This window comes from Streptomyces sp. NPDC039462, assembly GCF_055639375.1.
This window is the reverse complement of the sequence record NZ_JBVKAO010000010.1, coordinates 54,353-109,647: the sequence shown is the minus strand read 5'-3', so window position 1 is coordinate 109,647 and position 55,295 is coordinate 54,353. Positions and strand designations below refer to the sequence as shown.

Genomic DNA, 55,295 nt, shown 5'->3' with positions numbered 1-55,295 from the left:
GTTCGGAAGCGAATGCGGATGTCATCGAGCATGTCGAGCCGGGCGAGGGCGAGCAGCCGCAGCACAGCTTGACCGGGAGGGGCAGGTCCCGCAGCAACAGACCGTGGGACGCCGGGAGTCGGGCGTGGCCTGGACGCTCAGCAGGATGCGTAGCCCGCGGTCCGGGCTCCAGGCAGTGCAGTATCCCAGCCCATGGTGTCGCGCATAGTCGTCGAGCGCCGTCTTCAGCGCGCCGCCGCCACCTCGGGTGCGCCGACATCGAGGAAGCCGTGCTTGACCGCACCACAGGTCCCGGCCAGCCGCAGGGAACAGGATGACGCGACAACTTCGGGTTCAGCAGGTGTGGATGCCGTTCGGCGTCCGCGAAGTGCAGCTGCTGCCCGTGCGGTTCGCCCCTTCCAGGCCCGGGGTGTGGCGGCGGGGTCGCAGCAGATCCTGACTCCTCTACCGGCTCAAGGGCATGGTGCAGCGGGCCCGGCACGGCCGCACACCCACCGGCAAGGCAGTGTCATCGCCAGTGGTTGTTGCTGGTGTGGTCTCCGGCGAGCCAGCGGGTGAGATCGGCATGCGCCGTCGCGCGCCGCTCGGTGTCGATCTTCTCCGCGTCGGGGTGATCGACGGTGAACTCAAGCATCAGCCCGTTGGGGTCCGTGATGTACAGAGAGACACAGTATCCGTGATCCGCCACGAAGGTGTCCGGCTCCGCGTAGCCGGCCTCGCCGATGCGCTTCCGCATGGCCCTTTGGGTCTCCTGCTCGACCTTGAGGGCGATGTGGCGAAAGGGGGTGAAGGTGACGTCAGTCTTGAAGCGTTTCTGGTCTTCAGGGTCGGCGAACTGGAAGAAGGCCAGCGCTCCGCCATCGGCCAGGCCGTAGAAGGTGTGGCAGTAGGCGCGCTCGGCACCCAGTATCACGGCGCTCTCGGTCCACGTGGCCACCAGGGGCAGGCCGAGCACCTCCTCGTAGAAATGCCGGTTGGCTTCCTGGTCGTCGGTCAGCCACGCGTGGTGGTGGAGGCGAAGAGGGAGGGTTTGGCTCATGCCGGATCTCCTTTGGCGGGACGGGTCGGCGGCCAGGTGGCTGCCGGCTCCTCACCCAGGATGACTCATAAAATTTAACTTTCAACCATTTCTCGCCATGGCCCGCACTCCCCCGACCGGCGCCGGCCTTCCACCGGCCTGCCTGCGCGAACAGGGAACCAACCGGCGATCGCGGGCCGGGGTAGACATCGCTTCCCCCGCGGGCCCCCACCCCGCCGGCGGGCCGTCTGACCTGGCTGCGGCCTCGGCTGAGCAAGAGTTCACCAGCAGCGTGCAATGTGTCCGCATCTGAGTTCACACCGTCGGAGACGGGTTCTGAGCGCAGCTCCCCCGGCCTGCGGTTGGTGTCACCACCGGGCCACTCAGGCTCACCGGTCGGCCGTTTGCACACGAGGGCACGTCGCCGGAACGGGGCGCGGGCCGGATCAGGTCCCGACTGAGGCTGGGAGGAGACTGCCGCTCACGTTTGTCAGCCCCCGGGGACATGACCGTTTGTCAGAACCCGGGGGCAAGCTGACGCCCGCGGCGTCTGCCGCGCCCGGGCAAGGAGCTCCCACGGTTCCACAATGGCGACGTCCACGGCAGCATCCCCTCACCCAACCCGCGCCCTCACAGGGACGCCCAATCCCGGTCCGGTGCAGCCGACGCTGCCTCAGTCCTCGGGGTGCGCCGGGTTCTGCAGTTGCCAGAACTCGCCGGAGCAGCCCGTCGGCAGAGGGGGGAAGCGGTGCCCCTTCACATCGGTGCTCCAGTGGTGCTCTCCGCCGCAGTCGCATTCGTAGATCCCGCTGGCAGGCACGATCTCACCGGGGTGCCACGACGCCTTCTCCTCGCTCATTGCTCCTGTCTACGACAGCACGGTGCGCTGCGCGACCCGGGCCACCTGGCCATGGGCCGGCCGCCACGGAGGACCATCACCCGTACTTGCCGGCACTCCCCTGCCCCGTCCTGCGCGTCTCATCAACTGGCGGGTAGTTTCCTGCAGTTGCTCCCCCCGCCCGGCTTCGCGGTTCACAAACACGTACGCCGGAGGGCGACTCCCGGGATGGGCGCCACATGGCTGAATGTGTGGGGGCGCGGGGTGGGGGCGGCGGGAGGGTCGGCACGGGGCGGGAGGGCGGCTGCGGGGGCCGGGGGCTCGGGGTGGGGTGGCGGGGGTGGTTCGGGTGCGTTGAGCCTGGTCTTCGGCGTCTTGCGGGGCGGGGCGGGGTGGCCGGCGACGGGTGCGGGCGGGGGGTCCCGGTGGCGTTCCGGTGGGCGTGAGGGGGATCTGTCGCCGTGGACGCTCTCCGGAAAAAAGGGGCATAACGCAATTGCATGAAATCCCGGAGACTTCTCTGTTCATGGCGGAATCTCATGATACTCTCGCCGCGTTATGCGCTTCGGTCCGGGGGAGGAGAAGCAGCGTGATGATCGGAATGCCAGGGGAGACCGCCCCTGGGGGGGAACTTCCTAAAGATCAGTTCTGTCGGCCCGTCGGGCCCGGCCACTCGACCGAAGTTTCCGGTTCAATCACCCAGATTCCGATCGACATGCTGCGTGACGCGGACTCTCCTCGGCTGACCGGTGTCGACCAGGATCATGTGCGCACTCTGGCCGCCTGCACCGATAAACTTCCGCCGATCATCGTGCACCGAGCGACCATGAAGGTCATCGACGGAATGCACCGGCTGCACGTGGCGCGTCTGAACGGCCAGGAAACCATTGAGGTCCGCTTCTTCGAGGGGTCGAACCGGGAAGCGTTTCTCCTGGCCGTCGAGCTGAACTTGAAGCACGGCCTCGCACTGACCCTCTCCGACCGCAAGAAGTCGGCAATGAAGATCCTCGAGAGTTTCCCCGAGTGGTCGGACCGGGCGGTCGCCGTGAAGACCGGGCTTTCCGGGAAGACCGTCGGGGTGTTACGCCGTAAATTCGCGGGACAGATCGCCCAGGCCCCTCTCAGGGTCGGGCGCGACGGCCGGGTCCGGCCGCTCAATTCCCATAAAGGCCGGCAGAAATCCGTCGGAATTCCGGCTGAAGAGCCGGACATCGTCCTGCGGGAGACCGCCGAGGCGGCCGGCATGTCCGTGTCCGCGGCCCGGGACGCGCAGAAACGGTTGTGCAGGGAGGAAGGGACGCTGCCGGGCGCGGCGGTGAAACCGCGGGCACCGCAGGGCGGCCTGGAGGCGATGGGCTCGCTCGTCGACACCCTCGCCCAGCTCGAGTCGCTGAAACGGGACCCCGCCCTGAAGTACAGCAACGACGGCCGGGAGATGATCCGCTGGCTCGAAGCCCGCATCATCCGCAGGACCGATCCCGGTCTGGTGCTGCAGGCTCCGCCCCATCAGGCGCGGAAGATCGCCGCCCTGGCCCGTGCGTGCGCGGCGCAGTGGAACTGCATCGCGGTGCGCATGGAGCTCGCCTGCGACGAGTGCGCGCCGGCTTCCAACCAGTAGCAGTACGCCAGTAACACCCCGGCTCCGACCAGGAGCGCTCCCAGGCTTTCGGCTCCCAGGCTTCCGGGTCTTCGGGCCTTCGGCCAGGAGTGCTTCCGGGCTTCGGCCGGCCTCCAGTCCGCCTCCAGCTGGATTCCAACTGAGGAAATTCCGCAGTCGGGTCGCTCTCGTGACCCGGCCGGGCCTTTGACGAAGGCCGTGGGGTGGGCCGTGTCGGCGGCATCTCCCCGCGGGAAAGGCGTGCTCCCGGAGGGGAGTCGATGCCGCCGACGGCACCGCGTGCTGTTCGCTCAGCTCGCGTAGCGGTCGAACGTGGACGAGGGCCGGGGGCCTGCGATCACGTCCAGGCGTGGGTCGACCGTGAGGATCGCCTGATGAAGTCGCTGCAACTGCGGCGACGGCTCCACCCCCAGGTCCTCGATCAGGCGGGCCCGCAGGCTCTGGTAGACGTCCAGGGCCGAGGCCTGCCGGCCCGAGCGGTACAGCGCCACCATCGCCTGGGCGTGCAGGCCCTCGTGCCGGGGGTGCCGCGCGATCAGGTCGCTCAGCTCCGCGAGGAACTCACAGTGCCGGCCCAGGCGCAGCTCGGCGTCGATCCGCCGCTCCAGGGTGACCAGGCGGCTCTCCTCCAGGCGGGTCGCCTCGATCTCCAGTACGCAGCCCATGCGCACGTCGACCAGTGCGGCCCCGTCCCACAGGTCCAGGGCCCGCCGGAAGAGGGTGGCCGCCGCCTGGTCGTCGCCGCTGTCGAAGGCGCGCTGTCCGGCGGCCACCAGGCGTTCGTAGCCGTGGACGTCGACCTGTTCGGGCGGGATCTGGAGGAGGTACCCGCCGTACCGGGTGACCAGGACGTCCTTGGCGCTGCGCGGGGCGTCCGGCCCCATCGCCGTGCCAAGGCGCCGGCGCAGCTGGAGGATGTACGTCTGGAGGGTCGTCATGGCGCTTGCGGGCAGGTCGACTCCCCAGATCTCCTCCATGAGTGTCGAGATCGGCACGACCCGTCTCGGGTAGAGGGCCAAAAGCGCCAGGATCTGCCGCGGCTTGCTTGCGGTAGGCACAACATTCACACCATTAACATCGGCACCAAGCGGGCCGAGGACCTTTACCCTCACAGATTCCTCCTAGAATCCGGCGGCTTCGCGTTTGCGAGCCGTCACCGAATCTGATCTGCAGCGCATGTGCGTGGGGCATGGCGACTTCACAGCCTCTCTCTGCTCACCGATCCGTGGGGAACGCCGGCCGCTGAGGCGGCACACGGATCCGCAGATACTCCACCGCTTTTCAGGTATCCCGCTGATGTCGCTTTCGCCGTTGTCCACCGATAGCTCACGGGCCAGCGGAATTGTGTCGACTCATTGCCGGGTGCGGCAAGTGCTTCCCTGGGCGAAGGGGGAGGTCAGTCCCGGTTGAAGCGGAGGTAATACCTCCGCCGTCCTTCCGTCCATGGGGTCTCCCCTGCCGCGCGCGCTTGTAATAGGGTCGGCGGGATTGTGTTCTGTCCGACGTGTCGGACGGAGTGGCGTCCGAGGCGGCGCCATGTCCTCATTCACGCATTCCTGCGCCCGCGCTCGCCGGCGGAGTTCTGATAATCGCGTGAGAGCGCTCTCGACCGCAGAATGCGCTTTCCCCCTGGTGGGTGATCCGGGCCGCATCCGCGGGATGCCGCCGGGCGTTCGGGTGCCGCGCTGTTCCCGTGAATCGGCCGCCTTCGGCTCACGCGGGCCTCCGCCCGGACGCGAGTGCTGGTTGAGCAGGCCTCCTGAACCCGTCGGGAGTGTGGGTGCGCACCGCTCGGCGGTTGCTCTCAGGCCGGTATGCCCTCCGCGACAAGGAGCACGCGACCATGCCCACAGGTCCCTTGGTTCACGGCGATGCGCCGGGTGGCACACCTTGGTGAGCGGCCGGCACACCGAGGTGTGTCTGGTCGGCGCCGGCCCGCGCGGGTTCTCCCTGCTCGAACGGGTCTGCGCGCAGGAACGGAAGTCCCCGCTGTGGGACCGGGTGACCGTGCACGTGGTCGATCCCGAGCCGCCCGGTGCGGGCCGGGTGTGGCGGCCCGCGCAGTCGCCGCATCTGCTGATGAACACCGTCGCCTCGCAGGTGACGGTGTACACCGACGGCAGTGTCAGTATCCGCGGCCCGCTGGAGGAGGGGCCCAGTCTCTATGAGTGGGCCAGGGCGCTGGGCCGGGGCGCCCTCGCGCCGGGTCCTGCCACGCCCCGCGGCGAGGACGTGCTGGCCGAGGCCCGGGCGCTGGGGCCGGACACCTATCCCACCCGCGCCCTGTACGGGCGGTATCTGACCTGGGCGTTCCAGCAGGTCGTGGCGAACGCGCCGGCGCATGTGGTGATCCGGGTGCACCGGGTGCGGGCGGTGGCCCTGGAAGAGGAGGACGCGCAGGCGGGGCCGGGCGGCGGGGCGCAGGCGGTGGTGCTGGAGGACGGCAGGCGGCTGCGGGGGCTGTCCGCGGTGGTGCTCGCGCAGGGCCACGTGCCCGTCCGCGCGGGGGAACACGAGCGCGGGCTGGCCGGGTTCGCCGCCCGGCACGGCCTGGTCTACGTTCCTCCGGCCAACCCCGCGGATGTGGACCTGTCGCGTATCGCGCCGGGCCAGGACGTGCTGCTGCGCGGGCTCGGCCTGAACTTCTTCGACTACATGTCGCTGTTCACCCACGGCAGGGGCGGCACGTTCGAGCGCGTCGAGGGGCGCCTGGTCTACCGGCCCTCGGGGCGCGAGCCGCGGCTGCACGCCGGTTCGCGGCGCGGCATCCCGTACCACTCGCGCGGCGACAACGAGAAGGGCGCCCACGGCCGTTACCGGCCGCGGCTGCTGACCGTCGAGCATGTCGCGGCGCTGCGCGCGGCGGGCGGGGGGCCGCTGCGGTTCGCCGAGGACCTGTGGCCGCTGATCTCGGCGGAGGTGCAATGCGTCTACTACGAGGCGCTGTTGGCCGCGCGGGGCGAGGACCGCGCGGCGGTGGCCCGGTTCGCCTCGCGTTTCCTGCACGCGGCGCCGGGGCGGGCGCAGGAGGAGGTGCTGGAGGCGGCCGGGATCGGCCGGGCCGAGCGCTGGGACTGGGAGGTCATCGCCCGTCCGTACGGCCCGCGGTCCTTCGGTGACCTGGCGGAGTTCCGGTCCTGGCTGCGGGAGTACCTGGTGCGGGACGTCCGCGAGGCGCGCCGGGGCAATGTGCGCGGGCCGCTGAAGGCCGCTTTGGACGTGCTGCGGGATCTGCGCAACGAGATCCGGCTGGCCGTGGACCACGGCGGGCTGGCGGGTGCCTCGCACCGTGAGGAGCTGGAGGGCTGGTACACGCCGCTCAACGCGTACTTGTCCATCGGCCCGCCCGCCGGGCGGGTGGAGGAGATGCTCGCGCTGATGGAGGCCGGGGTGCTCGACGTGTCCTGTCCCGGCATCCGCGTCACCACCGCCGGCGCGGGGCGGGGGGCGTGCTTCGTGGGGACGTCGGCGCGGGTTCCGGGCGTGCGGGTGCGGGCCACCGCGCTGATCGAGGCCCGGCTGCCCGAGATCGACCTGCGCCGCACGGCCGATCCGCTGCTGCGGCAGCTGCTGGAGTCGGGCCAGTGCGCCCCCTACCGCGTCCAGGACTACGAGACGGGCGGGCTGGCCGTGACGCGCTCGTACCGGCTGCTGAGCGGTGCCGGGGCGGCGCATCCGCGGCGCTTCGCGTACGGGGTGCCCACGGAGTCGGTGCACTGGGTGACGGCCGCGGGGATCCGGCCCGGTGTCGGGTCGGTGACGCTGGAGGACTCCGACGCCATCGCGGGCACGGTGCTGGCGCTGCCCGCCCCGCCGCGGCCCGCGCCCCGCGCGGGCGGGGGCCCGGCGCCGGAGGCGGTGCACGGCGCGGCGACGGCTCCCGGCCCCGCGCCGGCACGGCGAACACCAGAGGCACGTCAGGCATCAGAGGTACGTCCGGCATCAGAGGTACGTCACGCACCAGAGGCACGTCAGGTGCGAGGGGCGAGAGAGGTGCAGCCGTGAGTACGACACGCAGCGACCGTGCGGAGTCCGCCCCCGCGGTGCAGCCGGATGCCGGGCTGTTGTCGCCGGTCCGGGTGGGCACCGAGGTCGAGGCCGCGGTCGGGGACCGGGCCTGGCTGCAGGCGATGCTGGACGCGGAGGCGGCGCTGGCCCGGGCGCAGGCCCGCATGGGCACGGTGCCCGCCGCGGCCGCCGAGGCGATCACCGCCGCCGCCCGGGCCGAGCACTTCGACGTACGGGAACTGGCCCTGGCCGCCCGGCAGACGGCGAACCCGGTGGTCGCCGTGGTGGCCGCGCTGACCGCTCTGGTCGCCCGGCAGGCGCCCGAGGCCGCCGAGTACGTGCACCGCGGCTCCACCAGCCAGGACGTCTTCGACACCGGCGCGATGCTGGTGGCGGCGCGGGCCCTGCCGCTGATCGTGGCGGACCTGCGGGCCACGGCCGCCGCTCTGGCCCGGCTGGCGGCCGGGCACCGCGACACGGTGATGGCCGGGCGGACCCTGGCCCTGCACGCCGTGCCCACCACGTTCGGGCTGAAGGCGGCCGGCTGGCGGCAGTTGGTGCTGGAGGCGGCCGCGCGCCTCGAGCGGGTCGCCGAGGAGGGTCTTGTGGTGTCGCTGGGCGGCGCGGCCGGCACGCTGGCGGGCTATCTGCAGTACGCCGCGCAGGCCGGCGCCGGGGACGGTGCGCAGGTGGTGGAGCAGCTGGCCGGGGCGTTCGCCGCCGAGACGGGCCTGGCCCGCCCGGCACTGCCCTGGCACGCCCTGCGCACCCCGGTCGCCGACCTGGGGGCGGCCCTGGCGCACACCGCGGGCGCCCTGGGCAAGATGGCGGCGGACGTGCAGGTCCTGGCCCGTACCGAGATCGGTGAGGTCGCCGAGCCCGGCGGGGCCGGGCGGGGCGTGTCCTCGGCGATGCCGCACAAGCGCAACCCCGTCCTTGCGACCCTGATCCGCTCGGCCGCGGTCCAGGTGCCGGCGCTGAGCTCCGTCCTGGCGCAGTGCCTGGCCACCGAGGACGAGCGTTCGGCGGGGCTGTGGCACGCCGAGTGGCAGCCGCTGCGCGAGTGCCTGCGGCTGACCGGGGGTGCCGCCCACGCGGCCGCCGAGCTGGCGGCGGGCCTGAGCGTGTATCCGCAACGGATGCGCGCCAACCTCGATCTGACGGCCGGCCAGGTCGTCTCGGAGCGGCTGTCGGCGTATCTGGCGCCCCGGCTGGGCCGGGCCGCGGCCAAGGAGCTGCTGGGTGAGGCCGTGGAGCGGGCGCGGTCCTGCGGCCGTCCGCTCGGCGAGGTGCTGGCCGAACTGCCCGGCCTGAAAGGCGTGGTGAGCGCCCCGGAGCTGGCCGACCTGCTCGATCCGCGGCAGTACACCGGTGCCGCGGGGGTGCTGGTGGACCGCGCGCTGCGGGACTGACACGGCCGCCCCCGGGCGCTCCCCCCTTTTTTCTGTCCCTTCTCTGTCGAGGCAGGTGACCTCCCGTCGTCCTTTCCCTGTCCCCGCCTTCCGTTCGCATCCGTCCAGCAACCGCCCGACCATCACTCAGCAACCGTCCAGCCGGAGGAATGTCATGCCGCCACTGCCGCCCGCCCGTGTCGTCCGTGCCGTGGAGAGCGTGCGCGCCGCTCTGCAGAGCCTGACGCGCCGACTCGCACCGCCGCCGTTCGCCCTGCTCGAACTCGTCCAGGGCGCCATGGTCAGCCAGGCGATCCATGTGGCCGCCGAGCTGCGTATCGCGGAGACCCTCGTGGACGGCCCGCTGAAGCCGGCGCAGATCGCCGAGCGGGCCGGCGCGGACCCCGAGGCGCTGCACCGGCTGCTGCGGCTCCTTGCGACCTACGGCATCTTCACCGAGCACAAGGACGGGCGGTTCGCGCTGACCCCGATGGCGCGGGCGCTGCTCAAGGACGCCCCGATGTCCATGTACGGCATCGCCCGGCTGATGGGCCATCCCATCCACTGGGAGGACTGGGGGCACCTGGTCGACGCGGTGCGCACCGGTGAGCCGAGCCTGCCCAAGCTGCGCGGCATGGGCGCCTTCGAGTATCTGGAGGCCAACGCGGAGTACGGGGCGATCTTCACCGACGGCATGGGGGCGATGTCGGGCACGGAGACCGAACCGCTGCTGGCCGCCTACGACTTCGCGCGCTATGGCACCGTGGTCGACTTCTGCGGCGGCCGGGGCGATCTGCTGGCCGGTGTGCTGAAGAAGACGCCCGCGGCGCGCGGCATTCTGTGCGACCCGCGGGTGGGCACCAACGGCGCCGCCGCCTTCCTGGCGGAGCAGGGTGTGGCCGGGCGGTGCACGGTCACCGACGGCGGCCTGTTCGACGCGGTGCCCGGCGGCGGTGACGCCTACATCCTCAAGCACATCCTGCACGACTGGCCGGAGCCGCAGGCCCTGGAGATCCTGGGCAACGTCCGCAAGGCGATGAAGCCCGGCGGCCGGCTCCTTGTGATGGAGATGGTCATCCCCGACAAGGTCAACGGCCCGCACTCGGGGAAGCTGGTCGACCTGTGGCTGATGCTGCTGGTCGGCGGCAAGGAGCGCACCCGTGCCCAGTACGCCGAGCTGCTGGCCAAGGCCGGCTTCCAACTGGAGCGCGTGGTGCAGACGCCGGCGGCGATCTCGATCGTCGAGGCGAGTCCGCGCTGAGCGTCGCGGTGCACGCGCCGGCGCCGCGGCCCCCGTTCTTCGGGCCGCGGCGCCGGCTCTTTTTTTCAGCGCTGGGATGGTTGCTTGCGGGTGCGCAGGGGGACCTCGCGGACCAGGAGCGCGGCGGCCAGGGCGAGGCCGGCGGCCAGTGACGCCAGCAGGAAGGCGCCCTGGACGCCCTGGGCGACGGCGCTTTGGTAGAGGGTGCGCAGGGCGGCCGGCAGGCGGCCCATGCCGTCGGCGTCCAGCCGGGTGTCGCCGGGGGCGCCGCCCTGGTGACCGCTCATCACCTCGCGTACGCGGTGGTTGAACAAGGTGCCCATGACGGCGACGCCGACCGACTGGCCCAGGGTGCGAAAGAGCGTCATCGCGGCGGAGGCGACGCCCACGTCCTGGGTGCCGACGCTGTTCTGGGCGACGGTCATCACGTTCTGGCCCAGAAAGCCCATGCCGGCGCCGAGCAGGGCCATGAAGAGCGCGGCGGTCGGGCGGGAGGTGCCGGTGCCCAGGTGGGACAGGAGCAGGGTGCCGGTGAGCATGGCGGCCGAGCCGGTGAGCTGGAAGAGCTTGTAGCGGCCGGTGCGGGCGACGGTGCGTCCCGAGAGCTGGGAGGCGAGGACCAGGGCGGCGAGCATGGGCAGCAGGAGCAGGCCGGAGCCGGTCGCGGAGACGCCGTGCACGGCTTGTTGGTAGAGGGGGAGGTAGAGGACGGCGCCGAACATCACGAAGCCGTTGGTGAAGCTCAGGACGGCCATGAGGCAGAAGTTGCGGCGGCGGAACAGGTGCGGGGGCAGGACGGGTTCGACGGCGCGGGACTGGGCGTGGACGAAGCCGGCCAGGGCCGCGGCGGACAGGGCGGCCAGCGTCACGATCACGTGCGAGTCCCAGGCGTGTTCGACGCCGCCCCAGGTGACCACCAGGACGAAGGAGACGATGCACACGACCAGCAGGAGGGCGCCGACGTAGTCGATGTGCGCTTTCCTGCGCGGGCCGGTCACCCGCACCAGGCGGGCGATGAGGATGAGGGCCAGGGCGCCGACGGGCAGGTTGATCCAAAAGGCCCAGCGCCAGCCGATCCAGTCGGTGAGGGCGCCGCCGGCCAGCGGGCCGACGATCATGGAGAAGACCATGACGCTGGTGATCATGCCCTGGTAGCGGCCGCGTTCGCGCGGCGGGATCAGTTCGCCGATGACCGCCATGACGCCGACCGCGAGCCCTCCCCCGCCCAGCCCCTGCAGGGCGCGGGCGGCGATCAGCTCCCCCATGTCCTGGCTGAGGCCGCACAGCAGGGAGCCGGTCAAGAACACCGACATCGCCACGCCGAGCCACCGCTTGCGCCCGTACATGTCGCCGAGCTTGCCCCACAGCGGGATGGAGGCCGCGGCGGCCAGGGTGTAGGAGGTGACGGCCCAGGACAGGTAGGTGGTGCCGCCGAGTTCGCCGGCGATGGTCGGCATCGAGGTCGCCACGATCGTGGTGCCCAGCGAGGAGGGCAGCATCGCGAGCAGCAGGGGTATCAGCGCGAGGCGTACGCTGCGCTGCCGGGGGCCGCGCCTGGTCCCCTCGGCCTCGCCCGTCGGCGCGTCCACGGGCTCCTCCTTCTGGCCTGAGCGCCTCATCTGATGTGCATCGTGGCCATCATGCCCCGCACGCCGTGCTCGAACATGTGGCAGTGGTAGAGGTAGTGGCCGCGGTAGGTGTCGAAGACGGCCTGGAGGCGGACGGTTTCGCCGGGGGCGAGGAAGACGGTGTCCTTCAGGCCGCTCTCCCCCGGCTCCGGGGGCCGGCCCGCGCGGTCCAGGATGCGGAACTGCACCAGGTGCAGGTGGAAGTTGTGTTCGGCGCGGGCGTTGGCGTTGGTGACAGTCCAGATCTCGCTGGTGTTGAACTTGATGCGGGCATCCACGCGGCCGGGGTCGTAGACCTTCTCGTCGATGTAGGCGCCGGGGTGTTCGCCGCCCTCGTCCATGCGCAGCACCACCTCGCGCTCGGCGTCGGGGCGGGGCAGCGGCGGCAGGGTGCGCAGCCGGTCGGGTATCTGGCTGGGGTCGGCGGCCGTGCGCACCACGTCGAAGCGCAGTACTTCGCCGATGTCTGGGGCCGGTCCGCTGCCGGTGGTGTTGGTCAGCACCACGCTGCTGCCCACGGGGTAGCGGGCGAAGTCGACGATGACGTCGGCGCGTTCGCCCGCGGACAGCGCGATGCGGTCGGTGGTGTGGGGGGCGGTGAGCAGGCCGCCGTCGGAGCCGATCTGGACGAGGGGGCCGCCGTCGGCCAGGCGCAGTTCGAAGCGGCGCTGGTTGGAGGCGTTGAGCAGGCGCAGCCGGTATTTGCGGGCGGCGACCTGGAAGTAGGGGTAGGGCACGCCGTTGGCGAGCAGGGTGTTGCGGCCGCGGTCGCCCATGGCGTAGGCGAGTTGGCCCTGGGCGTCGAAGCGGGCGTCGCGCAGGGCGATGACGACTTCGTAGCGTCCCTTGGGCAGGGGCAGGGAGCGTTCGGTGGCGTCGGTGAGCAGGTAGCAGCCGGACAGGCCGCGGTAGACGTTCTCGGCTTCGAGGTGGTGGGCGTGGTCGTGGAACCACAGCGGGGCGTGCGGCTGGCGGTTGGGGTAGTGGTAGACGCGGTCCTCGCCGGGTTCGATGACGTCCATCGGGTCGCCGTCGCTGTCGGGGCGCACCGCGGCGCCGTGCAGGTGGACGGCGGTCGGCACGGTGAGGCGGTTGCGCTGTCTGATCACGACGGGACGGTTGGTGCGGGCCTTGATGACCGGTCCGGGGAAGTGGCCGTCGTAGGTGAGGACGTCGGTGGGGGCGCCGGGCAGGATCTGTGCGCGGGCGGGCTGCATGGTCATCACGTACACGTCGCTCTTGCCGCTGCGGCTGTGGGGTCGCTTCACGGGCAGCAGGGGCATCGGGCGCTGGAACTTGTCCAGGGCCTGGGCGGGCGCGGGGGCCGGGCCGGTGGCGGGCGGGGTGCGCGCGTGGGCGGCGAGCAGCGGGGTGAGGCCGGCGCCGGTCAGTGCTACTCCGGTGGTGGCGAGCGTGGCGCTCAGGGCTCTGCGTCGGGTGATCATGGTGTCTCCAGGGCTGGTGGGCACCGCTGCCGGCGTGGGCGTGGTGGTGGGGCGGTGGGGCGTGCGGCAGGGTGCGCGCGCGTGCGGTCGGTGCGGGGGGGGTGGTGGCGGGGTGGTCATCCGGTGCCGAGCTTGAAGCCCACCCCGCGCACGGTGACGACCCATCCGCTGCCGCCGAGCTTGCCGCGCAGGCTGCTGACGTGGGTGTCGATGGTGCGGCGCGACCAGGAGTCGCCCCACACCTGCTGCAGGAGCTGCTTGCGCGGGATGACCGTGTCGGGCTGGGAGGCCAGCAGGCACAGCAGGTCGAACTCCTTGCGGGTCAGGGCGACCGGTTCGTCGTCCACGGTGACCTGGCGGGAGTCGACGTCGATGCGCAGCCGGCCGTGGTCCAGTTCCCTGGCCGCGGCGGGCTGCCAGCGGGTGCGGCGCATCACCGCCTCGATACGGGCCATGAGTTCGCGCAGTCCGTAGGGCTTGGTGACGTAGTCGTCGGCGCCCGCGTGCAGGCCGAGGACGCAGTCCAGTTCGCCCTGGCGGGCGGTGACGATGATGATGGGGACCCGGCTGACCTCGCGGATCGCCCGGCACACCTCCAGGCCGTCCAGGTCGGGCAGGTCGAGGTCGAGCAGGACCAGCTCGACGTCCTCGTAGGCCTGCAGGGCCGCGCTGCCGTGCCGGACGCCGACGGGGTCGTGGCCGTGGCGGCGCAGCTGGGCCGTGAGGGAGCCGGCCAGGGCGGTGTCGCCGTCCACCACCAGGATGCGCTGGCCGGTGGGTGCCCGGGCCGTTGCCGGGGTGCCCGGCTGGGTGGGCCGGGCGGCCTCGGGCACGGGGGCGAAGGGCTCCAGCAGTGCCGGTGACGGTATGTGGATCATGCCTCCCCCGTGGAGTGTGCGGTGCCCGGGCGGGCCGCCGGTGTCGCATCCGGCGGCCCCGACGCGGTGGTGGGCTCGCGCGGATGTGCTCTGCTGCCGGTTACGGCTGGGCGGGCGGCCCGGTGAGGGGCTGTCCGGGGTTCAGGACCCATGCCGAGTCGTGCCGGGTGAAGCCCATGCGCGGGTAGTAGCCGGTGGCGGCGGGGGCCGACAGGAGCACCACCTTGGCGTCGGGCGCCTCGCGGCGGGTCGCCTCCAGCAGGGCGGTGCCCACCCCGGAGCGCTGGTGGCGGCGGATGACGGCGATGTCGGAGAGGTAGGTGACGTAGGAGAAGTCGGAGATGCTGCGGGCGATGCCGATGAGGGTGCCGTCCGCCTCCCGGGCGACGACGACGAGGTTGGCCTGGCGGATCATCGCGGCCATCCGCGCGCGGTCCTGCACGGGCCGGCGCTCGCCCAGGCCGGATGCGTGGTAGACCGCGAGGACGTCGTCCAGGTCGAGGTCGGGGCCGTTGACGCGTTCAGTCTTCCAGCTCATCGAGCTTCTCCAATCGCCGCCGTATGACGTCGTGATGGACCAGGAACCGTTCGGGCCGCAGCTCCTGGCGCAGCTCGACGCCCTCGTGGGCCAGGGTGTCGGTGAAGGGGGTGCCGGTGGCCGCCGTGCGGTTCGCGGCGGCCTGCGCCGAGCGGTAGGCGTGCTCGCGCTCGGTGCCCTCGCCCAGCAGCTCCACCAGGACGGCCGAACTGTAGATGAGGCCGTGGGTGCGCTCCAGGGCGGCCCGCATCGCCTGGGTGTTCACGCGCAGGTGCGCCACCAGCTCTTCGGCCTTGGTGGCCTGGAAGTGGGCGACGGCCAGGCTGTCGGGCAGGATGACCCGCTCGACCGACTGGTGGGCCAGGTCCCGCTCGTGCCACAGGGCGACGTCCTCCAGGGCGGTGGTGGCGTAGCCGCGCAGCAGGCGGGCCAGGCCGCACAGCCGTTCGCTGGTGGTGGGGTTGCGTTTGTGGGGCATGGCGCTGGAGCCCTGGTAGGCGGGGGCGCGCTGTTCCTCGACCTCGGCGACCTCGGTGCGCTGCAGCAGCCGCAGCTCCAGGGCGATCTGTTCGACGCAGGCGCCCATGGCGGCGACGGCCTGCACCAGTTGGGCGTGCCGGTCGCGGGCGACGACCTGGCTGGGCGCGGGTTCGATGCCCAGGCCCAGCGCCTGGCACACGTACTCCTCCACATAGGGGTCGATGAGCGCGTAGGTGCCCACCGAGCCGGAGATGGTGCCCACCGCGACGGCCTGGCGGGCGGCGGCCAGCCGCTGCAGGGAGCGGTCGACGGCGAAGGCGTAGCCGGCGAGTTTGTGGCCGAAGGTGGTCGGCTCGGCGTGGATGCCGTGGGTGCGGCCGACCATCAGGGTGTCGAAGTGTTCCAGTGCTCTGGTGACCAGGGTGCGGCGCAGGCGGCGGCCGGCGGCCGCCAGCAGGTCGCCGGCGCGGGCCAGGGTGTGGCCCAGGGCGGTGTCCACCAGGTCGTAGCTGGTCATGCCCAGGTGGACCCAGCGGGCCGAGGACTCGGGGATGTTCTCGCAGTAGGCGGCGAGGAAGGACAGGACTTCGTGGTCGCGGTCCTTCTCGATCTCGGCGATGCGGTGGGCGAGCGGCACCGGGGCGCGGCGCATGTCGTTCAGGGCGTCCTCGGGGACGCGTCCCAGGCGTACCTGGGCCTCGGTGGCCAGGATCTCCACGCGGACCCAGGTGGCGTAGCGGGACTGGTCGGAGAAGAGATCCGCCATCTCGGGCAGGGTGTATCGGGCAATCATGCAACGACCTCTGTTCTCCGGATTGTCAGTACGCCTCGAAGTACTCGCGCTGTTCCCATTCGGTGACCTGGGTGTCGTCGGTGCCGGTGGTGGCGCGCCAGGTCTGGTAGCGGCGCAGTTCGCTCTCCTTGAGCTTGGTCAGGCAGGCCGTCAGCGGGCGGCCCAGGAGCTGGGCGGCGCGTCCGGTGCGGAAGGCGTCCAGGGCTTCGGCCAGGGACTGCGGCACGTACTGGGCGGTGGCCGGTCCTGGCTGTTGGGCGTGGTGTGTGCCGGTGGCGTTGCCGGTCAGGCCTTCCAGGCCGGCGAACAGCTGGGCGGCGATGGCGAGGTAGGGGTTGGCGCACGGTTCGCCGCTGCGGTTTTCGATGTGGGCGCCGGTGCCGGCGCCGACCACGCGGAGCATGACGCTGCGGTCCTCCATGCTCCAGTCCATGCGGGTGGGGGCCAGGGAGTGGCGGGAGGTGAGTCTGCGGTAGCCGTTGATGGTGGGCACCGACAGCAGGAACAGTTCCCGGCTCCAGGCCAGCAGGCCGTCCGCGTAGGCCTTGGCCTGCGGGGACAGGCCGCCGGCGGGGCCTTCGGCGGCGAAGAGGTTGCGTCCGTCGGCGGTGTCAAGGACGGACTGGTGCAGGTGCCAGCCGCTGGGGTCGAAGGCGTCCAGGCGCGGCTGGGACATGAAGGAGGCGTGGTGGCCGCGCTGGGCGCACCAGCGTTTGGTGGCGGTGCGGAACAGCAGCATCGCGTCGGCGGTGTCCAGGGCGGACATCGGGCTGAAGGTGGACTCGACCTGGCCGGGGCCCGATTCGTGTTCCATGGAGCGCAGCGGCAGGCCGAGTGCGCTCAGGTGCATGGCCAGGGGGTCGGTGAGGTGGGCGACGGAGTCGTAGCGGGCGTCGAGGTTGAACTGGTATCCGGCGTTCAGCGGCGCCACTTGGGGGGCCTGGCCCTGCAGGCCGAAGCCGTTGCCCTGGTTGCCGACCTCGCCCGCCAGCAGCCGGGTGAGGTACCACTCGACTTCCAGGCCCACCACCGGCTGGTAGCCGTGGGTGCGGTAGGCGGCTTCCAGGCGGCGCAGGACGGCGCGGGCGGACAGCGGGTGTGCGCTGCCCTCGCGCAGGTATTCGTCGCCGATGACCCAGGCGGTGCGCGGCTGGGTGCCGGGCAGCAGCTGGAAGGTCAGCGGGTCGGGTACGAGGATGAAGTTGCCGGCGCCGGCGAGTTCTTCCACGCCCAGGCCGGGCTCGCCCAGGAAGTCGACGGCGATGGCGTGCCCGGTGTCGAAGAGGAAGGGGCCGGGGCTGAAGTTCATGCCGTTGCGCAGCACGGAGCGGAAGGTGTCGGCGGTCAGTGTCTTGGAGCGGGCCAGGCCGTGCGGGTCGGGAAAGACCAGGCGGACGAAGTCGATGTGGGCGAGGTCGGCCTCGATCTGTTCGGCGGCGGCCGACTGTTCCTCGTTCCACAGTCCGTGGTCGGCGACGAAGGAGGGGGTGCCGACGGCGTCCTGGGCGGCTACGGAGCGCCATGACCGGGTGTACATGGTTCAGGGGGTCCTTTCGGTGGCGGGGACGAGCGCGGGCCGGGCGTGGGGCGGGGGCAGCGGCCCGAGCTCCCGCTCCAGCCGGTGGGCCACCCGCAGGACCAGGTCGTCGGCGCCGACGGGTCCCACGAGCTGGACGCCGGCCGGCAGTCCGGAGGCGGTCAGGCCGGCCGGGAGGGTCACCGCGGGCTGGCCGGTCATGTTGAAGGGGTAGGAGGCGGGTGACCAGGCCAGCCAGAGCAGGTCGCGGGGGTCGGCCGCCCAGGGCGGGGCGATGGCGTCGAGGGCGAACGGCTCGATGGGGACGGTGGCCATGGCCAGCAGGTGGTGGCGGCGCATCACCGAGCGCAGGCGGGTGCGCAGTTGCTGGCGGACTCCTTCGGCGCGCATCAGGGCGGTGCCGCTCAGGGTGCGTCCGTAGCGGACGATCTCCAGGCGGCCCGGGTCGCAGTGTTCCTCGTCCTGGCGGTCGGTGCCGGCCGCTTCGGCCGCGGCCAGGATGTCCACGAGGGCCGGGTAGAGGTCGTCGCAGCGCACCTCGACGCGCTCGACCTGGTGTCCCTGGCCGGCCAGGGCGGCCATCGCCTGTTCGCTGACCGTGCGGATCTCGTCGGTGGTGCCCTCGTACTCGATCCAGCCGATGCGCCGGCAGGGGCGGTCGGCGGGCAGGTCGATGGAGCCGAGCCCGGAGTCGGGGTCGGCGGGGTGGGGGCCTGCGATGACGGCGGCCAGGGCGGCCGCGTCGGCGACGGTGCGGGCCAGTGTGCCCTGGTGGGCGAGCCGGTCGACGCCGTTGGGGACGTAGGGGACGCGGCCGTAGGAGGGTTTGTAGCCGGCCACGCCGCAGAACGCGGCGGGGATGCGGATGGAGCCGGCCCCGTCGGTGGCCAGGGCGCCCTCGCCCAGGCCGGTGGCCACCGCGGCGGCGGCCCCGCCGCTGGAGCCGCCCGCGGTGAGGTGGGGCGCGTAGGGGTTGGCGGTGGGCGCGGTGAGCCGGCCCAGGGTGGCGGCGCTCCAGCCGTACTCGGAGGTCGTCGTCTTGCCGATGACGACGGCGCCGGCCGCGCGCAGCCGGGCGACGGCCGGGGCGTCCTTGCGGGCACGCCGGTTGGGCAGCAGGGAGCCGCGGGTGGTGGGCAGGTCACGGGTCTGCAGGAGGTCCTTGACCGAGACCGTGACGCCCAGCAGCGGCGCCCCGTGCCAGGCGTCGGCGCCGCGTTCGCGGATGCGCCGGTCGGCCGCCTCGGCGGCCTGCAGGGCGGTGTCGCCGGCGGCGGTGACGAACGCGCCCAGCGTGTCCTGTTCGCGCACCGCGTTCAGCACGCGCTGGACGTGCTCGGTGACGGTGCTCTCCCCGCGGCGCAGGCGTGCGGTGAGCTCGGCGATCCCCGGGGCGGTCATCGTGGGGTTTCCACGGGGTCGGGGCGGGCCGGCCCGGTGGCGGTGATGGTGCGCCAGTGCCAGGCGGCGTCGAACGCGGTGACCTGCAACGGCGCCCCGGCCAGGGCCAGTTCGGCGGCCAGCGTGGTGGCGCGGGCGATGAAGCGCGAGACGCGGTGGGCGGCGAGCAGGTCCTGTGCGTCGAAGGCGGTGCCCGCGCAGCGCAGCAGGCGCAGGTCGACGAAGCCGTTGAAGGTGCGTCCGGCCACCTCGACGGGCTGCGGGGAGCGGATGGAGAAGCGCACCTTGTTGTTGACGTGCCCGTGGTGGTGCTGGTCGGAGAAGAACGCGATGTCGGGGATGGTGGGCGGCACGAAGTGGTCGCGGGCCACCACGGCGGGGTGGCGGGGCAGGTTGCCGGGGACGAAGTGCCAGGAGTTGTACTGCATGCGCGAGGACATCGCCCAGGCCGCGTCGGCCACCGCCTCGATGGAGCCGCCGAAGTGGGCGCGGGCCCGGGGCCGGGGCACCACGCAGCAGAAGTAGTGGGTGATGTCCCAGCCGCAGATCTCCGCCCAGCTCTCCGCGCGCAGCGCGCCGATCAGGGCGGGCAGGGAGCGCATGCCGCGGCTCATGGCGAAGTCGACGTCGCACACGTCCGCGACGGCCGCCACGCTCTCGTGGACGAGGGCTTCCAGGCCGGTGCCGTGGGAAGCGTGCGGGCGGGCGAGCCACTGCGGGGCGGCGGCGGCGCTGTCGCCCAGCGCGTCCAGGGTGGCGCCGTCGAGCGGGAGGCGCTCGGCCAGGCGCCGGCTGATCTCCTCGTCGAGGCGGCGGGCGCCTTGGGCCGGGGCGGCGATGCGCTCCACCTTGTGCATCAGCGTGCCGTGGATCTCGCGGTAGAGGGGGGCCTGGCGGATCACCTGCCGGCGGCGTGCGCCCAGGGCGTCGGCCAGGGTGTTCAGGTCCTCCATGCCGTGCGAGGCGGCGGGGGCGACCGGTTCGCCCGGGACGCTGTTGTAGGAGCGGCGGATGCGCTCCAGCATGGCCGCGACGTGGTCGATGCTCAGCTGGGTGCCGTTGGCCTCCTCGACGCGGCCGAAGCCGGCCGAGCGGATGAGCAGGGTCAGGCCCGCCACCAGCTGCACGTCGTGGTCCGACCACAGTTCCAGGGGCAGTTGCTGCAGGCTGCTCAGGACGCAGTCGGGGTGGCCCGGCCACAGGGTCTTGCCGGTGAGGCTGTTCTGCTCGCGGAAGTTGGTGTACTGCCGGTCCTCCTGGTAGAGGACGAAGGGGGCGGTGCGCAGGGCGGCTTCCTTGGCCTGGTCCAGGAGGGCGTCGCGGCCCTTGTCGCCCTGCCGCTCCAGCCAGGCGCGGCAGTCGGCCAGGGTGGCCGCGCCGCGGGCGGCGGCGCGGTTCAGCTCGGCGTGGTAGGCGCGGGCGGCCTGCAGCGACCAGGGCACGCGTACGACTCCGCCGACCAGGTTCCGCCGGTCCAGGGGCCCTTGGGCGGGGCCGCGCAGGAGGATCCGGCCGGTGGTGGCCAGTGCCAGCTCGCCGATGAAGACGGGTTCTTCGTCGGCCGCCTCGATGAGGTCGAGGGCTGGGTCGGCGCCGTCGCCAGGGTGGGGGGCGGGGTCCTTCGGGCGCCAGGTCAGCTGCCACAGGGCCTGGAAGGCGGCCTCGTCGGAGGTGCTCAGGGCCCGCAGCTGGACCTCGGGGGGCACGTGCCGGTCGAGGCTGAGCAGGATGTCCACGCAGGCGCGCAGGTCCGCGGCGGTGCGGGCGCGTTCCCAGACCCGCTCCAGGAGGCCGGGGAACCCGGCGCCGGGCTCGCGGGCGCGGTCGGGTCCCGGCGCGGTGCCCGCGGGGGTGCCCAGCCTGCTGGGGCGGCGGCTGACGCGCTTCCTGGCGTTGGCGGCGCGGCGGCTCTCGCGCTCGGCCGGCCCGCTCATGAGGTGCCCGCGGTCAGGTCGATGTGGCTCCACACGCTCGCGTCGGTGGGCTCCCAGTCCTCGTCGACGTAGATGCAGTCGACGGGGCACTCGAGCACGCAGGCGGGACAGCCCGAGCACAGTTCGGGAATGATGATGACGTCGAGACCGCGGTCGAATATGGCGCCGAACTCCTCGGGGCAGCTGCGCAGGCAGCTGTCGCAGGTGATGCACTCCGAGGTTTCTATGCGGCGCGGTGGCTTCTTCCAGTTCTCGCCGCGAGTTCGCGCGGCGATCCGCTCGGAACGGGCGGATTTCGCCGCCGGTAATGCGTTCTCGCTCACGGAACACTCACCCTTCGGGTCGGTTCGAGACGCCCACATCGTTACGACGGGGTCTCGACCACTCCATGAGCTTCGGTGGTGGATTACTCGACTGCTTTGTTCAACCGGAGAAATGCTCGGTTGAACAGTGGCGGGTGGCCGATACCGTCGGGCCGGGAAGCCGACGGGGACACCGACCACGAACAGGAGCAGCCACGATGCCTGCGACGCCGGGGCCGAAACTGATGACGTTCCTGACCTTCAGGAGCCAGGCCGAGGAGGCGCTGGAGTTCTACACCGCGCTCTTCGACAACTCCGAGGTGCACCGGATGATCCGGGCGCGCGCCGGGGAGCCGGGGTGGGAGGAAGGCGTGCTGCAGCACGCCGTCTTTACACTCGACGGGCAAATGTTCATGTGTACGAACATGCCGCCGCCCGGGGCCGTTGGATACGATCTTGCGCCGTGGGATTCGTATGAGTTCTCCCCCGCGACCGCGATATACGTGCAGTGCGAATCGGAAAGCGAATTTGATCGTCTCTACACGGCGCTTTCCGAGAAGGGTGAGGTCATCATGCCGGCGGGCGGGTATGAATTCAGTGCCCGGTTCGGGTGGCTGACCGACCGGTTCGGGGTGTCCTGGCGCATCAATCTCGTGCCGGCCAGGGGGGCTCGCGCCCGCCGGGCGGCGGGCGCGGCGGGCTGAGGCGGGCGCCGGGCGCGGACCGGCAGACGGACACGGCTGAGGCCGGCCCACCGCTGGAGGTGGCCGGCCTCAGCCGTGTCCGTGCCCGGCCGCTCAGCCCCAGGCGCCGGCCACCTGCTTGGTGGTCACGTTCAGGCGGTTGAAGAAGTTGGACAGGGCGATCATCAGGACCAGTGCCGCCAGGCCCTTCTCGTCGTAGTGGGCCTTGGCGCGCTCCCAGACGTCGTCCGGCACCGGGTCGCTGCGGTCGGCCAGCCGGGTGACGACCTCGGCCAGCTCCAGCGCGGCGCGCTCGGCGTCGGTGAAGTAGTTCGTCTCCCGCCAGGCGGCGACGGCGAACAGGCGCTCCTCGGTCTCGCCGGCCTTGCGGGCGCCGCGGGCTCCGGAGTCCACACAGGGGCTGCAGCCGTTGATCTGGCTCGCGCGCAGGTGGACCAGGTCCAGGGTCGCCTTGGGGACCCCGCCGGAGTAGATCGCCTTGTACATGTCCTGCACAGGCTGGGTGGCGTCAAGGATCATCGCCGGGTTCTGCAGGCGCGCTTCCATGGTTCTTCCTCTCTTCGATCAATACGACGCCGCTCGGGCAGCGTCACTTCTATGACGAACGGGGACGGACATGTGTGACAGCGACAGCTCACCGGGTCGGCGGTGACCCGGCGGGCGGGTCGGGGGCGGGCGCCGCGCCGCGGGGGAATCCGGCGCGGCGCCCTTCCGTCCGGCGCGCCGGTCAGGTGCCGACGTCGACGCGGGCGGTCTGTGCGGGGCGCTCGCCGGCGGGCGGCGCCTCGTCCTCGGGGTGGCCCGGGCGCCAGATGCGCGGGCCGACGCCGAGGGAGAGTGCGGGGATCAGCAGGCTGCGCACCAGGAAGGTGTCCAGCAGGATGCCGATCGCGACGAGCAGGCCCTGCTGCAGCGAGCCCACGGTGGGAATGGCGGCCAGGACACAGAAGGTGGCCGCCAGCACGACGCCCGCGGAGGTGATGACGCCGCCGGTGACGGTCAGGCCGGTCAGGGTGCCCTCGCGGTGCCCGCGCAGCTTGACCTCCTCCCGGACCCGGGCCATCAGGAAGATCGTGTAGTCCACCCCGAGAGCGACCAGGAACAGGAAGCCGATCAGCAGCAGCCCGCGGTCGATGCGCGGGTAGTCGATGGCGTGGAAGAGCAGGGAGGCCGCGCCGACGGCGGAGGCGTAGGAGAGCACCACCGAGGCCAGCAGGACGAGCGGGGCGACCACCGCGCGCAGCACCAGGACCAGCATGAGCAGGACGACCGCGAGGATCAGCGGGATCAGCAGCATCTCCTCGTCCTTCTGGGCGTCGGAGGTGTCGAGCACGATCGCGGTCTGGCCGCCCACGACGGCCTCCGCGCTCTCTCCCCCGGCCCGGTCCAGCGCCGTGCGCATCCGCTCCACGGTGTCCTTGGCCGCCGCGGTGTCCGGGGCGTCCTCGAACACGGCCGTCAGGTGGGTCCAGCCGCCCGCGGTCCGCTCGGTGGCCGCGGACTCCACGCCGGAGACGTCCTGGACGGTGCGCAGGGCGGCATCGGCCGCGCCGGCGGGCACGTAGATGTCGGCGGGCGCCGCCGAGCCCGCGGGGAAGTGCTCGGCCAGCAGCCGCTGGCCCTCGACGGAGTCGACGGTCTTGGTGAACTGCTCGGCCTGGGTCTGGCCGGTCTCCACCGTGGTGGTGCCAAGCGCCAGGACGGCCAGCACGCCCAGGGAGGCGGCCCAGATCACCCGGGGCCTGCGGCCCACGGCCTGCGCCACGCGGGCCCAGGCGCCGTGCTCCTTCTCCGCGCTCGCGTCGTAGCCGGGGGTGTGGCGCGGCACGAAGGGCCAGAACGTCCAGCGGCCCAGGATGACGAGCAGCGCGGGCAGCAGCGAGGTCATCGCCAGGAAGACCACCGCGATGCCGATGGCCACCACCGGGCCCAGGCCCTGGGTGGAGTTCATGCTGCCGAAGACCAGGCAGAGCGTGGCGACGCCCACCGTGGCCGCGGAGGCCGCCAGCGCCGGCATCGAGCGGCCCACGGCGATCTGCATCGCCTCGTGCCGGTCCGCGTGGCGGTGCAGTTCCTCGCGGTAGCGGGCGATGAGCAGCAGGGCGTAGTCAGTGCCCACGCCCACGCACAGGATCATCAGGATGTACGCGCTGAGCCCGTTGACGAGCAGGCCCGCGTGCTTGGCCAGCAGGTAGACCACGCCGCTGGCGACCTGGCTGGCCAGGAAGACGGTCAGCAGCGGGACCAGCCACAGCACGGGGCTGCGGTAGGTCAGCAGGAGCAGCAGCGCGACGACGCCCAGGGCCGCGCCCAGCAGCGCCCCGTCCATGCCGCTGTAGACCTCGGCGAAGTCGCGGACGCTGCCGGCCTCGCCGGCGACGCGGATGTCCAGGCCGCCCGGCGCACCGTCCTTGACGATGTCCTCGGACTCGCTCACGGCGTCGGTGAGGACCGCGTTGTCGCTGGGGCTGGTGCGCAGCGGGTAGCTGAGGAAGGCGGCCTTGCCGTCCTCGGAGATCTGGGGCTTGGGCACGTCGCCCACGGCGACGTCGTTCTCCAGCTCGGTGCGGTCCGCCGCGATCTTCTGCCGGTCGGCGTCGGTGAGTCCCTCGCCGCGGGCGTAGACGATGATGGCGGTGCTGCTGTCCTTGTCGGCGAAGTGCTTCTCCGCCAGGGCCACCGCCTGGGTCGACTGGGCGCTGGAGGGCAGCCAGGTCTCGGGGTCGTTGTCCTGGACGTCTCCCAGCTTGGCCGCCAGGGAGCCGCCCGCCATGATCAGCACCAGCCAGATGACGAGCACGGCCCACTTGGAGCGGCGGCCGCTGACCATTCGGGCGTACCGGGTCAGGAAACCGGCCGCGGCGCTCGGATCGTCACCGTGCGTCACTGGTCGCCGACGTAGAGTTGTCATGGATGCTCGCAAAGGGTCAGGGAGCCTGCTCTCGACAGCTCCGAGCTGAATCCGGGAGAGAGCGCGACCAGGGGCGCGGAGTCTTTCGTGGCCGGCGGCCGCCGCATCCCGTCACACGCGGGTGGTCCCGTTCGTCACTGCTATGACGCCCGGCAGCGCGAAGATGTGACAGGCGTTTGTCACACACCGACCGGGATCGAAGGGGACGACGGTGGTCATGCAGGAAAACGAACGGTTGGCACGCGCGTTCGAGGAGAAGCGGCCGCGGCTGCAGGCCGTGGCCCACCGCATGCTCGGTTCGTCCGACGAGGCCGAGGACGCCGTGCAGGAGGCCTGGATCAGGCTGCACCGCAGCGAGACCGACAGCGTGGAGAACCTCGACGGCTGGCTCACCACGGTGGTGGGCCGGGTCTGCCTCGACATGCTCCGCGCCCGCAACCGCCGCGAGGAGTTCCTCGCCGAACACGCCGAACCCGCGGGCGAGCCCCGCACCGAGGAGCTCTCCGACCCCGAGCAGGCGGCCGTGCTGGCCGACTCCGTGGGGCTGGCGATGCTGGTGGTCCTGGACACGCTCGCCCCGGACGAGCGGCTCGCCTTCGTCCTGCACGACACCTTCGCCGTGCCGTTCGCCGACATCGCCGCGATCATCGGGCGCAGCCCGGCGGCCACCCGGCAGCTGGCCAGCCGGGCCCGCCGGCGCGTGCACGGTGCCTCTCCCCTGCCCGACCTGCAGCGCCAGCACCAGGTCGTGGACGCGTTCCTGACCGCCGCGCGCAGCGGCGAGTTCGAACGGCTGCTGACCCTGCTGGCCCCCGATGCCACCATGCAGGCCGACGACACGGCGGTACGCATCGGGGCCGCGCCGCTGACCGAGGGCGCCCGGGGCGTGGCGAGCATCTTCTCCGGCGGCGCCGAGGCGGCCCGCATCGCGCTCATCGACGGGTCGGTGGGCGCGGTGTGGCAGTCCAAGACGCGCCCGATCGTGGTCTTCAACTTCACCATCGAGGACGGGAAGATCGCCGCCATCGACCTGGTGGCCGGGCCCGAGCGGCTGAAGGAACTGGACATCGTGGTGCTGGACGCCTGAGCGGCCGCTTTCGCCGTTTCGTCCCGGCGGCGACGAAACGGCGGGGGCGGGTGCCGGCCGCTCAGCCGATGGTCCACCGCTGCGTGCGGTCGTTGCGGTCGCACGTGGCCGTCCGGTAGAGGCCGCCGGTGGTCTGGTAGAGGCAGAGGCGGGTCGCTGTGTTCCGGAGCATGACCGCACTGGCCGGCGCGGGCTGGATGACCTGCCACAGCTGGTTGTTCCCGCCGTTGCAATCGCCTATGTAGACGTGCCGCTCCTTGTTGCTGTCCAGGCAGTGGTCCCAGACGTAGTTCTGGAGTGTCGAGGAGGTGTTGGTGGTGCCGGTCCACCGCCAGTACTGCTCGCTGTAGGCCTTGTCGCAGGGCAGGGCCCACAAGTTGTAGTAGTGGTTCTCCGCGATGCACTGCTTGTACTCGTAGTTCGCGAACCGGGCCGGGGACGCCGCGGTCTCAGCGGCGGCGGCCGTCCCCGGTGCCGCCAGGGTCAGCGACAGGGCGAGCCCCACCGACGTCCCGATGACCGATACGACCTGCTTGATCCTTCTCCCTGAAATGGACAAGATCGGTTCCTCCCAATCGCTGTGTGACTCCTGCGAGTTGGCGTCGGCAGGCGTCGGCACATGGTCGCAGGGGACCGTCTTGATCGGGGCGCGGCCGGTCAGCTTCCGGGGGCGGCGGGTGCGGTGGCGGCCGGGGGCAGGCACTCCTCCAGGAACGCCAGGGCCCGCAGGTGGTAGGCGCGGGCCGCCCAGCCCAGGCTGATGTTGTGTCCCGCGTCCGGCTGGCGCTCCAGCAGGACGCGGGGGGAGGCGGTGAACCCGGCCGCCAGGGCGGCCAGTTCACTCTCCCCCTGGTGCCACCACCCCTCGTGCTCGGCGAAGGTGAGCCGCACCGGCACCCGCACCCGCGCCGCGAGCCGGTCGAACGCGCCCGGCCAGGACGCCAGGTCGGCCGCCTCCCGCGCGGGCATCGGCGCCACCACGGCCGCACTGGCCCGGAAGGTGCCCGGCGGATACAGCCGCAGCGGCCCCCAGTGCCGCCGCCGGTTTCCGGGACGGCCGCCGCGCACCTCGTCCTCGGCGCCCGGCGCGTACCGCCGGCCGCAGCCCGAGACATCCACACCCAGCAGCCCGTCTCCGTGCTGCGCGTGCGCGGCGGCCGACAGGGCCAGCTTGCCGCCGAAGGAGTGCGCCAGCAGGAAGACGCCCGCGCCCACACGGTGGCGGCGGGCGAAGTCGGCGATGGCCGCGCGCAGCAGCGGGCTCTGTTCGGCGACCGGCAGCCCGGCGGGCAGCGCGGCGGCGGACCGGCCGTAGCCGGGGCGGTCCACCGCCAGCACCGTGTAACCCAGCCGGGCCCCGAGCCGGAGCAGAGACAGCTCCGGGCGGGCCGCCCCGTCGAAGTACCCGGCGCTCATGCCACCGCCGTGCACCGCCACGACCAGCGCACGCGGGGCGGCCCCGGCGGGTTCGCTCAGCAGGGCGGACAGGGTGAGTCCGGCCGCGTCCAGCACGATCTGACGCACCCCGCCGTCCGGGGCGACCCGCCGGACCTGAACGGTGCGCTCCGCGCCGACGGGCACCGCACCGGCGGGTACCGCGCCGGTGAGCACCGCACCAGCGGGTGCCACGCCGACCGCCTCCTCACCGGCGGGCCGGTCACCGATGGGCACCGCGCCGGCGGTTGCCCCACCAGCGGGCCCCTCACCGGTGAGCGCCACACCGGCGGCCGCCCCACCGGCGGACTCCTCGCCAACCGCCTCCTCACCAACGGACCCCCCACCGGCGGCCGCCCCACCGATGGACCCCTCGCCAACCGCTTCCGCGCCAGCGGGCGCCACACCGTTGAGCGCCACACCGGCGGCCCCCTCGCCGACCGCCTCCTCACCAGCAGGCCCCCCACCGATGGGCACCGCACCAGCGGCCGCCCCACCGATGGACCCCTCGCCAACCGCTTCCGCGCCAGCGGGCGCCACACCGTTGAGCGCCACACCGGTGGGTGCCCCGCCGGCGGGCTGCGCGCCGGCGAGCTCCGCGTGCCGTGGGGCGGCCGTGGCCGGCCCAGGAGCCGTTGCCACTACGCGGCTCGATCCTCGCCGAACCACCGGCCCAGCGCGGCGGCCAGCCCGTCCGGTGTGCCCTCGCCCGTCCACACCACGTGTCCGTCGGGCCGTACCAGGACCGCGTCCAGGCCGGCCAGTACGTCACTGGCGCCCTCCACCGGCTTGGCGGTGGCCGTCACCACGTCGACGCGGTCGGACCAGCGGGCGGCGATGTCACGGACCCCGGCGTCGTCGGACAGGTCGAGCAGGACGCCGCGCGCCGGGTGCAGCAGGCGCAGCGTGTCGCTCTCGCCGTCGGCACCGGTCAGCGGGCGCTTGGCCAGCCGGCGGCCGAGCAGGGGGTGGGCGGGGGCCGCCGTGTCCTGATCCGAAGCGGCGGAAGCGGCGGATGCGGCGGATGCCTCGGGGGTGTTCATGTCGTAGCGGATGTCGAGGTGGCTGACGATGCCCGCCAAGTGCCGTTTGACCGCGTCGTGTTCGATGAGTTCGGTGAACAGGGCGCGCAGCGGGTCCGACTGTTCGCCGCCGAGGAACACGATGCCCTGGGCGCGGGTGTTCATCAGCAGCCGCCGGCCCACCGGGTGCCGCTCCTGGTGGTAGGTGTCAAGGAGCGTGGCCGGGGCGGTGCCGCGCACCGTGGCGGCCAGCTTCCAGCCGAGGTTGGCCGCGTCCTGCACGCCGGTGCTCAGCCCCTGTCCGCCGGCCGGCAGGTGGATGTGTGCCGCGTCGCCGGCCAGCAGGACCCGGCCGCGCCGGTACTGGCCGGCCTGGCGGGTGGCGTCGCTGAAGGAGCTCACCCACTGGGCGCTGCCGCCGCTGATGTCCTCGCCGGTGATGTGCTGCCAGGCCGCGGCGACTTCGGCGAAGGTGACGTCGTCGTCCCGGTCGCGGGCCGGGACGCCGTGCGGGCAGACGATGATGCGGTCCACGCCCTCCTTGAGCGGCGCCGCCATCACCATGCCGTGCGGCAGCCGTTCGCCCAGGAAGCGGGGCTTGAGTCCGCAGCCCTCGACGTCGGCCAGGAACATCGTGCGGCTGGCGGGCAGTCCGGGGAAGTCGAAGCCGGCCGCCCTGCGGATGCCGCTCTGCCCGCCGTCGCAGCCCACCAGGTAGGCGGCGCGCAGCTGCCGGGTGCCGTCCGGGGTCGCGACGGTGGCCTCGACGTGGTCGCCGTCCAGGAAGCCCTCGGCCAGGCCCAGCACGTCCCAGCCGCGCCGGATGTCCGCGCCGAGCTCCAGCGCCCACGCCTCCAGGACGGCCTCGGTCTCGTTCTGCGGGATGCCGCGGGCCCCGAAGTGGGCGTCCTCCAGCGTGGTGTAGTCGAACTGCACCCCGCCGAAGTGGCCCAGGGGGCTGGTCGCGAGCGTCTCCCCCTGCCCGAACCGCGGCAGCAGCCCGCGCTGGTCGAACACCTCCATGGCCCGGGCGGTGAAGCCCAGCCCCCGGGACTGCCCGGTCGGCTCGGCCAGGCGCTCGACGACGGTGACGCGGGCCCCGCCCAGGCGCAGTTCGCCCGCGAGCATCAGTCCCGTCGGTCCGGCGCCGACCACGATGACGTCGGTGTCCACCGCTGTCCCTGCCATGATTGTCCTGCCTCTCCTCGCTCGGATCTGGTCTGTGGTGTGGCGCGAAGGCGCCCGTGCGGCGCGGCGGTGGTTTGCGGGCGAGGGCGGGCGGCAGGTCAGCGGGGGGTGCCGAACCAGCGCTCCAGGGCGGCCGCGGGATCCTCGCCGTCGCCGGGCTGTGCGCCGGTGTCCGCCGCCCAGACGACGTAGCCGTCCGGGCGCACCGCCACCGCGCTCACCTTGTCCAGCTCGCCGGGCTCGCCGCCCGGCTCCGGGCGGGCCGCCACCAGGTCGATGCGGTCGGCCCAGCCCTCCCCCACGGCCGGCACCCGGCCCTCCAGGCCCAGCAGCAGTCCGCGCCCGGACCTGAGCAGTTCCAGGGTGGTGCAGGTGGAGCTGCCCACCCGCAGCCGGGCGTGCGGCAGCCGCAGGCCGGTCAGCCGGTGGCCCGAGCCGCAGCCGGCGTAGCGGATGTCCAGGCCGCTGATCATCCCGGCGAGGCGGGTGCGCACCCGCTCGTGGGGCAGCAGCTCGGCGAGGACGGTGCGCAGCGGCTCTACTTCGCGGCTGCCCAGCAGCAGCAGCGCCTGGGCGCGGATGTTGGCCAGGACGGCGCTGCCCACCGCGTGGCGTTCCTGGTGGTAGGTGTCCAGCAGGTCCTTGGGGGCGTGGCCGGCCAGGACGGCGGCGAGTTTCCAGCCGAGGTTGAAGGCGTCCTGCAGGCCCAGGTTGAGGGCCTGGCCGCCGATGGGCATCTGGCGGTGGGCGGCGTCGCCCGCGTACAGCACGCGGCCGTGCCGGTACTGCGCGAGCTGGCGGTTGGCGTCGTCGAAGTGGTTCACCCACAGGGGTGTGCCGGTGCTGATGTCCTCGCCGGTCACCCGCTGCCAGGCGGCGGCCATCTCCTCGAAGCGGGGCGGTCGGCTGCGCCGGCGTACGGCTGCTCCGAACTCGTGGACCATCACCCGGGTCACGCCGTCGGGGCGGCGCGCGGCGATGGCCAGGCCGCGCGGCAGCCGCTCGAAGCGCCGGTCGGGGATGTCGATGCCCTCGACGTCGGCGCGCAGCAGTTCGCGGGCGGCTTCCTGGCCGGGGAAGTCGGCTCCGGTCAGGCGGCGCACCGTGGAGTCCTGGCCGTCGCAGGCCACCAGGTAGCGGCCGCGCAGCCGGACGGGGCGGCCGTCGCGGCCGACGGCTTCGGCCTCGACCCGCTCGCCGTCCTGGGTGAGGTCGAGCAGTTGCAGCCGGTGGCCGCAGCGGATGTCCGCGCCGAGGGAGAGCGCCCACTCCTCCAGGACCGACTCGGTCTTGGTCTGGGGCACCTTGTGCTGGCCGGGGTAGGCGCCGGGCAGGGTGAGGTCCAGGGGCAGGCCGCCGAAGTGGCCGCGGGCCTCGGTGGGCGGGCTGCCGAGGTCGGTGAGCAGGCCGCGGCTGTCGAAGATCTCCATGGTGCGGGCGTGCAGGGTGGAGGCCCGCGACTCCTTGGTGGGGCGGTGGCGCTGCTCGACGACGGCCACCTGGATGCCGTGCAGGCACAGTTCGGCGGTGAGCAGCAGCCCCACGGGTCCGGCACCGACGACGATGACCTGGGTGTCCATCACCTCGGTCGCCTCGGTCACGTCGGTCGCCTCGGTGCGGCCCGGGCCGGCCCGGCGGGTGCGGTCGGCGTCCTGCGCGGCCATGTCAGCGCGTCCGCTCCGCGTAGTCCTTGGCGTGGCCCAGGGTGGCGCGGCTGTTGGTGCTCAGCGCGCTGTGCACGTAGTCGCGGGCGTCGGCGACGGTGGCCTGCTCGCCGAGTATCTTGGCGATGTTGGCGGTGTTGATGGAGACGGTGTGCTGCGAGCTCGCCTCGGTGGTGCCCGGGCCGGTCTCGGTGAATGTCCACACGCCGGTGTGCAGGGTCATCAGGGCGGGCAGGGTGACCTGCTTGTAGGCGATTTTGCGGGTGTCCAGGGCGACCCGGTAGGACTTGGTGGTGTGCACCGAGCCGTCCTTGGCGCGGGTGTCCATCTCCAGGATCTGCAGCCCGGGGGCGGGTTCCTCGAAGCGTACGGTGGCCACGTGCGGCAGCCGCTCGGGCCACCGGTCGGCCTCGTTGACGAAGTCGAAGACGTCCTTGGCGGCGCCGTCGATGTGCACGGTGTCGGTGAAGGAGAAGAGGAGTTTCTCGCTCTCCGCGGCGTGGGCGTGTTCGACGTTGTCCTTGAGCGCGGCCAGTTCCGAGGTGCTGTTGGTGTCCACGGCCCGGTCGATCCACTGCAGGTCCTGCGGGTCGTCGTCGATGGCCCGGTAGTCGTGCAGCAGCCGGATCCGGGAGCTGTCGGTGCCCAGCGGTTCGACGATCCAGGTGCCGCCCATCGCGGCGACCGGCGCGGTGGTGACCTCCTGGCGGAAGTCGATGCGCAGGGCCTCGGGATCCAGGGTGCGGCGTGAAGTCCAGTTCTTGGCCTGGCCGTTGGCGGTGGCCCAGATGTGGATGCGTTCCTGGTGGGCGCCGGTTGCCTGGCGTTCGACATGGATGGTGGGCGGGAAGATCTGCGGCCAGTGGCTCACGTCCGCCAGCAGGCGGTAGACCGTGGCCGCGGGCGCGCCGATGGTGATCTCGTGCTCGACCTGACGCGTCGTCATGACTGTGGCTCCTTGAGCGGGGCTGTCGGGGCGGTCGGGGCGGTTCAGAAGTTGCCGAGGCCGCCGCAGACGTTGAGCGCCTGGGAGGTGATGGAGGCGGCGGTGTCGGAGGCCAGGTAGCCGATCAGGCCGGCGACTTCCTCGGGGGTGCTGTAGCGGCCGAGGGGGATCTTGGCCTGGAACTTGGTGAGGATCGCCTCCTCGGTGGTGTCGTAGGCGGCGGCATAGCCCTGGCGCACCCGCTGGGCCATCGGCGTCTCCACGTAGCCGGGGCAGACGGCGTTGACGGTGATGCCGGTGGGGGCCAGTTCGTTGCCGAGTGCCTTGGTGAAGCCGACGACGCCGTGCTTGGAGGCGGAGTAGGGGGCGCCGAGCACGACGCCCTGCTTGCCCGCGGTGGAGGCGACGTTGATGATGCGGCCCCGCTCCTGGGTGCGCATGCCGCCGGTGGTGAGCACCGCGCGGGTCATGCGGAAGACGCTGGTGAGGTTGGTGTCGATCACGTCATCCCACAGCTCGTCAGTGAGGTCCGCGGTGACGCCGCCGCCGGAGCGGCCGGCGTTGTTGACCAGGACGTCGATGCGGCCGTACCGGTCGACGGCGGCCTGGACGAAGGCGGTGACGGAGGCGCCGTCGCGCACGTCGAGCACCTGGCCCTCGGCCTCCAGGCCGTCGTTGCGCAGGGCCTTGACGGTCGCGATGACGTCGCTCTCGGTGCGCGCGCCCAGGAAGACCAGGTGGCCCTGGGCGGCCAGCAGCCGGGCGGCGGCCAGGCCGATGCCGCTGGTGGCGCCGGTGACGAGCGCGACGCGGGAGGTGGACTGTGTCATGGCGGGTGTCCTCTCAGGCCACGCGGGCGGCGGCCAGCCGCTCGTTGACGGTGTCGATCAGTTCCCGGGGGGTCAGGGCGTCGGTCAGCGTGTCGTCGTCGAGCGATATGCCGTACTCGCGCTCGATGCAGCCGCCGGTCTCCAGCAGGGCGAGCGATTCGTAGCCCAGCAGGGCGAAGGTGGTGTCCAGGATGTCGTCGGGCCGGGCGCTCTCGTCGGCGCCCGCGGCCTCGACGAGGATGCGCTGGAGGTCGGCGAGGGTGAAAGGTCGGTCGCTCATGTCGGTGTTTCCTTCGTCTCGGGGCCCGGCCGGCGCGGCGGTGTTCCGCCGGCCGGGGCGCGGGCGGCTCACTGCCCGGCGCGCACGACCAGTGCGGAGTTGAACCCGCCGTGGCCGCGGGCCACCACCAGCGCGGTGCGCAGGGCGGCCGGGCGCACCTGGTACAGGACCAGGTCCAGGTCGTACTCGGGGCAGGGGTCGATATGGACGGTGGGCGGGATGACGCCGGCCCGCATGGCGAGCAGCGCGCAGGCCACGTCCAGCGGTGCGGCGCCGGAGTGCAGGCGGCCGGTCATCGTCTTGGGCACGGTGACCGGGACGCGGCCGGGGCCGAAGACCTCACTGATCGCCTCGGCCTCGGCCCGGTCCAGTTCGGGCACGCCCGCGCCGTCGGCGAAGACCACGTCGATGTCGCCGGGGGCGGTGCCCGCGTCGTCCAGGGCGGTGCGGATGGCGGTGCGCAGGGTGGAGCCGCGGCCGCTGTGCGGGGGCGGGTCGATGGTCGCCCCGTAGCCGGCCAGTTCGCCGTAGACCTCGGCGCCGCGGGCGCGGGCCGCCTCGGCGGGCTCCAGGGTGAACAGCGCCCCGCCCTCGCCGGGCACGTAGCCGCGGGCGTCGCGGTCGAAGGGCAGGTAGGCGCGGGTGGGTTCGTCGCTGTCGCTCATCCGCCCGCCGGCGAGCTGGGCGACCCAGCCCCAGGGGCAGACCGAGGCGTCCACGGCGCCGCACACGATCAGCGGGGTGCCCTTGCGCACCAGCCGCCGGGCCTGGGCCAGTGCGTCCAGGCCGCCGGCCTGGTCGCTGACGACGACGCCGCTGGGCCCCTTCATGCCGTGCCGGATGGAGATCTGGCCGCTGTTGACCGCGTAGAACCAGGCGAAGGACTGGTAGGCGGAGACGAACTGGCTGCCCTTGGCCCACAGTTTCTGCAGTTCGTCCTGGCCGAACTCGAAGCCGCCGGCGTGGCTGGCGGTGACCACGCCCATGTCCAGCGGGTCGAAGGCGGCCACCTCCACGCCGGCGTCCGCCAGCGCCCAGTCCGCGGCGGCCAGCGAGAGCCGGGTGACGCGGTCGGTCTGCGGCAGCAGCCGGCCCGGCAGGTGCTCGGCGGCCTCGAATCCGGGGATCTCGCCCGCCAGTTGGGCGGGGTAGCCGGAGGGGTCGAAGCGGGTGATGCGGCCGATGCCGCTCTTGGCGCCCACGGTGGCCGCCCAGTAGTCGGCCGCGCCCAGGCCGTTGGGGGCGGCGATGCCCATGCCGGTGACCGCGACCGGGGTCATACGGTGCTCCTTTGCGCGCTGGTGAGCACCATGGCGCTCTGGAATCCGCCGAAGCCGCTGCCGACCGTCAGCACGGAGTCGACCCGCTGGTCGCGGGCCGTCAGCGGCACGTAGTCCAGGTCGCATTCGGGGTCCGGGGTGTGCAGGTTGGCTGTGGGCGGCACGACGTCGTACTCCATCGCCAGGGCGGAGGCGGCGATCTCTATGGAGCCGATGGCGCCCAGCGAGTGGCCCACCATCGACTTGATGGAGCTGACCGGGGTGCGGTAGGCGTGCTCGCCCAGCGCCTTTTTGAACGCGGCCGTCTCGTGCCGGTCGTTCTGCTTGGTGCCCGAGCCGTGGGCGTTGATGTAGTCGACCTGCTCGGGGTTGAGGCGGGCCTCGTCCAGGGCCAGGCGGATGGCCTCGGCCATCTCCGCGCCGTCCCGGCGCAGTCCGGTCATGTGGTAGGCGTTGGAGCGGGTGGCGTAGCCGGCGATCTCGGCGTAGATGTGCGCGCCGCGGCGGCGTGCGCTGTGCAGTTCCTCCAGGACGAAGAAGGCGGCGCCCTCACCCAGCACGAAGCCGTTGCGGGTGCTGTCGAAGGGCCGCGAGGCCGTTGCGGGCGCGTCGTGGCGCGGTGTGGTCGCCTTGATCGCGTCGAAGCAGGCCATGGTGATCGGTGAGATCGGCGCGTCGGAGGCCCCGGCGACCATGACGTCGACGGAGCCCTCGCGCACCAGCTCCACGGCGTAGCCGACGGCGTCGATGCCGGAGGTGCAGCCGGTGGAGACGACCGTGGAGGGTCCTTCGGCGCCGACCGCCCAGGCCACCTCCGCGGCGAAGGAGCTGGGCACCAGGTAGTTGTACAGGTGCGGCACGGCGTAGCGGTGGTCGACCAGGTCGAGGCGGCCGCCGTCGCTGACGACGCGGTATTCGTTGTCCAGGCCCATGGTGGCGCCCACCGCGCTGCCCACGACCACGCCGATGCGGTGGGGCGGGTGGGCGGCCAGTTCGGCGCCGCTGTCCTCGACCGCGCCGCGCGCGGTGACCACGGCGAACTGCGCGGCCCGGTCCATGCGCCGCACCTCCTGCGGGCTCAGGCCGTTCTCCAGGCCGCAGAAGTCGGCCTCGGCCGCCACCTTGGAGCGGAACGGGGCGGGGTCGAAGAAGGTGATGCCCCGGGTCGCGGTGCGGCCCTCGCTGAGCAGCTGCCAGAACTCTTTTCGGCCCAGGCCGCCGGGGGCCAGGACCTCGATGCCGGTGATGGCCACGCGGCGCTGCGTCATGCGCCGGCCTCCCAGGAGTAGAAGCGCTTGGCCATGGCGTCGGCCGGGGAGCGCCAGGTCGCGGGGTCGTAGGCCTCGATGTGCGGCTTGAGGTCCTCGCTGATCCTGACGAAGCGCGGGTCGTCCTTGGCCCGTTCGATCCGGGAGTCTCCGTCGTCGCTGTCGAAGTCCTGGAGGTGGAAGTAGAGGCCGCGGTAGGCGAAGAGCTGGCGGCGCCGGGTCCCCATCCGGTGGGGCATGTCGGTGGCGTCGAAGTCGGTGAACAGTTCGGCGACGTCGCGGCTGGAGTCGATCGCCATCCGGGCCACGATCAGCGTGCTGTGCATACCTCGCTCCTTGCGGTGGGCGCCGGGCGCTGGGCGCTGGGCATGACGGGGTCGGGGCCGGCGGGCCGGTGTCGAGCGGCCCGGGGCCGGGCGGGGCGCCCGGCCCCGGCGGGTGGCCGGGGCCGGGTGTGCTCGATCGGCCGGCCCGCGCGGCCGGTCCCGGCAGGCCTCAGGCGCCTGCGGCGCGGCTGTGGATGACCCGGTAGGAGTTCCAGTCGCTCTCGGTCTTCAGGGCGTTGATGCGCGCCTCGGACTTCTGGCGGGTCTCGGACTGCTGCGCCAGGGGCTGGTTGCGGTGGGCGTCGTACTGCTCCTTGCTCGCCCACTGCGAGTAGACGACGGCGAAGGGCCCGTCCAAGAAGCGGGCGCGCAGGCCCTTGAAGACGCTGTGGGAGCGGTAGCCGTCCACGTCCACGAGCCAGGACTGGCCCTCGCCCAGCTCCGCGATCAGCTCGTCCTGGTTGCCTTCGGCGACCTTGAAGATCTCGATGACGGTGTGGTCGTCGCGGTCGGGCGAGACCTCGGTCGCCTCGCCCTGGGAGGGGTGGCGCTGGGTGTGGACGATCTCGCTCTGCAGCAGCCGGATCGAGGTGGTGATGTCCTGGAAGACCGGCAGCGTGCGGTGCTTGAACTCCTCGCCCGCATACCGCTTCTCCAGGTCCTCGCCGCTGCGCCACTGGATGAAGTTGGCGGTGCCGGGGCTGTCCTGGCCGGCGTGCACGGTGGAGGAGATCCAGCCGTCGAAGGCCGCGGTGTCGACGATCTTCCGCATCTCCTGGATCAGCTTGTCCTGCTTGTCCGGCCGGTCGGTGGTGAACAGGTTGAGGACGGTCAGGTACTTGTCCTGGGTGGAGATGTAGGGCATGGCGGGGTGTCACTTCCTGTCAGGAATGGATGCGGACCGTGGGGCCGGGGTTCCGGGGTTCAGGCGGCGGGGCCGAACCAGCGCTCCAGCGCCCGGGGCAGGGTCTCGGCGCCCGGGTCGGGCGTGATCCAGGCGATGTAGCCGTCGGGGCGCAGCAGGATCCCGTCGGCCTCAGGCAGGTCCTGGCCGCGGTCCGCGCCGACGAGGTCGACGCGGTCCGACCAGGCCTTGGCGGCATCGAGCAGCGGGCGGCCGGCGCCGAAGTCGAGCAGGACTCCGCGGCCGGCGTGCAGCAGCTCATAGACGCTGGTGCGCTGTCCGTCGCAGGTCAGCTCGGCGTCCTGGAGGCGCCGGCCGAGCAGCGGGTGCTCCCCCGCGCCCACCTCGTGGCGGATGTCGAGTCCGGTGACCATGCCGACGAGGTGGGTCTGCACCGACTCGTACTGCGTGAGCTCGGTGAACACCTCCAGCAGCGGGGTGATCTCCTCGCCGCCGAGGTAGAGGATGCGCTGGGCCAGGGTGTTGGTGAGGATGCGGGCGCCGACCGGGTGCCGCTCGCTGTGGTAGGTGTCCAGCAGCGCGTCGGGGGCCAGCCCCTTGAGGACCAGGGCCAGTTTCCAGCCGAGGTTGACCGCGTCCTGCACGCCGGCGCTCATGCCCTGGGCGCCGATGGGCAGGTGGATGTGGGCGGCGTCGCCCGCCAGGAAGACCCGGTCGCGCCGGTACTGGGCGGCCTGCCGGCTCACATCGGTGGTCGAGCTCACCCACAGCGGGGTGGCCGCGTGGATGTCCTCGCCGGAGAGTTTCTGGAAGGTGTCGGCGACTTCCTCGAAGGTGATCGGGTCGGCGCTCTTGCGCAGCGGTTCGGTGCGGTCGTAGTAGATGATGCGGCAGCGGTCCGGGCCCAGCGGCAGCACCATGATCATGCCGTCGGGCACCCGCTCGCCGGCGAACCGGGGCCGCAGCCGCACCCCGGCGATGTCGGCGAAGCGCAGCTCGATGGCCGGCTCGGTGCCGGGGAAGTCGATCCCGGCGGCTTCGCGCACCGCGCTGCGGGCGCCGTCGCACCCGATGACGTACCGTCCGCGCAGCCGGCCGCCGTCGGGCCCGGCCACCTGCAGCGTGACGCCGTCGGCGTCCTGGACCAGGCCGGTGATCTCGACGGACCGGCGGATGCGGGCACCCTGCTCGGTGGCCCAGCCGGTCAGCATCGCCTCGGTGCGGGACTGGGGTATCCCCCGCGCGCCGTACGAACCGCCGCTGAGCACCCGGTAGTCCAGCGGCACTCCGCCGAAGTGCCCGGCGGGGATGACGTCGACCTCGCCGAGGCGGGACAGCAGCCCGCGCTGCCCGAATTCCTCGATGGTGCGCGCGGAGAATCCAAGAGCGCGTGACTGCTGCATCGGCTCGGCGAGCCTGTCGACCACGAGAACGGAAATTCCGTGCAGGCCGAACTCACCGGCGAGCATGAGTCCCGTGGGACCCGCGCCTACGATGATCACGTCCGCGTCATAATTGTCCATCGTCGTCCATCCGCCCTCTTCTGGTTGATGTTTTACGAGTATGGACAGCGCCGGAGCGGGCGGTAAAGAGACGCCGGTTCACAGCTTCTGCAGTCCAGTACAGAAACGTGCGGAGAATGTCAGATCTTCTACAGGCGGGGTTGGTCGGGGTGCCTTTGTGGGCCCATTCTCAAGCATGACCTCGACTGAAGCTGAAGCCTTCACTCCGGACACGGCCATGGTGGATGCCTTTACCGTGCGCGGGCTACTGGACCGCTATCTCCTGGCGTTGGACACCGAAAAGCTCGACGACGCGTGGGCGCGCGCCCTGTTCACCGAGGACGCCGTGGTCGCGTTCCCCCTGAGCCGGCACGAGGGAAGGGCCGGGCTCGCGGAATGGCACCGCAGCGCGCTGGCGCATTTCGCCCGCACCCAGCATCTGAATTCGCCCGCGGTGGTGGACTGCGCGGGCGACGAGGCGAGCCTGCGCGCCAACCTCGTCTCCACGCACGTGCACCATCCCGGCGGCGAGGGGCCCGAGTTGTTCACCACCGGCACCTCGGTGAGCGGCTCGGCCCGCCGCACCCCGGCCGGCTGGCGGCTCACCCGGCTCTCCTTCGGGCTGATCTGGGTGGACGGGGTGCCGCCCGGCGCGCGCGGCTGATGCCCCACACGCCCACAGTTCCCTCAGCACCCTCAGTGCCCTCAGTGCCCTCAGCAGGCTCGGCGGGCTCAGCAGGCTCGGCGGGCTCAGCAGTTGAGGGTCGTCACCCGGTCGACCGCGATCTCCACGACCACCCGTCCCGGCGGGTTCGGCGGCCCGGAGAAGTAGCGCTCGGTGTAGCGGCGGACCCCCTCGGCGACGCGCTCGGGCGTGTCGAAGACCTGGGCGGTGCCCTCCAGGGCGACCCAGGCGAAGCCGTCCACCTGGCACAGCGCGACCCGGGCCGCCGGCGAGGCCAGCACGTTCTTGACCTTGCGCGTGGTGTTCACCGTCAGGACGCGGGCCAGGCCCGCCCGCTCGTCCCAGGTGAACCGCACGGGCGTCAGATGGGGCGAGCCGTCGGGCCGCAGCGTGCTCAGCACGGCGGTGTGCGGCGCGGTGAGGAACGCGCGGGCCGAGGGGGACAGCGCCGTCGTGCCGGCGCGCCGCGGGGAGAGCGTCATCGTCTTGGACTCCTCTTTCGGTCACCGGCGCAACGCGCCCTGGCACACCACCGTCGCGGCTCGCGGTCCCGGCCGGGAAGGGGCGTCGGTCAGTCGATCCCGCGGACCACGTTCGCCTCCGCGGGCTCGTCCTCGTCGTCGTCCACCCCGGCGAGCCGGAGCACCGGCGCGATCCCTTCCACGCCGCGTCCCTGGCGCTCGCGTTCGGCCTCGTCCATGGGCCTCTCCTCCTGCGACCGTGCGCCCCGCGGAGCCGCGGAGCGCGACTGCTCCACCCGGCCACGGTGGCAAGGCGCTCTCGAGGCCGGGCGGAGGGGCGGCTCGAGTCCGCCTCGACACCGCGTCGACCAGGGGCCCGCACAGTCACGGCCCGGCGCACCCGCATCCGCTGCGGCCACCGGTGGCCGCGCCCCCGTCGGAGGGATCCCCATGGCCGGCTTGATCAGGCGTTTCTGGCACGAGGTGTACGCGGCCCTGCAGGCCTACGGCGCCATCTACATGTCGGGGGCCTGGCTCCCGCCCGCCGCCGCGCCGCCCGCCACCGCGCCCCGCGGAAGTGCGCCGTCCGGCGCGGCGCACCGGGAACTGGCGGGCCCGCCCCGGGACCATCCGGAACGGCTGTGCCCGGAGGTCGCGCTGACCCCGGTGGAGCGCGCGCTCAACCGGCAGCTGGAAGGCGGCGAAGGCGGCTTCTGACCTGGCATCACAGGGGCGGGCCGCGCGCCGCCGGGCCTCACACCGCTCCCTGCCGGCCCCTGAGCCGCTCGGCGAACAGGCTCCACTCCTTGCTGACGCTCTCCGCGATGGGGGCGATGACGCCGACCCAGTGCGGCGGGACGGCGCCGACGAGCTCGCGCCAGCCGTCCGGGTCGCCGGCGTGCTGCGCCATCCACTGGAGGAACTCCTTGCCGCCCGCGGTGTAGCGGATGCACGGGTCGTTGGCGACCTTGGCCGCGACCGTCTCCCAGGCGGGGGGCTCATCGGCCGGTGCGCCGGTGCGCCGCGGGGGCGGGTCCTCGGCGTCCGGCGCCTGGGCGTGGCCGGCCGCCGGGGCCTCGGCGGCCCGGTCGGCCGGGTGCAGGGTCAGCCGCGCCCCGGTCCCCCTGAGCCCGTTGCGTTCGGGGCTGACACCGCGGCGCAGCCGGGCGCTCACGTCGTGGACGGTGCCCAGGGACACCTCGGTCTCCCGGGCGACCTCCCGCAGCGTGGCCTCGGGGTGGGCGTGGATGTAGGCGGCGGCACGGCGCCGGCCCTCGCCGGCGGTCACCGAGCGCAGCTTCCCGTCCAGGCCCAGGCGCTGGCCGCCCGGCGGGGTGGCCAGCGCGGAGCGCTCGCGCAGGGCCGCGATCGTCTTGGCGCTCAGTCCGGTGACGCTCGCGATGGCGCGGTCGGACCATTCGGGATGCGCCCGCAGCACGCGTTCGGCGCCGCCGATCCGGTCGGCCTTCGACAGCGGAAGTCCGTGCGCGCTGTTGGCCTTCATGGCGATGACGAGCGCTTCGGCGTCCGAGCAGTCGATGAGCCGCGCTTTGATGCTGTGGTCGCCGCAGAGTTTTGCGGCCTCCAGTCTGTGCAGCCCGTCGATGATCCGCCAGCCGTCTTTCTGGACGAGCACGGGCGGCAATTGGGAGCGGCCCGACGCCTCGACGAGCAGTTGGAGGTACGCGGCGTTGATTCCGCCCTGGCGCAGGTGCAGTCCGGGTGAGAGCGCATGGACCGGGAGTTCCTGCGCCGGTGTCTTCTCGATGTTTTGCGGGCTGATTTCCGGGCCGATTCCGGGGCTGCTTCCAGGGTCGATCACGGGGGTGATCCCGGGGGTGTTCTTTTCACCGGCCACCGGTTCGTCGCACCGTAATTCGGCGGAACTCAAACCGTCTGCGATCACCGTAGCCCGCCCGTCATTGAAAGCCATCCGGTGTGCCCTTTCTGCCGCTATTCCGGATGAGCGTCGCAGCGGGGTCTCTAGCCCCGGTCGAGGGTGAGTTGACGGTCGTCGGACCGCCGCCCGAGCGGGTTCGGAGCGCGGCCCGAGCCGGTTCGGAGCGCGGCCCGAGCACGCTTCAGGGCTTGACGGGCTTCAGGGCTTGACGGGCTTCAGTGCTTGACGAGCAGGCCGCGGCTGCGCAGGACCCAGCGCTCCAGGGGGCTGAAGATGAGCAGGTCGATGGCGATGCCGACCATGAGGATGAGCAGGATGGCTTCGAAGACCATGGCCATGTCGCTGGCGTTGCGGCCGTTTTCCAGGAGCTGGCCCAGACCGACGCCGAGGTCGGGGAAGGAAGCGATGATCTCGGCGGCCATCAGCGAGCGCCAGGAGAACGCCCAGCCCTGTTTGAGTCCGGCGACGTAGCCGGGCAGGGCGGCCGGCAGCACGACGTGCCAGGTGCCCTTGAGGCCGGTGGCGCCCATGGTGCGCCCGGCCCGCAGGAACAGCGGCGGCACCTGGTCGACGCCGGAGACCAGGCCGTTGGCGATGGAGGGGACCGCGCCGAGCAGGATCACCGCGTACATCATGGAGTTGTTCAGGCCCAGCCAGATCACCGCGGGCGGCACCCAGGCCACCGAGGGCAGCGACTGCAGGCCGGACAGGATCGGGCCGATCGCCGCCCGCAGGAACTTCAGCCGGGCCACGAGCAGCCCCAGGGGGGTGCCGATGAGCAGGGCGAGGCAGAAGCCGAGCAGGCCGCGCGAGACGGACGTCCAGATGTAGCCCAGGAGTTCGCCCTCCAGCCAGGCCTGCCGCGCCACGTCGTACACCGCGCCCGGGGAGGGCAGCTTGCTGGGGTCGTCGACGATCTCGAAGGAGACCAGCGCCTGCCACACCGCGAGGACCAGTGCGACGGCGGTGACGGGGGGCAGGACCTTCTCCCGCAGGGTCTGGGTGAGGGGCTTGCGGATGTGCTGGGTGGTCTCCAGGGCGTCGAGGCCGGCGAGGTCGTTGCCGTCCTTGGCGGTGGGTGTCTCAGTACTGGCCATGCCGGCGGATCTCCCCCCGCAGTTGTTCGGTGATCTCGATGGAGAGCTCGGCGACGGCGGTGTCCTCGATGCGGCGCGGCTGGGGGATGTCCACGTCCCAGGCGCGGGCGATGCGCCCGGGCCGGGAGGACAGCAGGATCACGCGCTGGGCCAGGCGGGCGGCCTCGCGCACGTTGTGGGTGACGAACAGCACCGAAAGGCGGGTCTCGCTCCAGATCCGGGTCAGTTCGTCGTGCAGCACGTCCCGGGTGATGGCGTCCAGGGCGGCGAAGGGTTCGTCCATCAGCAGCAGGCGGCTCTCCTGGGCCAGGGCGCGGGCCAGCGCGACGCGTTGACGCATGCCGCCGGACAGCTCGTGCACCCGCTTGCCGTGGGCGCCCTTGAGGCGGACGAGTTCCAGGAGCTCCTCGGCGCGCTCGCGCCGTTGCCTGGGGGCGATGCCGCGCAGTTTGAGGGCGAGTTCGATGTTCTTGCCGGCGGTCAGCCAGGGGAACAGGGCGTGTTCCTGGAACATCAGGGCGGGCCGGCCGTCGGTGGTGATCTCGCCGGTGGTGGGCCCGTCGAGGCCGGCGACGAGGTTGAGCAGGGTGGATTTGCCGCAGCCCGAGGCCCCCAGGAGGGTGACGAACTCGCCGGGTGCGACGGTGAGGCTGATGTCGTCCAGCACGAGCTGTGGCCCGGCGGGGCCGGAAAACGACTTCGAGACGTGTTCGAGGCGGGCGGCGTGGCGGGCCGTCGCGGTGGCGTCACCGGCCTCGGCCAGCGTCGTGGTCATGGTCGTCACCTCCTGGGAACGCATCGGGGTCAGCCGACGCCGAGGCCGGCGTCGTCGGCCGGGGGCCGGCCGGCGGCCTTCAGGATCGTGTTGAGCGGGGTGAGGTCGTAGATGCCGGTCAGGTCGGGCTCCTCGAGCAGGCCGGCCTCGACGGCGTGCCCGGCCTGGGTGCGCAAGGTGGCGGCCAGCGGGTCGTCGGTGAAGTCGACCGACTTCCAGGCCGCGTCCAGGACCTGGCGGGGCAGGGCCTTGCCGGCGTCGGCCGCCAGCTGTTCGTTGGCGGCCGCCTTGGCCGCGGCGGGGTGGGCGCCGATCCACTTGTTGGTGTCCACCGACGCCTTGAGCACCGCCTGGACGACCTTGGGGTGCCGGGCGAGGAACTTCTGCGACACGATGATGTTCGTGGTGACGAACCTGCCGCCGGGCCACAGCGTCTCCTCGTCCAGCAGGACCTTGCCGCCCTCGGCGACGAGCTTGGAGGCGGTCGGCTCGGGCACCCACGCGCCGTCGATGGAGCCGGCCTTGTAGGCGTCCGGGGTGACCTTGTTGTCGCTGCGCACCACGGTCACCTCGCCCTTGCCGCTCTGCGCGTCGACGTGCCAGCCCTGTTCGGCCGCCCAGTTGAGGAAGGCCACGTCCTGGGTGTTGCCGAGCTGCGGGGTGGCGATCTTCTTGCCCTTGACGTCGGCGAGGGAGGTGATCTTCTCGGGGTTCACCACGAGCTTCACGCCGCCGGAGGCCGAACCGCCGATGATGCGCAGGTTCTTGCCGCCCGACTTGGCGAAGCCGTTGATGGCCGGGGACGGGCCGATCCAGCCGATGTCGAGCGACCCGGAGTTGATCGCCTCGATCTCGGAGGGGCCTGCGTTGAACGTCGCGTACGTCGCCTTCGTGGCGCCCAGCGCCTTTTGGAAGAAGCCCTGCCGGTTGCCCACCAGCGCGGTGGCGTGGGTCAGGTTGGCGAAGTAGCCGATGCGTACGGAGTCCAGGCCCTCGATGCGCTGCGCGCCGGCGGCGATCTTCGCTCTGCCCTGGTCGTCCTTGGCCTGGGAGCCGTAGCCGCAGGCGGTGAGGGCCAGCAGGAACACGGCGGCCAGGACCGGGAGGGTACGGCGCGGTGCGGTACGGCGCGGCACAAGGCGGCGCGGCGCGCGGCGGCGGGCGGGCGGGGGCGGGCCGGCGGCGGGCATGCTCAAAAGTCCCATCCGTCGTCCCCGGTGCCGTCGGCGGCCGGGTCCGGGGAGGCGAACGACTCGCCGACCATGCCCGCGGTGAGGGTGGTGCCGTCGCCGGGGTCGATCAGGATGAACGAGCCGGTGCGCCGGGAGTCGGCGTAGGAGTCGACCGGCAGCGGTTCGGCGGTGCGCAGCTCGACCCGGCCGATGTCGTTGGCGGCGAGCTGTCCGGGGTGCGGATACAGCGACAGGTCGTCCAGGGTGAGCCGGGAGGGGATGTCCTTGACGATGGCCTTGACGGTGCGGGTGCCGTGCTTGAGCAGCACCCGGTGGCCCACGCGCAGCGGCTGGTCGGCGACGTGGCACACGGTCGCCTCCACCTCCCGGGTGGTGGCCGGCGCGTCCGTGGCCGGCACGATCAGGTCGCCGCGCGAGACGTCGAGGTCGTCGGCGAGCAGCACGGTCACCGACTGCAGGGTCCAGGCGCTGTCCACGGGCCGGCCCAGCCGTTCGATGGCGGTGATGGTGGAGGTGCGGCCCGAGGGCAGGACGCACACCTCCTGCCCGACGCGGAAGGTGCCCTCGGCGATCCGGCCGGCGTAGCCGCGGTAGTCGGGGTGCTCGGGGGTCTGCGGGCGGATCACGTACTGCACGGGCAGCCGGGCGGAGCAGGGCGCCAGGTGCGGGCTGACCGGCACGGTCTCCAGGTGTTCCAGGACGGTGGGGCCGCCGTACCAGTCCATGTGCGCGGAAGGGTCCACGACGTTGTCGCCGGCCAGCGCGGAGATGGGGATCACGGTGACCTCGGGGCCGCCCAACTCCTTGACATAGGCGGTGTATTCCTCGGCGATCGCGGTGAAGACGGACTCCCGGTGGCCGACGAGGTCCATCTTGTTGACGGCCAGCACGACGTGCGGGACGCGCAGCAGGGCGGCGATGGCGGTGTGGCGGCGGGTCTGCTCGACGACGCCGTTGCGGGCGTCGACCAGGATCACCGTCAGTTCGGCGGTGGAGGCGCCGGTGACCATGTTGCGGGTGTACTGCACGTGCCCGGGGGTGTCGGCGAGGATGAAGCGGCGCCGCGGGGTGGCGAAGTAGCGGTAGGCGACGTCGATGGTGATGCCCTGCTCGCGCTCGGCGCGCAGGCCGTCGGTGAGCAGCGCCAGGTCGGGGGTGGCCTGGCCGCGGTTGCGGGAGGCGTGGGCGACGGCTTCCAGCTGGTCGGCCAGGACCGACTTGGAGTCGTGCAGCAGGCGGCCCACCAGGGTGGACTTGCCGTCGTCCACGGAGCCGGCGGTGGCGAAGCGCAGCGTGTCGACGGTGGTGTCGGTCAGAACACTCATCTCAGAAGTACCCCTCGCGCTTGCGGTCTTCCATCGCGGCCTCGGAGAGCTTGTCGTCGGCCCTCGTCGCCCCGCGCTCGGTCAGCCGGGACGCGGCGATCTCCGTGATGACCTTGTCGATGGTGTCGGCGTCGGAGTCCACCGCGCCGGTGCAGGACATGTCGCCCACCGTGCGGTAGCGCACCCGGCGCCGCTCGGTGCGCTCCCCCTCCCGGGGGCCGCCCCAGGGGCCGGCGGTCAGCCACATGTGGTTGCGCCGGAACACCTCGCGTTCGTGGGCGAAGTAGATCTCGGGCAGTTCGATGTGCTCACGGGCGATGTACAGCCACACGTCCAGCTCGGTCCAGTTGGAGAGCGGGAAGACACGGACGTGCTCGCGCGGCAGGTGCCGGCCGTTGTACAGGTTCCACAGCTCGGGGCGCTGGCGGCGCGGGTCCCACTGGGAGAACTCGTCGCGCAGGGAGAACACGCGCTCCTTGGCGCGGGCCTTCTCCTCGTCGCGGCGTCCGCCGCCGAACACGGCGTCGAATCCCTGCTGTTGGATCGTGTCCGTCAGCGGCCGGGTCTGCAGCGGGTTGCGGGTGCCGTCGGGGCGCTCCTTGAGCTCTCCGCGGTCGATGTAGTCCTGCACCGAGGCGATGTGCATGCGCAGTCCGTGCCGGGCCACCGTGCGGTCGCGGAAGGCCAGCACCTCGGGGAAGTTGTGCCCGGTGTCCACGTGCAGCAGTGCGAAGGGCACCGGTGCCGGGGTGAAGGCCTTCAATGCCAGGTGCAGCATGACGATCGAGTCCTTGCCGCCGGAGAACAGCACCACCGGGTTCTCGAACTCGCCCGCCACCTCGCGCAGGATGTGGACCGCCTCCGACTCCAGCGCGTCGGGGTGCGAGAGGGCGCAGGGGGTCTCCCTGTCCTGCTCGCCGGCCCTGACCGGGTCGACGGTCGGCGTCATAACAGTCCCCTTTCGGTGAGCAGGGCGTACACCGCGGCGGCGGACTCCCGCACGCTCTGGTGCTGGGAGTCGATGCGCAGGTCCGGTGCGATGGGCTCCTGGTACGGGTCGTCCACGCCGGTCAGGCCGGTCAGTTCCCCGGCGGCCTGTTTGGCGTACAGGCCCTTCACGTCGCGTGCGCTGCACACCTCCAGGGGGGTGGCGACGTGCACTTCGAGGTAGGGGGTGCGGTTGCTGTCGTGGCGCTTGCGGACCGCTTCGCGGCTGTCGGTGTACGGCGCGATCACCGGGACCAGCGCCAGGATGCCGTTGCGGGCCAGGAGTTCGGCGACGAAGCCGATGCGCTGCACGTTGGTGTCGCGGTCGGCGCGGGAGAAGCCGAGGCCGGCCGAGAGCGCCTCGCGGATCTCGTCGCCGTCCAGGACCTCCACGCGGTGGCCGTCGGCGCGCAGCCGGTCGGCCAGTTCGTAGGCGATGGTGGTCTTGCCGGCGCTGGGCAGTCCGGTGAGCCAGACGGTGACTCCGGTCGTCACGGGCATCTCCTGGGGGTCGGGGGTGGCGTCCGTGCGGCGCGTACGGGTCAGAGCGGCCGGGCAGCCACAGCGGCGGTGGTGCGGGGGGTGCCGAACCAGTGGGCCAGTGCGTCGGTCAGGTCGCTGTCGCTGCCCGGGGTGGTCCAGGCGACGTAGCCGTCGGGCCGGATCAGGACCGCCTCCGGCGCGTCCGGGTGGTCGCTCCAGGTGGCGGTGAGGATGTCGATGCGGTCGGCCCAGTCCTCGGCGAGCTGGGCCGCCTTGCCCGCACCCTCCGCTCCCGCCGTGCAGATCAGTACCCCGCGGGCGGTGTGCAGCAGGTCGGCGACGCGGGACCGGGTGCCATCAGGGCGGGTCAGTTGGTGGTGGGGCGGCATGCGCCGGCCCAGCAGGGGGTGCTCCCCCGGTCCCATGTCGTAGCGGATGCCCAGGCCGCTGAGGACGCCGGCCAGGTGTGCGGCGGCGTCCTTGTGGGTCATCAGTTCGCTCAGCACGGCGCGCAGCGGGGCCATCTCCTGGCCGGTGAGGCGCAGTTCGATGGCGGCGCGGGCGTTGCGCGCCAGTTGCCGGCCGATCGGGTGGCGTTCGCCGTGGTAGGTGTCCAGCAGGTCTTCGGATGCCTGGCCGCGCAGCACGGCGGCCAGTTTCCAGCCCAGGTTGACCGCGTCCTGCACGCCCACGCTCAGCCCCTGGGCCATCGCCGGCGGCTGGACGTGGGTGGCGTCGCCGGCCAGGAAGACGCGGCCGCGCCGGTATTCGGCGGCCACCCGGGAGGCGTCGGTGAAGCAGCTGATCCAGCGGCACTGCCCGTGGTGGATGGACTCGCCGGTCAGGCGCTGCCAGGCGTCGGCGAGGTCGGTGTAGGACAGCGAGTCGCGGTCCTTGGGGCGCATGCCCCGCTCGTAGGCGACGACCCGGGTGACGCCGTCCTCCAGGTCCATCGCCATGATCATGCTGCCGTCGGGGAGGTTCTCGCCGATGCGGCGGCGGCGGGTCTCGATGCCGGTCACGTCGGCCGTGTAGAAGCCGCGGGTGGGTTCGGGGCCGGAGAAGTCGATGCCGACCAGCTTGCGGACGGTGCTGCGGCCGCCGTCGCAGCCGATGAGGTAGCGGGCGCTGTCGTGGCCGGGGCCCCGGTCGTGCTGGAAGGTCACGTCGACGCCGCCGGGCCGCTGGTGCAGTGCGGTGACCTCGTGGCCGCGGCGTACCGGCACCCCGAGTTCGCCCACCCAGTCCTCCAGCATCCGCTCGGTGCGGAACTGGGAGACGCCCCGGGCGCCGCTGTGGTCCTCCGCCAGGATGCCGAGGTCGATGGGCACGCCGCCGAAGTGGCTGTCGGCGGGCTCGGTCGCGCCGAGCCGGGTGAGCAGTCCGCGCTGGTCGAAGCTTTCGACGGTGCGCCGGGTGAGGCTGGCGCCGCGGGACTCGCGCGCCGGGGCGGGCAGCTTTTCGTAGACGACGACGTCGGCGCCGCCCAGGCGCAGTTCGCCGGCCATCATCAGCCCGACCGGGCCCGCGCCGACGACTATCACGTCCCTGGTCATGCTCACGCTCCTGTTCGGTGGGTGGCGCGGGGGGTGCCGAACCAGTGGGCCAGTGCGTCGGTCAGGTCGCTGTCGCTGCCCGGGGTGGTCCAGGCGACGTAGCCGTCGGGCCGGATCAGGACCGCCTCCGGCGCGTCCGGGTGGTCGCTCCAGGTGGCGGTGAGGATGTCGATGCGGTCGGCCCAGTCCTCGGCGAGCTGGGCCGCCTTGCCCGCACCCTCCGCTCCCGCCGTGCAGATCAGTACCCCGCGGGCGGTGTGCAGCAGGTCGGCGACGCGCGCGGAGGTGCCGTCGGGGCGGGTCAGTTCGTGGTGGGGCGGCATGCGCCGGCCCAGCAGGGGGTGCTCCCCCGGTCCCATGTCGTAGCCGATGCCCAGGCCGCTCACGATGCCGGCCAGGTGTCCGGCCGCGTCCTTGTGGGTCATCAGCTCGCCCAGCACGCCGCGCAGCGGGTCCATGTCGGCGTCGCCGAGGTAGAGCATCGACGCGGCCTGGGCGTCGCGGATCAGTTGCTGTCCGACCGGGTGGCGTTCGCCGTGGTAGGTGTCCAGGAGGTGCTCGGGCGCCCAGCCGCCCAGCACGGCGGCCAGTTTCCAGCCGAGGTTGACCGCGTCCTGCAGTCCGGCGCTCAGGCCCCAGGCGGCCAGCGGCGGCATCGCGTGCGCGGCGTCGCCCGCCAGGAGCACCCGGCCGCGCCGGTACGCGGCGGCCAGGGCGGCCGCGTTGTTGCAGGACCACATCCACTGTGCCTGCGCGTGGTGGATGGACTCGCCGGTCAGGCGCTGCCAGGCGTCGGCGATCCGCGGGAAGGTCAGGGTGGCGGGGTCCTGGTGCGGGGACAGGCCCTTGTCGTGGACGACGATGCGGTAGCGGCCCTCGCCCAGCGGGGTGCACACCACCATGTGGCCGCCGGGCAGGCGTTCGCCGATGGGCCGCGGGCGCAGCGTCACCCCGGTGATCTCCGCGGTGTACATGCCGCGGGTGGGCTGCCACTCCTGGGCGGGGATGCCGGCCGCGGTGCGGACGGTGCTGTGCGGGCCGTCGCAGCCGACCACGTAGCGGGCGCTCACCGTGCCGGGGCCCTGGGGTCCGGTGAAGCTCACCTGGACGCCGTCGGGCCGCTCGTGCAGCGCGGTCACCTCGTGGCCGCGGCGCACCGGCACCCCGAGCTCGGCCAGCCGGTCGCCCAGCATGGTCTCGGTGCGGGCCTGGGACAGGCCCAGGACGCCGCTGTGGTCCTCGTCCAGCATGCCGAGGTCGAAGCGGACGCCGCCGAAGTGCCCCATCGGGCCCCACCGGAATTCACCGAGCCGGGGAAGCAGTCCGCGCTGGTCCAGTGATTCCGCGGCCCGCCGGTTGAAGCCGAGCGCCCGGGATTCTCCACAGGGGGCGGGGAGCTTGTCGAAGACGGTGACATTCACACCGCCCAAGTGGAGTTCACCGGCCAGCATCAATCCCACGGGACCGGCACCGACAATTATTACGCCAGTTTCCATTGTTGACCTTCCACGCGGGACGGCTGAGGAATCGTCGTTGTCAAACTACACATCACCATGTCCGGCTGCAATGACGGTGATGAATTCATAAGCGGGGCCGGTGGTTTGGGCGTTCAACCGCGCATTTCACGCGGTTGAACGCGACGGGCGGACGGCCAACTTCCGGATACCCGCGGCCCTTTCCGGATGCGGGAAGAACAACTTCCGGATGCGGGACGGGCACCTTCCGGGTGCGGGCTAGGGCGTGGGGACCGGCTGGGGGCCGGCCTGGCAGGTGGCGTCGGCGCCCCGGGTGGCGGCCGGGCGGCTGCCGTCCTTGAGGTAGGCGCCGACCAGGTCGTTGACGCAGGCGTTGGCGTTGCGGGACAGGGACGTCTCGTGCTCGTAGCCCTCGCGCTCCACCAGCAGCCGGGAGTCGGGGAAGCGCCGGTGCAGGGCGCGGGCGCCCGACAGCGGGGAGCCGGCGACGTGCTGGCCCTGCACCACCAGGACGTTCACGTCCTTGGCGCCGATCTTTCGCGGTGTGTCCGCGGGCGCGGGCCAGAAGGCGCACGGCGCGTTATACCAGGCGTTGTACCAGGTCAGGAAGGTGTTGCCGGCGCGGTACTGGCGGGAGTAGTCGGTGTGCCAGCGCTGCCAGTCGCGCGGCCAGGGCGAGTCGCTGCACTGGACGGCGTTGTACATGGCCTGCTTGTTCTGCGTGGGGTAGCCCGGTTCGTTGAAGCCGGCCTTCAGGCCCGCGGGGTCCTTGCGCAGCACCCAGTCGGCCAGGGCCTTGGTGTGCCCGGTCCAGGCGGAGCGGCGGTAGAGGGGGACCAGGAAGATCTCGGTGTATTCGGCCGGGCCGATCCGGCCCTCGACGGGCGCCTCGCGGAGCCTGTCCATGCCTTCGTAGTACTTCGCCTCGACCGCGGCCCCGGTGGTGCCCAGGTGGTAGGTCGCATCGTGCCTGGCGATCCAGGAGAAGTAGTTCTCGGCGCTCTTCTCGAAGGTCGCGTTCTGTTCGAGGACGTCCTTGTACCAGCCCTTCTCGGGGAGCATCACGGTGTCCAGGACCATGCGGCGCACCCGGTGGGGGTACATCGAGGCGTACAGCGAGCCGAGGTAGGTGCCGTAGTCCCAGCCGAAGTAGGTGAGTTGCTCCTGGCCCAGGGCCCGGCGGATCAGGTCCAGGTCGCGGGCGGCGTCCTTGGTGCCCAGGTGGTCGAGGGTGGCGCCGTGGGCGCGGCCGCAGCTGTCGGCGAAGTCACGGGCCTTGGTGCGCCAGGCCTCCTCCTCGGCCGTGGTGGCGGGGACCAGGTCGGCGCGGGCCGCGCCGGGCCAGACGTAGCCCGGATCGCAGGTGATCTTCGGTTCGCTGGCGCCGGTGCCGCGCGGGTCGAAGCCGATCCAGTCGTAGGTGGCGCCGACGGCCGGGGACAGCCCGGAGGTGCCCTTGGCGAACCGGGTGGGCAGGTCGCGGCCGAACTGGCCGGGCCACTGGCCGCGGTTGAGCAGCACGATGCCCTGGTACTGCTCCTCGGGTGCGGTGTGCCGGGCGCGGGTCAGCGCCAGTTCTATGGTGCGGCCCTGGGGCCGGTCGTGGTCGAGCGGGACGGCCAGCGAGCCGCACTCCAGCCCTTTGAGCAGGCCCCCGACGACGGGGTCGCTGTCCGGGCAGGGCGACCAGGAGATGCCGGACACCGGCCGCTCGGCCGGGGCCTTCGCCGGTGCCGCGGCGACCGTTCCCGCCAGGGCAGTGGCGGCCGCCGCCGTAATTGCTAGGAACTTCCTCACGTAATCCCCTTCTTGAGGCTGGTCCGCCGCCGGGCCGATATTCGGGCAGGCCGGCGAAGCCGGTGTTTCACGGGCAGGGTCCAGGGGGCGGCGCGAGACTATCCGCTGCGGGAAGTGGCGTGAAAACAACTACGGTTGAACAATGACCGCCGGTCGAGCGGGGCTGGAATGGCGGTATCGGGCCAGTGCGGCGGGCCGGTTCCGTAAACACGAAAAACCCCGCGGAGCAGCCGGTAATTCGGCTCTCCGCGGGGGAAAGGAGAAAAGAGAGGGAGTGGTGTTACCGCGCTGCGCCGGGTATGGACGGGCCGCCGGGCTGGGACGGGTTGCCGGGCACGGACGGACTGCCGGGTGCGGGCGGGCCGCCGGCGGCCATCTGCTGCATCCTCTCGCGCATGTTCGCGGTGGTGTTGGCGTGCGGGAAGTCCGTTGCCGGCGCCTCTTCGCCCAGGAAGGCGCACAGCGGGTCCCAGCCCTGCTTGACGTCGTAGACCAGGAGGTTGTCGGCGGGGACGGCGTCGATGATCTCCTGGTTGCGGCGGTGGTAGACCTCGATGGCGTGGTCCTTGTCGGAGAACCGGCCCTTGAACAGCCCCTCCCAGGTCATGACGTTGGTCATGCGGTAGACGCGGGCCTGCCGGGTGCCCTGCTCGGGAGGGGTCTGCTGGTTCTTCAGGACGAACTGGTACAGCGTGTTGTACGTGCTCTCGTACCAGCCCTCCGCGTCGCGCACCGTGAGGACGACCTTGGCGTCGGGGAACGCCTGGAGGATCTGGTCGTAGTAGAAGGAGGGCGGGCCGTCCACCGCGGAGGTGTAGCCCTCGAACACCGCCTCCCAGTCGGGCTGTTGCCCCTCGCAGACGATGCGTTCCCACTGCTCGAGCCGCTTCTCGTCGCCGACGATGTCGAACATGTGGTAGCAGGGGCCGTAGCCGAGCCGTTCCAGCGCCACCTGGAGTGAGGTGGTCCCGGTCCTGCCGAGACCGGCGTTGATGAGCTTCAACACGGTGCGGTTCCTTCCCTGCGGCTGGGTGTCGGCTGGGGGCGTGCGGGGCCGGCCGTCACTGCTATGACGCCCGGCGGCGCGCAGATGTGACAGGCCCAGGTCACCGCGCGGCGGTGGCCGAGGAGGGCGGGGGTGGTTCAGCGCCAGGGTGCGGGCACCTGCCGGGTGGCGACGTTGATGCGGTTCCAGCAGTTGACCAGGCCGATGTGGATGACCAGGGAGGCGAGTTCCTCCTCGGTGTAGTGCTCGGCCGCGTCCTGCCAGACCTCGTCGGGCACCGCGTCCTCGCGGCCGCTGAGCTCGGTGGCGTCCTCGGCCAGCGCCAGGGCGGCGCGCTCGGCGGGGCTGAAGCAGGTCGCCTCGCGCCACTCGGCGACCTGGGGCAGGCGGGTGTCGGCCGCGGCGGCCTGCCCCAGGTCGTCGGGGATGGTGTAGACGCGGCCGTTGATCTGGCTCACCCGCAGCCGGATCAGGTCGAGCGTCCGCTGCGGGACGCCGACCTTGCCGATGACCTTGGTCAGGTCGAGCAGGGGCTGCAGGGCGTCGGCGACGACCAGCGAGGGGTTGTTCATCCGAGGTGGCATCGGGGCGTCTCCTGAGGGTCGGGCCCGCACCGGCATCGCTCCTGGGCCTCCCGGCCAGATGCGCGGGGGCGGCGAGCGGAGCGGGGGGCGGGCAGCGGCGAGTGCCGGTGCACCAGGCTGCCGTCGCGCTGTCCGTCCTGCAAGGGGGAGGCGAACGGCGCGGTGCGCGGCCGGTGTTCGACCGCGCGTTGCCGCAGTTGAACATCCCCGGCGTTCACCATGGCCTCGGGTGGGCCGGTCGAACTGTGTGAGTCTTCGACGGGTTCCGCCATGGGTGATCCACCCCCTCCCCCCTCTTCACGACAGAAGGGATGACAGACGTGCCCCTCGACAAGATCGCGCTGATCACGGGCGCCAACAAGGGCATCGGGCAGGAAACGGCACGGCAGTTGGGCGAGCGGGGCGTCCTCGTCCTGATCGGCGCCAGGGACGAGGTGCGCGGCAAACAGGCGAGCGCCGTGCTGGCGGACCGCGGCATCACGGCGGTGCCGCTGCACATCGACGTGCGCGACGCGGCCTGCGTGGCCCGGGCCGCGGCCCTGATCGAGCAGCGCTACGGCCGCCTGGACATCCTGGTCAACAACGCCGGGATCGCCGGGGGGTTCACCGGGGCGCCCAGCCAGGCGGCCGCGGACGACCTGCGGGAGGTGTACGAGACCAACGTGTTCGGCGTGGTCACCGTGACCAACGCGATGCTGCCGCTGCTGCGCCGCTCGCCGGCCGGGCGCATCGTCAACATGTCCAGCCACCTGGGGTCGCTGGCCCTCAACGCCGATCCGGCCTCCCCGATGGCCCACGTCAACATGCTCGCCTACCAGTCCTCCAAGACCGCGCTGAACGCGCTCACCCTGGCCTACGCCAAGGAGCTGCGGGACACCCCGGTCAAGGTCAACGCGGCCCATCCCGGCGTGGTGGCCACGGACATCAACGGCCACCGGGGACAGCGCACCCCCGCCCAGGGCGCCGTGATCGCGGTCCGCCTCGCACTGCTGGACGCCGCGGGACCCAGCGGGGCGTCCCTGTCGGAGGACGGCCCGGTGCCCTGGTAGCAGGGGCCCGCGGGCTCCGATGAACCTCGTCTTCTGCTCGGCTCATCCTCGAGAGCCCGGGCGGAACGTGACTGACGGCGCGTGAGATCCGGGAGATACCGGACCCCCGATGCAGGAGGAGAGCGGGAGCGATGAGCTTCATCAAGGTTTGTCCGGTGGACAAGATCCCGGCCGACGGCGCGATCGCGGTGGAGGTCGAGGACGCACCGGTGGCACTGGTGCGCAGAAACGACACGGTGTACGCGGTCAGCGACCTGTGCTCGCACGCCGAGGTCTCCCTCGCCGAGGGGGAGGTCTACGGCACCACGATCGAGTGCTGGCTGCACGGCTCGTGCTTCGACCTGCGCACCGGCCGGCCCGTCAACCCGCCGGCGACCCAGCCGATCGCCACCTACCGGGTGAAGGTCGAGGACGGCTTCGTCTACGTGGCGCCCCACCCCAAGGACTAGGGACAGGTGGACATGAAGTCAGCACAGCGAGCGCAGTCGGCGAAGCCGGTGGTCGGGATCACCGCACGGACGGTCCCGGTCGCCTTGCAGGGCGCC

Annotated in this window: 51 protein-coding genes (1 of these 51 cut by a window edge); 11 read left to right on the top strand and 40 right to left on the bottom strand. The window is 72.2% G+C overall.

The window, feature by feature from the left end:
- Positions 1-508: 508 nt before the first annotated feature.
- Both ACZ7LU_RS37710 and ACZ7LU_RS37705 read right to left on the bottom strand, forming a co-directional pair.
- Positions 509-1,039 (bottom strand): VOC family protein, encoded by a 531-nt coding sequence (locus ACZ7LU_RS37710; RefSeq protein ID WP_471919349.1) that lies wholly within the window; start codon positions 1,037-1,039, stop codon positions 509-511.
- A gap of 652 nt (positions 1,040-1,691) precedes the next feature.
- Complete coding sequence (locus ACZ7LU_RS37705) at positions 1,692-1,877, bottom strand: hypothetical protein (RefSeq protein ID WP_398310505.1); 186 nt, start codon at positions 1,875-1,877, stop codon at positions 1,692-1,694.
- Between the two features lie 568 nt (positions 1,878-2,445).
- On the opposite strand from ACZ7LU_RS37705, the gene ACZ7LU_RS37700 reads away from it, so the two are divergent.
- Positions 2,446-3,474: a hypothetical protein gene (locus ACZ7LU_RS37700; RefSeq protein WP_471919348.1), complete on the top strand. Its 1,029-nt coding sequence runs from the start codon at positions 2,446-2,448 to the stop codon at positions 3,472-3,474.
- A gap of 290 nt (positions 3,475-3,764) precedes the next feature.
- On the opposite strand, the gene ACZ7LU_RS37695 is transcribed toward ACZ7LU_RS37700, so the two are convergent.
- Positions 3,765-4,586 carry an AfsR/SARP family transcriptional regulator gene (locus tag ACZ7LU_RS37695; RefSeq protein ID WP_362995861.1) on the bottom strand — a complete coding sequence of 274 codons (822 nt, stop codon included), beginning with the start codon at positions 4,584-4,586 and terminating at the stop codon, positions 3,765-3,767.
- 781 nt (positions 4,587-5,367) lie between these two features.
- On the opposite strand from ACZ7LU_RS37695, the gene ACZ7LU_RS37690 reads away from it, so the two are divergent.
- The 3 genes from ACZ7LU_RS37690 (at position 5,368) to ACZ7LU_RS37680 (ending at position 10,134) form a co-directional block, all read left to right on the top strand.
- Entirely contained in the window at positions 5,368-7,479 is a 2,112-nt protein-coding gene (locus tag ACZ7LU_RS37690; RefSeq protein WP_471919347.1) for an FAD/NAD(P)-binding protein, read from the top strand.
- On the top strand, positions 7,476-8,894 hold the full coding sequence (locus ACZ7LU_RS37685) for a nitrosuccinate lyase (protein WP_471919346.1): 1,419 nt from the start codon (positions 7,476-7,478) through the stop codon (positions 8,892-8,894). The genes ACZ7LU_RS37690 and ACZ7LU_RS37685 overlap by 4 nt, the downstream gene beginning before the upstream one ends.
- Positions 8,895-9,048: 154 nt before the next feature.
- On the top strand, positions 9,049-10,134 hold the full coding sequence (locus ACZ7LU_RS37680) for a methyltransferase (protein ID WP_468564313.1): 1,086 nt from the start codon (positions 9,049-9,051) through the stop codon (positions 10,132-10,134).
- Positions 10,135-10,199: 65 nt separating this feature from the next.
- Here the strand turns inward: ACZ7LU_RS37680 and ACZ7LU_RS37675 are convergent, their stop codons facing one another.
- The 9 genes from ACZ7LU_RS37675 to ACZ7LU_RS37635 form a co-directional block, all read right to left on the bottom strand.
- A complete protein-coding gene (locus ACZ7LU_RS37675; protein WP_471919345.1) occupies positions 10,200-11,723 on the bottom strand; it encodes an MDR family MFS transporter in 1,524 nt (507 codons plus the stop codon).
- 26 nt (positions 11,724-11,749) lie between these two features.
- The gene (locus ACZ7LU_RS37670; RefSeq protein ID WP_471919344.1) at positions 11,750-13,207 is read right to left on the bottom strand and encodes a multicopper oxidase family protein; all 1,458 of its coding nucleotides are present in this window, start codon (positions 13,205-13,207) and stop codon (positions 11,750-11,752) included.
- Positions 13,208-13,323: 116 nt separating this feature from the next.
- Positions 13,324-14,085 carry a response regulator gene (locus ACZ7LU_RS37665; RefSeq protein ID WP_471919343.1) on the bottom strand — a complete coding sequence of 254 codons (762 nt, stop codon included), beginning with the start codon at positions 14,083-14,085 and terminating at the stop codon, positions 13,324-13,326.
- A gap of 100 nt (positions 14,086-14,185) precedes the next feature.
- Positions 14,186-14,623: a GNAT family N-acetyltransferase gene (locus ACZ7LU_RS37660; RefSeq protein ID WP_398310526.1), complete on the bottom strand. Its 438-nt coding sequence runs from the start codon at positions 14,621-14,623 to the stop codon at positions 14,186-14,188.
- A complete protein-coding gene (gene purB / locus ACZ7LU_RS37655) occupies positions 14,607-15,896 on the bottom strand; it encodes an adenylosuccinate lyase (protein ID WP_398310529.1) in 1,290 nt (429 codons plus the stop codon). Before purB ends, ACZ7LU_RS37660 begins: the two co-directional genes overlap by 17 nt.
- A gap of 25 nt (positions 15,897-15,921) precedes the next feature.
- Complete coding sequence (locus ACZ7LU_RS37650; protein ID WP_471919342.1) at positions 15,922-17,433, bottom strand: glutamine synthetase family protein; 1,512 nt, start codon at positions 17,431-17,433, stop codon at positions 15,922-15,924.
- A 3-nt stretch (positions 17,434-17,436) separates the two neighbouring features.
- Positions 17,437-18,834 (bottom strand): amidase, encoded by a 1,398-nt coding sequence (locus tag ACZ7LU_RS37645; protein ID WP_471919341.1) that lies wholly within the window; start codon positions 18,832-18,834, stop codon positions 17,437-17,439.
- Positions 18,831-20,768 carry a hypothetical protein gene (locus tag ACZ7LU_RS37640; protein WP_471919340.1) on the bottom strand — a complete coding sequence of 646 codons (1,938 nt, stop codon included), beginning with the start codon at positions 20,766-20,768 and terminating at the stop codon, positions 18,831-18,833. Before ACZ7LU_RS37640 ends, ACZ7LU_RS37645 begins: the two co-directional genes overlap by 4 nt.
- Entirely contained in the window at positions 20,765-21,091 is a 327-nt protein-coding gene (locus tag ACZ7LU_RS37635; RefSeq protein WP_398310541.1) for an ATP-binding protein, read from the bottom strand. The genes ACZ7LU_RS37640 and ACZ7LU_RS37635 overlap by 4 nt, the downstream gene beginning before the upstream one ends.
- A gap of 197 nt (positions 21,092-21,288) precedes the next feature.
- Here ACZ7LU_RS37635 and ACZ7LU_RS37630 point away from each other — a divergent pair, with 197 nt between their 5' ends.
- Positions 21,289-21,774: a VOC family protein gene (locus ACZ7LU_RS37630; protein WP_398310544.1), complete on the top strand. Its 486-nt coding sequence runs from the start codon at positions 21,289-21,291 to the stop codon at positions 21,772-21,774.
- Positions 21,775-21,867: 93 nt separating this feature from the next.
- On the opposite strand, the gene ACZ7LU_RS37625 is transcribed toward ACZ7LU_RS37630, so the two are convergent.
- Together ACZ7LU_RS37625 and ACZ7LU_RS37620 are read right to left on the bottom strand one after the other, a co-directional pair.
- Positions 21,868-22,320 carry a carboxymuconolactone decarboxylase family protein gene (locus ACZ7LU_RS37625; RefSeq protein ID WP_468092011.1) on the bottom strand — a complete coding sequence of 151 codons (453 nt, stop codon included), beginning with the start codon at positions 22,318-22,320 and terminating at the stop codon, positions 21,868-21,870.
- 181 nt (positions 22,321-22,501) lie between these two features.
- A complete protein-coding gene (locus ACZ7LU_RS37620) occupies positions 22,502-24,661 on the bottom strand; it encodes an MMPL family transporter (RefSeq protein WP_471919339.1) in 2,160 nt (719 codons plus the stop codon).
- Between the two features lie 241 nt (positions 24,662-24,902).
- Between ACZ7LU_RS37620 and ACZ7LU_RS37615 the strand changes: the two genes are divergently transcribed.
- Complete coding sequence (locus ACZ7LU_RS37615) at positions 24,903-25,772, top strand: sigma-70 family RNA polymerase sigma factor (RefSeq protein WP_398310804.1); 870 nt, start codon at positions 24,903-24,905, stop codon at positions 25,770-25,772.
- 61 nt (positions 25,773-25,833) lie between these two features.
- On the opposite strand, the gene ACZ7LU_RS37610 is transcribed toward ACZ7LU_RS37615, so the two are convergent.
- The 12 genes from ACZ7LU_RS37610 to ACZ7LU_RS37555 all read right to left on the bottom strand — a co-directional run bounded on the left by ACZ7LU_RS37610 (position 25,834) and on the right by ACZ7LU_RS37555 (position 38,398).
- Positions 25,834-26,331: an RICIN domain-containing protein gene (locus ACZ7LU_RS37610; protein ID WP_471919338.1), complete on the bottom strand. Its 498-nt coding sequence runs from the start codon at positions 26,329-26,331 to the stop codon at positions 25,834-25,836.
- Between the two features lie 98 nt (positions 26,332-26,429).
- Positions 26,430-27,296, bottom strand: a complete 867-nt coding sequence (locus tag ACZ7LU_RS37605; RefSeq protein WP_471919526.1) for an alpha/beta hydrolase family protein — start codon at positions 27,294-27,296, stop codon at positions 26,430-26,432.
- A gap of 551 nt (positions 27,297-27,847) precedes the next feature.
- A complete protein-coding gene (locus ACZ7LU_RS37600) occupies positions 27,848-29,416 on the bottom strand; it encodes an FAD-dependent monooxygenase (RefSeq protein WP_471919337.1) in 1,569 nt (522 codons plus the stop codon).
- 98 nt (positions 29,417-29,514) lie between these two features.
- Entirely contained in the window at positions 29,515-31,080 is a 1,566-nt protein-coding gene (locus ACZ7LU_RS37595) for an FAD-dependent monooxygenase (protein ID WP_471919336.1), read from the bottom strand.
- A gap of 1 nt (position 31,081) precedes the next feature.
- On the bottom strand, positions 31,082-32,026 hold the full coding sequence (locus tag ACZ7LU_RS37590) for an aromatase/cyclase (protein ID WP_468564333.1): 945 nt from the start codon (positions 32,024-32,026) through the stop codon (positions 31,082-31,084).
- Between the two features lie 44 nt (positions 32,027-32,070).
- Complete coding sequence (gene fabG / locus ACZ7LU_RS37585) at positions 32,071-32,856, bottom strand: 3-oxoacyl-ACP reductase FabG (RefSeq protein ID WP_471919335.1); 786 nt, start codon at positions 32,854-32,856, stop codon at positions 32,071-32,073.
- A 13-nt stretch (positions 32,857-32,869) separates the two neighbouring features.
- On the bottom strand, positions 32,870-33,136 hold the full coding sequence (locus ACZ7LU_RS37580) for an acyl carrier protein (RefSeq protein WP_398310568.1): 267 nt from the start codon (positions 33,134-33,136) through the stop codon (positions 32,870-32,872).
- A gap of 68 nt (positions 33,137-33,204) precedes the next feature.
- The gene (locus ACZ7LU_RS37575) at positions 33,205-34,416 is read right to left on the bottom strand and encodes a ketosynthase chain-length factor (RefSeq protein ID WP_470983584.1); all 1,212 of its coding nucleotides are present in this window, start codon (positions 34,414-34,416) and stop codon (positions 33,205-33,207) included.
- Positions 34,413-35,684: a beta-ketoacyl-[acyl-carrier-protein] synthase family protein gene (locus ACZ7LU_RS37570; protein WP_398310574.1), complete on the bottom strand. Its 1,272-nt coding sequence runs from the start codon at positions 35,682-35,684 to the stop codon at positions 34,413-34,415. Before ACZ7LU_RS37570 ends, ACZ7LU_RS37575 begins: the two co-directional genes overlap by 4 nt.
- Positions 35,681-36,010: a TcmI family type II polyketide cyclase gene (locus ACZ7LU_RS37565; protein ID WP_468092027.1), complete on the bottom strand. Its 330-nt coding sequence runs from the start codon at positions 36,008-36,010 to the stop codon at positions 35,681-35,683. The genes ACZ7LU_RS37570 and ACZ7LU_RS37565 overlap by 4 nt, the downstream gene beginning before the upstream one ends.
- 169 nt (positions 36,011-36,179) lie before the next feature.
- Entirely contained in the window at positions 36,180-36,875 is a 696-nt protein-coding gene (locus ACZ7LU_RS37560) for an antibiotic biosynthesis monooxygenase family protein (protein WP_398310580.1), read from the bottom strand.
- Between the two features lie 59 nt (positions 36,876-36,934).
- Positions 36,935-38,398, bottom strand: coding sequence for an FAD-dependent monooxygenase (locus ACZ7LU_RS37555; protein WP_471919334.1), 1,464 nt, complete (start codon positions 38,396-38,398; stop codon positions 36,935-36,937).
- Between the two features lie 175 nt (positions 38,399-38,573).
- Here ACZ7LU_RS37555 and ACZ7LU_RS37550 point away from each other — a divergent pair, with 175 nt between their 5' ends.
- On the top strand, positions 38,574-39,041 hold the full coding sequence (locus ACZ7LU_RS37550; RefSeq protein WP_471919333.1) for a nuclear transport factor 2 family protein: 468 nt from the start codon (positions 38,574-38,576) through the stop codon (positions 39,039-39,041).
- A gap of 86 nt (positions 39,042-39,127) precedes the next feature.
- On the opposite strand, the gene ACZ7LU_RS37545 is transcribed toward ACZ7LU_RS37550, so the two are convergent.
- The gene (locus ACZ7LU_RS37545; protein ID WP_471919332.1) at positions 39,128-39,544 is read right to left on the bottom strand and encodes a pyridoxamine 5'-phosphate oxidase family protein; all 417 of its coding nucleotides are present in this window, start codon (positions 39,542-39,544) and stop codon (positions 39,128-39,130) included.
- Between the two features lie 89 nt (positions 39,545-39,633).
- On the bottom strand, positions 39,634-39,762 hold the full coding sequence (locus ACZ7LU_RS37540; RefSeq protein ID WP_398310592.1) for a hypothetical protein: 129 nt from the start codon (positions 39,760-39,762) through the stop codon (positions 39,634-39,636).
- 211 nt (positions 39,763-39,973) lie between these two features.
- Here ACZ7LU_RS37540 and ACZ7LU_RS37535 point away from each other — a divergent pair, with 211 nt between their 5' ends.
- Entirely contained in the window at positions 39,974-40,240 is a 267-nt protein-coding gene (locus ACZ7LU_RS37535) for a DUF6059 family protein (RefSeq protein ID WP_471919331.1), read from the top strand.
- Positions 40,241-40,277: 37 nt separating this feature from the next.
- On the opposite strand, the gene ACZ7LU_RS37530 is transcribed toward ACZ7LU_RS37535, so the two are convergent.
- The 12 genes from ACZ7LU_RS37530 to ACZ7LU_RS37475 form a co-directional block, all read right to left on the bottom strand.
- The gene (locus tag ACZ7LU_RS37530) at positions 40,278-41,345 is read right to left on the bottom strand and encodes a ParB/RepB/Spo0J family partition protein (RefSeq protein WP_471919330.1); all 1,068 of its coding nucleotides are present in this window, start codon (positions 41,343-41,345) and stop codon (positions 40,278-40,280) included.
- Positions 41,346-41,638: 293 nt separating this feature from the next.
- Positions 41,639-42,520 carry an ABC transporter permease gene (locus ACZ7LU_RS37525; protein WP_471919329.1) on the bottom strand — a complete coding sequence of 294 codons (882 nt, stop codon included), beginning with the start codon at positions 42,518-42,520 and terminating at the stop codon, positions 41,639-41,641.
- A complete protein-coding gene (locus tag ACZ7LU_RS37520; protein WP_468316129.1) occupies positions 42,507-43,295 on the bottom strand; it encodes an ABC transporter ATP-binding protein in 789 nt (262 codons plus the stop codon). The genes ACZ7LU_RS37525 and ACZ7LU_RS37520 overlap by 14 nt, the downstream gene beginning before the upstream one ends.
- Positions 43,296-43,324: 29 nt before the next feature.
- Complete coding sequence (locus tag ACZ7LU_RS37515) at positions 43,325-44,485, bottom strand: ABC transporter substrate-binding protein (protein ID WP_471919525.1); 1,161 nt, start codon at positions 44,483-44,485, stop codon at positions 43,325-43,327.
- Positions 44,486-44,487: 2 nt separating this feature from the next.
- On the bottom strand, positions 44,488-45,813 hold the full coding sequence (locus ACZ7LU_RS37510) for a sulfate adenylyltransferase subunit 1 (protein WP_471919328.1): 1,326 nt from the start codon (positions 45,811-45,813) through the stop codon (positions 44,488-44,490).
- Between the two features lies 1 nt (position 45,814).
- Complete coding sequence (gene cysD / locus ACZ7LU_RS37505) at positions 45,815-46,762, bottom strand: sulfate adenylyltransferase subunit CysD (protein WP_471919327.1); 948 nt, start codon at positions 46,760-46,762, stop codon at positions 45,815-45,817.
- Positions 46,759-47,295, bottom strand: coding sequence for an adenylyl-sulfate kinase (gene cysC, locus ACZ7LU_RS37500; RefSeq protein WP_471919326.1), 537 nt, complete (start codon positions 47,293-47,295; stop codon positions 46,759-46,761). Before cysC ends, cysD begins: the two co-directional genes overlap by 4 nt.
- 47 nt (positions 47,296-47,342) lie before the next feature.
- Positions 47,343-48,839 carry an FAD-dependent monooxygenase gene (locus tag ACZ7LU_RS37495; protein WP_471919325.1) on the bottom strand — a complete coding sequence of 499 codons (1,497 nt, stop codon included), beginning with the start codon at positions 48,837-48,839 and terminating at the stop codon, positions 47,343-47,345.
- A gap of 2 nt (positions 48,840-48,841) precedes the next feature.
- Positions 48,842-50,335 carry an FAD-dependent monooxygenase gene (locus ACZ7LU_RS37490; protein WP_471919324.1) on the bottom strand — a complete coding sequence of 498 codons (1,494 nt, stop codon included), beginning with the start codon at positions 50,333-50,335 and terminating at the stop codon, positions 48,842-48,844.
- Positions 50,336-50,572: 237 nt separating this feature from the next.
- Positions 50,573-52,111 carry an alpha/beta hydrolase gene (locus tag ACZ7LU_RS37485; protein WP_468092048.1) on the bottom strand — a complete coding sequence of 513 codons (1,539 nt, stop codon included), beginning with the start codon at positions 52,109-52,111 and terminating at the stop codon, positions 50,573-50,575.
- 280 nt (positions 52,112-52,391) lie between these two features.
- Complete coding sequence (locus ACZ7LU_RS37480) at positions 52,392-53,117, bottom strand: sulfotransferase family protein (RefSeq protein WP_471919323.1); 726 nt, start codon at positions 53,115-53,117, stop codon at positions 52,392-52,394.
- Between the two features lie 137 nt (positions 53,118-53,254).
- Positions 53,255-53,701: a carboxymuconolactone decarboxylase family protein gene (locus tag ACZ7LU_RS37475; protein WP_398310629.1), complete on the bottom strand. Its 447-nt coding sequence runs from the start codon at positions 53,699-53,701 to the stop codon at positions 53,255-53,257.
- Between the two features lie 311 nt (positions 53,702-54,012).
- Here ACZ7LU_RS37475 and ACZ7LU_RS37470 point away from each other — a divergent pair, with 311 nt between their 5' ends.
- From ACZ7LU_RS37470 to ACZ7LU_RS37460, 3 genes are all read left to right on the top strand, one after another.
- The gene (locus tag ACZ7LU_RS37470) at positions 54,013-54,750 is read left to right on the top strand and encodes an SDR family oxidoreductase (protein ID WP_471919322.1); all 738 of its coding nucleotides are present in this window, start codon (positions 54,013-54,015) and stop codon (positions 54,748-54,750) included.
- 131 nt (positions 54,751-54,881) lie between these two features.
- Entirely contained in the window at positions 54,882-55,199 is a 318-nt protein-coding gene (locus ACZ7LU_RS37465) for a Rieske (2Fe-2S) protein (RefSeq protein WP_471151795.1), read from the top strand.
- Positions 55,200-55,211: 12 nt separating this feature from the next.
- A protein-coding gene (locus ACZ7LU_RS37460) for a gamma-glutamyl-gamma-aminobutyrate hydrolase family protein (RefSeq protein WP_471919321.1) crosses the window boundary here: on the top strand, positions 55,212-55,295 show its 5' end (the start). The gene runs 645 nt beyond the window's last position; only the first 84 of its 729 coding nucleotides appear in the window; its start codon is at positions 55,212-55,214; the stop codon falls past the right edge of the window.

Excerpts from the sequence above, each read along its gene's own strand:
- ACZ7LU_RS37625 (WP_468092011.1), bottom strand. The coding sequence starts at position 22,320 with ATGGAAGCGCGCCTGCAGAACCCGGCGATGATCCTTGACGCCACCCAG.
- ACZ7LU_RS37490 (WP_471919324.1), bottom strand. The coding sequence starts at position 50,335 with ATGGAAACTGGCGTAATAATTGTCGGTGCCGGTCCCGTGGGATTGATG.
- ACZ7LU_RS37680 (WP_468564313.1), top strand. The coding sequence starts at position 9,049 with ATGCCGCCACTGCCGCCCGCCCGTGTCGTCCGTGCCGTGGAGAGCGTG.
- ACZ7LU_RS37535 (WP_471919331.1), top strand. The coding sequence starts at position 39,974 with ATGGCCGGCTTGATCAGGCGTTTCTGGCACGAGGTGTACGCGGCCCTG.
- ACZ7LU_RS37665 (WP_471919343.1), bottom strand. The coding sequence starts at position 14,085 with ATGATCCACATACCGTCACCGGCACTGCTGGAGCCCTTCGCCCCCGTG.
- cysD (WP_471919327.1), bottom strand. The coding sequence starts at position 46,762 with ATGACGCCGACCGTCGACCCGGTCAGGGCCGGCGAGCAGGACAGGGAG.
- ACZ7LU_RS37545 (WP_471919332.1), bottom strand. The coding sequence starts at position 39,544 with ATGACGCTCTCCCCGCGGCGCGCCGGCACGACGGCGCTGTCCCCCTCG.
- ACZ7LU_RS37495 (WP_471919325.1), bottom strand. The coding sequence starts at position 48,839 with ATGACCAGGGACGTGATAGTCGTCGGCGCGGGCCCGGTCGGGCTGATG.
- ACZ7LU_RS37470 (WP_471919322.1), top strand. The coding sequence starts at position 54,013 with ATGACAGACGTGCCCCTCGACAAGATCGCGCTGATCACGGGCGCCAAC.
- fabG (WP_471919335.1), bottom strand. The coding sequence starts at position 32,856 with ATGACACAGTCCACCTCCCGCGTCGCGCTCGTCACCGGCGCCACCAGC.
- ACZ7LU_RS37670 (WP_471919344.1), bottom strand. The coding sequence starts at position 13,207 with ATGATCACCCGACGCAGAGCCCTGAGCGCCACGCTCGCCACCACCGGA.
- ACZ7LU_RS37580 (WP_398310568.1), bottom strand. The coding sequence starts at position 33,136 with ATGAGCGACCGACCTTTCACCCTCGCCGACCTCCAGCGCATCCTCGTC.
- ACZ7LU_RS37560 (WP_398310580.1), bottom strand. The coding sequence starts at position 36,875 with ATGCCCTACATCTCCACCCAGGACAAGTACCTGACCGTCCTCAACCTG.
- ACZ7LU_RS37570 (WP_398310574.1), bottom strand. The coding sequence starts at position 35,684 with ATGACGCAGCGCCGCGTGGCCATCACCGGCATCGAGGTCCTGGCCCCC.
- ACZ7LU_RS37550 (WP_471919333.1), top strand. The coding sequence starts at position 38,574 with ATGACCTCGACTGAAGCTGAAGCCTTCACTCCGGACACGGCCATGGTG.
- ACZ7LU_RS37510 (WP_471919328.1), bottom strand. The coding sequence starts at position 45,813 with ATGAGTGTTCTGACCGACACCACCGTCGACACGCTGCGCTTCGCCACC.
- ACZ7LU_RS37465 (WP_471151795.1), top strand. The coding sequence starts at position 54,882 with ATGAGCTTCATCAAGGTTTGTCCGGTGGACAAGATCCCGGCCGACGGC.
- purB (WP_398310529.1), bottom strand. The coding sequence starts at position 15,896 with ATGATTGCCCGATACACCCTGCCCGAGATGGCGGATCTCTTCTCCGAC.
- ACZ7LU_RS37540 (WP_398310592.1), bottom strand. The coding sequence starts at position 39,762 with ATGGACGAGGCCGAACGCGAGCGCCAGGGACGCGGCGTGGAAGGGATC.
- ACZ7LU_RS37630 (WP_398310544.1), top strand. The coding sequence starts at position 21,289 with ATGCCTGCGACGCCGGGGCCGAAACTGATGACGTTCCTGACCTTCAGG.
- ACZ7LU_RS37520 (WP_468316129.1), bottom strand. The coding sequence starts at position 43,295 with ATGACCACGACGCTGGCCGAGGCCGGTGACGCCACCGCGACGGCCCGC.
- ACZ7LU_RS37595 (WP_471919336.1), bottom strand. The coding sequence starts at position 31,080 with ATGGCCGCGCAGGACGCCGACCGCACCCGCCGGGCCGGCCCGGGCCGC.
- ACZ7LU_RS37710 (WP_471919349.1), bottom strand. The coding sequence starts at position 1,039 with ATGAGCCAAACCCTCCCTCTTCGCCTCCACCACCACGCGTGGCTGACC.
- ACZ7LU_RS37515 (WP_471919525.1), bottom strand. The coding sequence starts at position 44,485 with ATGCCCGCCGCCGGCCCGCCCCCGCCCGCCCGCCGCCGCGCGCCGCGC.
- ACZ7LU_RS37650 (WP_471919342.1), bottom strand. The coding sequence starts at position 17,433 with ATGTACACCCGGTCATGGCGCTCCGTAGCCGCCCAGGACGCCGTCGGC.
- ACZ7LU_RS37555 (WP_471919334.1), bottom strand. The coding sequence starts at position 38,398 with ATGGACAATTATGACGCGGACGTGATCATCGTAGGCGCGGGTCCCACG.
- ACZ7LU_RS37475 (WP_398310629.1), bottom strand. The coding sequence starts at position 53,701 with ATGCCACCTCGGATGAACAACCCCTCGCTGGTCGTCGCCGACGCCCTG.
- ACZ7LU_RS37590 (WP_468564333.1), bottom strand. The coding sequence starts at position 32,026 with ATGACGACGCGTCAGGTCGAGCACGAGATCACCATCGGCGCGCCCGCG.
- ACZ7LU_RS37615 (WP_398310804.1), top strand. The coding sequence starts at position 24,903 with ATGCAGGAAAACGAACGGTTGGCACGCGCGTTCGAGGAGAAGCGGCCG.
- ACZ7LU_RS37600 (WP_471919337.1), bottom strand. The coding sequence starts at position 29,416 with ATGGCAGGGACAGCGGTGGACACCGACGTCATCGTGGTCGGCGCCGGA.
- ACZ7LU_RS37640 (WP_471919340.1), bottom strand. The coding sequence starts at position 20,768 with ATGAGCGGGCCGGCCGAGCGCGAGAGCCGCCGCGCCGCCAACGCCAGG.
- ACZ7LU_RS37705 (WP_398310505.1), bottom strand. The coding sequence starts at position 1,877 with ATGAGCGAGGAGAAGGCGTCGTGGCACCCCGGTGAGATCGTGCCTGCC.
- ACZ7LU_RS37525 (WP_471919329.1), bottom strand. The coding sequence starts at position 42,520 with ATGGCCAGTACTGAGACACCCACCGCCAAGGACGGCAACGACCTCGCC.
- ACZ7LU_RS37660 (WP_398310526.1), bottom strand. The coding sequence starts at position 14,623 with ATGAGCTGGAAGACTGAACGCGTCAACGGCCCCGACCTCGACCTGGAC.
- ACZ7LU_RS37565 (WP_468092027.1), bottom strand. The coding sequence starts at position 36,010 with ATGCACAGCACGCTGATCGTGGCCCGGATGGCGATCGACTCCAGCCGC.
- ACZ7LU_RS37645 (WP_471919341.1), bottom strand. The coding sequence starts at position 18,834 with ATGACCGCCCCGGGGATCGCCGAGCTCACCGCACGCCTGCGCCGCGGG.
- ACZ7LU_RS37575 (WP_470983584.1), bottom strand. The coding sequence starts at position 34,416 with ATGACCCCGGTCGCGGTCACCGGCATGGGCATCGCCGCCCCCAACGGC.